Origin of the sequence: Myxococcus sp. AB056, from assembly GCF_006547365.1 — a bacterium.
GTDB lineage: Bacteria > Myxococcota > Myxococcia > Myxococcales > Myxococcaceae > Myxococcus > Myxococcus virescens.
This window is the reverse complement of record NZ_VHLB01000065.1, coordinates 1-50701: the sequence shown is the minus strand read 5'-3', so window position 1 is coordinate 50701 and position 50701 is coordinate 1. Positions and strand designations below refer to the sequence as shown.

The 50701-nt window shown below is 69.4% G+C and carries 43 protein-coding genes; 23 read left to right on the top strand and 20 right to left on the bottom strand.

Going from position 1 to position 50701, the window contains the following annotated elements:
- Positions 1–521: J domain-containing protein (locus FMP39_RS25410; protein ID WP_228558323.1), on the bottom strand; the 521-nt coding region annotated here is incomplete at its 3' end.
- A gap of 16 nt (positions 522–537) precedes the next feature.
- The gene (locus FMP39_RS25405) at positions 538–912 is read right to left on the bottom strand and encodes a response regulator (RefSeq protein WP_011555961.1); all 375 of its coding nucleotides are present in this window, start codon (positions 910–912) and stop codon (positions 538–540) included.
- An 82-nt stretch (positions 913–994) separates the two neighbouring features.
- On the opposite strand from FMP39_RS25405, the gene FMP39_RS25400 reads away from it, so the two are divergent.
- From FMP39_RS25400 to FMP39_RS25390, 3 genes are all read left to right on the top strand, one after another.
- The gene (locus FMP39_RS25400; RefSeq protein ID WP_194858557.1) at positions 995–2395 is read left to right on the top strand and encodes a M20/M25/M40 family metallo-hydrolase; all 1401 of its coding nucleotides are present in this window, start codon (positions 995–997) and stop codon (positions 2393–2395) included.
- Between the two features lie 80 nt (positions 2396–2475).
- Positions 2476–3372: a transcriptional regulator gene (locus FMP39_RS25395; protein ID WP_141592775.1), complete on the top strand. Its 897-nt coding sequence runs from the start codon at positions 2476–2478 to the stop codon at positions 3370–3372.
- Complete coding sequence (locus FMP39_RS25390) at positions 3369–6434, top strand: tetratricopeptide repeat protein (RefSeq protein WP_141592774.1); 3066 nt, start codon at positions 3369–3371, stop codon at positions 6432–6434. The genes FMP39_RS25395 and FMP39_RS25390 overlap by 4 nt, the downstream gene beginning before the upstream one ends.
- 43 nt (positions 6435–6477) lie before the next feature.
- Here FMP39_RS25390 and FMP39_RS25385 read toward each other — a convergent pair whose 3' ends face one another.
- Positions 6478–8313 carry a glycosyl hydrolase family 18 protein gene (locus FMP39_RS25385; RefSeq protein ID WP_141592773.1) on the bottom strand — a complete coding sequence of 612 codons (1836 nt, stop codon included), beginning with the start codon at positions 8311–8313 and terminating at the stop codon, positions 6478–6480.
- Positions 8314–8494: 181 nt separating this feature from the next.
- On the opposite strand from FMP39_RS25385, the gene FMP39_RS25380 reads away from it, so the two are divergent.
- On the top strand, positions 8495–9331 hold the full coding sequence (locus FMP39_RS25380; RefSeq protein WP_228558322.1) for a YhfC family intramembrane metalloprotease: 837 nt from the start codon (positions 8495–8497) through the stop codon (positions 9329–9331).
- 7 nt (positions 9332–9338) lie between these two features.
- Here FMP39_RS25380 and pip read toward each other — a convergent pair whose 3' ends face one another.
- A complete protein-coding gene (gene pip, locus FMP39_RS25375) occupies positions 9339–10307 on the bottom strand; it encodes a prolyl aminopeptidase (protein WP_141592771.1) in 969 nt (322 codons plus the stop codon).
- Positions 10308–10537: 230 nt separating this feature from the next.
- On the opposite strand from pip, the gene FMP39_RS25370 reads away from it, so the two are divergent.
- Positions 10538–10726, top strand: a complete 189-nt coding sequence (locus FMP39_RS25370) for a hypothetical protein (RefSeq protein ID WP_020478821.1) — start codon at positions 10538–10540, stop codon at positions 10724–10726.
- A 51-nt stretch (positions 10727–10777) separates the two neighbouring features.
- Here FMP39_RS25370 and FMP39_RS25365 read toward each other — a convergent pair whose 3' ends face one another.
- Complete coding sequence (locus FMP39_RS25365) at positions 10778–11998, bottom strand: small ribosomal subunit Rsm22 family protein (RefSeq protein WP_141592770.1); 1221 nt, start codon at positions 11996–11998, stop codon at positions 10778–10780.
- 125 nt (positions 11999–12123) lie between these two features.
- Between FMP39_RS25365 and FMP39_RS25360 the strand changes: the two genes are divergently transcribed.
- From FMP39_RS25360 to FMP39_RS25350, 3 genes are read left to right on the top strand one after another with little or no spacing between them, the layout of a single operon-like run.
- A complete protein-coding gene (locus FMP39_RS25360) occupies positions 12124–13131 on the top strand; it encodes an ATP-binding cassette domain-containing protein (protein WP_141592769.1) in 1008 nt (335 codons plus the stop codon).
- Positions 13128–13931 (top strand): ABC-2 family transporter protein, encoded by an 804-nt coding sequence (locus FMP39_RS25355; protein ID WP_141592768.1) that lies wholly within the window; start codon positions 13128–13130, stop codon positions 13929–13931. The genes FMP39_RS25360 and FMP39_RS25355 overlap by 4 nt, the downstream gene beginning before the upstream one ends.
- Position 13932: 1 nt before the next feature.
- Positions 13933–14739 carry an ABC transporter permease gene (locus FMP39_RS25350; RefSeq protein ID WP_011555950.1) on the top strand — a complete coding sequence of 269 codons (807 nt, stop codon included), beginning with the start codon at positions 13933–13935 and terminating at the stop codon, positions 14737–14739.
- A 70-nt stretch (positions 14740–14809) separates the two neighbouring features.
- Here FMP39_RS25350 and FMP39_RS25345 read toward each other — a convergent pair whose 3' ends face one another.
- Positions 14810–15766: a siderophore ABC transporter substrate-binding protein gene (locus FMP39_RS25345; RefSeq protein ID WP_141592767.1), complete on the bottom strand. Its 957-nt coding sequence runs from the start codon at positions 15764–15766 to the stop codon at positions 14810–14812.
- 581 nt (positions 15767–16347) lie between these two features.
- On the opposite strand from FMP39_RS25345, the gene FMP39_RS25340 reads away from it, so the two are divergent.
- Entirely contained in the window at positions 16348–18375 is a 2028-nt protein-coding gene (locus tag FMP39_RS25340) for a kelch repeat-containing protein (RefSeq protein WP_228558321.1), read from the top strand.
- Between the two features lie 169 nt (positions 18376–18544).
- The gene (locus FMP39_RS25335; protein WP_141592766.1) at positions 18545–19660 is read left to right on the top strand and encodes a triacylglycerol lipase; all 1116 of its coding nucleotides are present in this window, start codon (positions 18545–18547) and stop codon (positions 19658–19660) included.
- 12 nt (positions 19661–19672) lie between these two features.
- Here the strand turns inward: FMP39_RS25335 and FMP39_RS25330 are convergent, their stop codons facing one another.
- From FMP39_RS25330 to FMP39_RS25310, 5 genes are all read right to left on the bottom strand, one after another.
- A complete protein-coding gene (locus FMP39_RS25330; RefSeq protein WP_194858556.1) occupies positions 19673–20575 on the bottom strand; it encodes a helix-hairpin-helix domain-containing protein in 903 nt (300 codons plus the stop codon).
- Between the two features lie 129 nt (positions 20576–20704).
- Positions 20705–22096, bottom strand: coding sequence for a cell wall metabolism sensor histidine kinase WalK (locus tag FMP39_RS25325; protein WP_141592764.1), 1392 nt, complete (start codon positions 22094–22096; stop codon positions 20705–20707).
- Positions 22093–22782, bottom strand: a complete 690-nt coding sequence (locus tag FMP39_RS25320) for a response regulator transcription factor (protein WP_043613108.1) — start codon at positions 22780–22782, stop codon at positions 22093–22095. Before FMP39_RS25320 ends, FMP39_RS25325 begins: the two co-directional genes overlap by 4 nt.
- A 43-nt stretch (positions 22783–22825) precedes the next feature.
- On the bottom strand, positions 22826–23788 hold the full coding sequence (locus tag FMP39_RS25315; protein WP_141592763.1) for a hypothetical protein: 963 nt from the start codon (positions 23786–23788) through the stop codon (positions 22826–22828).
- Between the two features lie 72 nt (positions 23789–23860).
- Complete coding sequence (locus FMP39_RS25310) at positions 23861–24256, bottom strand: RidA family protein (RefSeq protein WP_141592762.1); 396 nt, start codon at positions 24254–24256, stop codon at positions 23861–23863.
- Positions 24257–24369: 113 nt separating this feature from the next.
- On the opposite strand from FMP39_RS25310, the gene FMP39_RS25305 reads away from it, so the two are divergent.
- The 3 genes from FMP39_RS25305 (at position 24370) to FMP39_RS25295 (ending at position 27847) form a co-directional block, all read left to right on the top strand.
- On the top strand, positions 24370–25995 hold the full coding sequence (locus tag FMP39_RS25305) for a peptide chain release factor 3 (RefSeq protein WP_141592761.1): 1626 nt from the start codon (positions 24370–24372) through the stop codon (positions 25993–25995).
- A gap of 137 nt (positions 25996–26132) precedes the next feature.
- Positions 26133–26516, top strand: a complete 384-nt coding sequence (locus tag FMP39_RS25300) for a hypothetical protein (protein WP_228558320.1) — start codon at positions 26133–26135, stop codon at positions 26514–26516.
- A gap of 179 nt (positions 26517–26695) precedes the next feature.
- Positions 26696–27847 (top strand): sensor histidine kinase KdpD, encoded by a 1152-nt coding sequence (locus tag FMP39_RS25295; protein WP_228558319.1) that lies wholly within the window; start codon positions 26696–26698, stop codon positions 27845–27847.
- A gap of 10 nt (positions 27848–27857) precedes the next feature.
- On the opposite strand, the gene FMP39_RS25290 is transcribed toward FMP39_RS25295, so the two are convergent.
- The gene (locus FMP39_RS25290; protein ID WP_026114254.1) at positions 27858–28400 is read right to left on the bottom strand and encodes a hypothetical protein; all 543 of its coding nucleotides are present in this window, start codon (positions 28398–28400) and stop codon (positions 27858–27860) included.
- Positions 28401–28470: 70 nt separating this feature from the next.
- On the opposite strand from FMP39_RS25290, the gene FMP39_RS25285 reads away from it, so the two are divergent.
- From FMP39_RS25285 to FMP39_RS25265, 5 genes are all read left to right on the top strand, one after another.
- Positions 28471–29964, top strand: a complete 1494-nt coding sequence (locus tag FMP39_RS25285; protein ID WP_228558318.1) for a carboxypeptidase M32 — start codon at positions 28471–28473, stop codon at positions 29962–29964.
- A gap of 125 nt (positions 29965–30089) precedes the next feature.
- Entirely contained in the window at positions 30090–30662 is a 573-nt protein-coding gene (locus FMP39_RS25280) for a hypothetical protein (RefSeq protein WP_141592757.1), read from the top strand.
- A 299-nt stretch (positions 30663–30961) separates the two neighbouring features.
- Complete coding sequence (locus FMP39_RS25275) at positions 30962–32332, top strand: hypothetical protein (protein ID WP_228558317.1); 1371 nt, start codon at positions 30962–30964, stop codon at positions 32330–32332.
- A 161-nt stretch (positions 32333–32493) separates the two neighbouring features.
- Positions 32494–34746 (top strand): tetratricopeptide repeat protein, encoded by a 2253-nt coding sequence (locus tag FMP39_RS25270; RefSeq protein WP_141592755.1) that lies wholly within the window; start codon positions 32494–32496, stop codon positions 34744–34746.
- A 338-nt stretch (positions 34747–35084) separates the two neighbouring features.
- Complete coding sequence (locus tag FMP39_RS25265; RefSeq protein ID WP_194858555.1) at positions 35085–35522, top strand: hypothetical protein; 438 nt, start codon at positions 35085–35087, stop codon at positions 35520–35522.
- A 1-nt stretch (position 35523) separates the two neighbouring features.
- Here the strand turns inward: FMP39_RS25265 and FMP39_RS25260 are convergent, their stop codons facing one another.
- A complete protein-coding gene (locus tag FMP39_RS25260) occupies positions 35524–35877 on the bottom strand; it encodes a hypothetical protein (protein ID WP_225888113.1) in 354 nt (117 codons plus the stop codon).
- A gap of 99 nt (positions 35878–35976) precedes the next feature.
- Between FMP39_RS25260 and FMP39_RS25255 the strand changes: the two genes are divergently transcribed.
- On the top strand, positions 35977–36618 hold the full coding sequence (locus FMP39_RS25255; protein WP_141592753.1) for an O-methyltransferase: 642 nt from the start codon (positions 35977–35979) through the stop codon (positions 36616–36618).
- A 2-nt stretch (positions 36619–36620) separates the two neighbouring features.
- On the opposite strand, the gene FMP39_RS25250 is transcribed toward FMP39_RS25255, so the two are convergent.
- Both FMP39_RS25250 and FMP39_RS25245 read right to left on the bottom strand, forming a co-directional pair.
- The gene (locus tag FMP39_RS25250) at positions 36621–39353 is read right to left on the bottom strand and encodes a M1 family metallopeptidase (protein WP_228558324.1); all 2733 of its coding nucleotides are present in this window, start codon (positions 39351–39353) and stop codon (positions 36621–36623) included.
- 88 nt (positions 39354–39441) lie between these two features.
- A complete protein-coding gene (locus FMP39_RS25245; RefSeq protein WP_141592751.1) occupies positions 39442–40611 on the bottom strand; it encodes a ribonuclease D in 1170 nt (389 codons plus the stop codon).
- A 65-nt stretch (positions 40612–40676) separates the two neighbouring features.
- Here FMP39_RS25245 and ttcA point away from each other — a divergent pair, with 65 nt between their 5' ends.
- From ttcA to FMP39_RS25225, 4 genes are all read left to right on the top strand, one after another.
- Positions 40677–41531 (top strand): tRNA 2-thiocytidine(32) synthetase TtcA, encoded by an 855-nt coding sequence (gene ttcA, locus FMP39_RS25240; protein ID WP_141592750.1) that lies wholly within the window; start codon positions 40677–40679, stop codon positions 41529–41531.
- Positions 41510–42334 (top strand): TerB family tellurite resistance protein, encoded by an 825-nt coding sequence (locus FMP39_RS25235; RefSeq protein WP_141592749.1) that lies wholly within the window; start codon positions 41510–41512, stop codon positions 42332–42334. The genes ttcA and FMP39_RS25235 overlap by 22 nt, the downstream gene beginning before the upstream one ends.
- Before the next feature lie 12 nt (positions 42335–42346).
- The gene (locus FMP39_RS25230; RefSeq protein ID WP_141592748.1) at positions 42347–43171 is read left to right on the top strand and encodes a phosphate/phosphite/phosphonate ABC transporter substrate-binding protein; all 825 of its coding nucleotides are present in this window, start codon (positions 42347–42349) and stop codon (positions 43169–43171) included.
- A gap of 65 nt (positions 43172–43236) precedes the next feature.
- On the top strand, positions 43237–43599 hold the full coding sequence (locus FMP39_RS25225) for a GFA family protein (RefSeq protein WP_194858554.1): 363 nt from the start codon (positions 43237–43239) through the stop codon (positions 43597–43599).
- A gap of 8 nt (positions 43600–43607) precedes the next feature.
- On the opposite strand, the gene FMP39_RS25220 is transcribed toward FMP39_RS25225, so the two are convergent.
- From FMP39_RS25220 to FMP39_RS25200, 5 genes are all read right to left on the bottom strand, one after another.
- Complete coding sequence (locus FMP39_RS25220) at positions 43608–44819, bottom strand: serine/threonine-protein kinase (protein WP_305036078.1); 1212 nt, start codon at positions 44817–44819, stop codon at positions 43608–43610.
- Between the two features lie 115 nt (positions 44820–44934).
- Positions 44935–47931: a choice-of-anchor D domain-containing protein gene (locus FMP39_RS25215; protein ID WP_141592745.1), complete on the bottom strand. Its 2997-nt coding sequence runs from the start codon at positions 47929–47931 to the stop codon at positions 44935–44937.
- Positions 47932–48161: 230 nt separating this feature from the next.
- Positions 48162–49016: an alpha/beta fold hydrolase gene (locus tag FMP39_RS25210; RefSeq protein WP_141592744.1), complete on the bottom strand. Its 855-nt coding sequence runs from the start codon at positions 49014–49016 to the stop codon at positions 48162–48164.
- Positions 49017–49093: 77 nt separating this feature from the next.
- A complete protein-coding gene (locus FMP39_RS25205) occupies positions 49094–49273 on the bottom strand; it encodes a hypothetical protein (RefSeq protein WP_225888111.1) in 180 nt (59 codons plus the stop codon).
- Positions 49274–49486: 213 nt separating this feature from the next.
- Positions 49487–50701: AAA domain-containing protein (locus FMP39_RS25200; RefSeq protein ID WP_228558316.1), on the bottom strand; the 1215-nt coding region annotated here is incomplete at its 5' end.

Here is a 50701-nt window from a genome sequence, read left to right as displayed (position 1 = left end):
CACCTGGACGCAGGCGGCGCGGCGGGCACGACGGGCGGCGGAGGGCGGGGCGCCTGCGCCGCCTGCGTCCAGGTGGCCTCCGCGTCGCGCATGCGGCGCGACAGGAAGTCGAAGATTTCCGCCGACACCTTCTTCAGCTCCGGATGCGTGTCCGGGGACACGTGGTCCGGCGTGAAGCGCCTGGCCATGCGGAAGTAGGCCAGACGCAGCTCGTCCAGGCTGGCGGTGGGCTTGAGGCCAAAGACTTCGTGGGCCGGCAGGCTTTGCATGGCGCGCATCTGCGCGCGCAGGCGCTCGGCTTGCTGCAGCTCCAGGGAGGGCGTGGGGCGCGCGCTGGCGAACAAGTCGCTCAGCTCGGGCAGCTCCGGCAGGGCGACCCAGTTCGTCCCATCCCGAGAGGCGCGCACCGCGGCCTTCAAGCGCCCGGAGGAAATCAGTTCCCGGAGGGCCTGGAGCGCCAGGGGCCCCAGCACACGTCCGAGATGGTCCGCGACCCAGTAACCGACAGCAGAAGACGACACGAAAACACCCCGGGGGTCAGTGAGCCAACGCCTGGCGCACGGCCGAGGCGATCTCGAGCGGATGGAAGGGCTTGCCCACGAAGCCCACGGCGCCCGCCGCCATGGCCTGCTCCACGACGGGCTCCGCGTCCATGCTGCTGATGACCAACACACGCGTGGTGGGCGACACCGCCTTGATGGCGCCCAGGACCTCCAGTCCACTCTTCTTCGGCATGAACAGGTCCAGGAACATCACCGCGGGCTTCTCCCGCGCGGCCACGGCCAGGCCTTCCTCACCGTCCGCGGCCTCGAGCAGCCGCAGCTCGATGCCCGTGTCGGCGATGACGTCCTTGAGGATACGGCGCACGAAACTGTCGTCATCGACGAGCAGCAGGGTCGGGGTGTCGGACATGGCTCCGGATGATACTTGGACCGCGCAACATCCGCGCGGGGACATGGCACGCCTGCCCGCCTTTTTGGGTTAAGGGGTGGGCATGTCCACCGACAATGCTCTCTCACACTTCGAGTCGAAGAAGCAGATGTACCTGGAGGACCTCAAGTCCCTGGTCCGGATTCCCAGTGTCTCATTTCCTGGCTTCGATGCGACGCAGGTACGACGCAGCGCGGAAGCGACTGCACGGCTGTTGAAAGACCGTGGTTTTGAAAACGTTCAGCTACTCGAAATCGAGGGCACGCACCCCTACGTCTATGGCGAGGTGCTCAAGGCTCCGGGCAAGCCCACGCTGCTGCTCTACGCGCATCATGACGTGCAGCCCGCGGGTGATGAGGCCGCGTGGAAGAGCCCTCCGTTCGAGCCGGTGGAGCGCGACGGCCGGCTGTACGGCCGCGGCTCGGCGGACGACAAGGCGGGCATCGTCGTGCACACGTCCGCGGTGGAGTCGTGGCTGAAGGGCGCGGGAGCGTTGCCGCTCAACGTGAAGGTCATCATCGAGGGCGAGGAGGAGATTGGCAGCAACTTCCTGGGCGCCTTCCTCCAGGAGCACGCGGCGCTCCTGAAGGCGGATGCCATCGTCCTCACCGACACGTCCAACTTCGACACCGGCCTGCCGTCCATCACCACCGCGCTGCGCGGGCTCGTCACGGTGGACGTGGAGGTGCGGGCGCTGCGGCAGGCGGTGCACTCGGGCATGTGGGGCGGGCCGGTGCCGGACCCCGTCATGGCGCTGTGCCGGATGCTGGCCACGCTGACGCACGCGGATGGCTCCATCGCCATTGAAGGCATCCGCGAGCGCGTGAAGCCGCTGACGGACGGAGAGCGCCAGAGCATCGAATCCCTGCCCGGAGACGAGGCGCACTTCCGCGCGCAGTCGGGCCTTCTGCCGGGCGCGCAGGTGCTGGGAGGCGGGGCGCATCCGTGGGAGATGAACTGGCGTCAGCCGAGCATCGCCATCAATGCCATCCAGGCCAGCAGCCGCAAGGACGCGCGCAACATCATCTGTGATTCGGCCTGGGCGCGGGTGGGCATCCGCATCGTCCCGGACCTGGAGGCGCGCGACGTGGAGCAGCGCCTGAAGGAGCACCTGCGCAAGGTGTGCCCGTGGGGGTTGGACGTCCACTTCGACACGGAGGGCGCGTCCGGTTGGTGGTACACGGACCCGTCCCACCCCGCGTTCCAGGCGGCCTTCCGCGCGCTGGAGAAGGGATACGGCACGAAGGCGGTCGCCATTGGCTGCGGCGCCTCCATTCCCTTCGTGGAGCCCTTCGCGAAGGAGCTGGGCGGTGTGCCCGCGCTGCTCATCGGCGTGGAGGACCCGTACACATACGCCCATTCGGAGAACGAAAGCCTGCACCTGGGCGACTGGGAGAAGTCCATCCGCAGCGCCATCCACCTCTACGCGGAGCTGGCCGAGGCCCTGAGCGCGCGGAAGGCTTGAGCACCCGGTGGCTCCAGGGCCCTGGTCTCATTGAATCAGGGGCTTGATGTATCGTCAGCGTGATGTCAGGAGCGCTTGGGATGCATGGGGCGAACGCGGAGTTCTTCGAGTGGGTGTTGCAGGCTGCTGGCGAGCCGTCCTCCGCTCGTCTCCGTGCGGCCCCGAGTGCCAGGGAGGCCGTGGACCGCGCCGTCTCCCTGGCCGCGGCCCTCCAAGCCGCCGCGCCCGAGTCCAAGGCCTTCGCTCAACACCTGGGGGCGCTGCTTTCGCGAGCGGTGGACCCGGTGCTCGCGCTGGAGCGACTGCATGCCAGGGACGTCGCGCTCGCGCTCTCCTGCGCGCAGGGACTGCCAGCGGCCCGTGCGCTCCTGGAGCAGGAGGTCCTCCTCAAGCTGCGCGTCCCCCTGGCGCGCATCCACCCCTCGCCGGTGTTCACGGACGAGGTGTTGCAAGCGCTCCGGGCCAACCTCTTGATGCCTCGCGCGGAGGCTCCGTCCCGGTTGCTCGGGTACGCGGGCGCGGGCCCGCTGCTGCACTGGGTGAGCATCTCCGCGACGCGGCTCGCGCTGCGGATGCGCAAGGCGCTGGGAGAAGAGTCCCACGTGGAGGCTGAGGTGCTCGCCGCACACCCCGCGCCGGGCGGCCTGGAGCTGGGCTTCGTGCGGGAGGAGGCCCGGGGGCATGTGCGTGCGGCCTTCGTCCGGGCGGTGGCCTCGCTGGACGATGAGGACCGGGAGTTGCTGCGGCTGCACTTCGTGGAGCGCCTCTCCCTGGAGCGCATGGGCGCCCTGTTCGACCTGCACAAGTCCACCCTCTCTCGCCGGCTCACCGCGGTGCAGTCGCTGCTGGAGAAACGGACGCGGCGCGCGCTCGCTGAACGCCTGTCGTTGCCCGAGCCGGAAGTGGACAGCGTGATGCGCGCCATCCATGGACGGTTGGACTTGAGCCTCTCGGGCCTGCTGGAGGGGCGCGAGTGAGCTGCCCGGATGAGAACGCACTGTCGGGGTTCGCGAACGGCGCGTTGGACCCCGAGGGCATGACGACGGTGCGCCAGCATGTCTCCGGCTGCTCGGAGTGCCGGAGCGTGCTCGCCGCGTTGGGGGGGCTGGAGAATCCTCCCCCGTTGGTCGACACGGGGCTGCTCGTCTCCGGTGCGCGGGTGGGACGGTACGTGGTGCTCGGGCTGCTCGGCGAAGGTGGCATGGGGCGCGTCCATGCCGCTTATGACCCGGAGCTGGACCGCAAGGTGGCGCTGAAGCTGCTGAACCTCGCGAGGCTCGGGGAGGACTCGCTGGCCCAGGCGCGTCAGCGATTGGAGCGCGAGGCCCGCACGATGGCCCGCCTGTCGCATCCCCATGTCGCCCAGTTGCATGACGTGGGCGAGTTCCAGGGACAGCTCTTCCTGGTGATGGAGCTCGTCGAGGGCGGCACGCTCGGGCGGTGGCTGGCGGAGAAGCCGCGCACGCGCCGGGAAATCCTGGCGCGCTTCACCCAGGCGGCGGATGGGCTCGCGGCCACGCACGCGCTGGGCATCATCCACCGCGACTTCAAGCCCGACAACGTCCTGCTGACGCGCGACGGTCAGGTGCGCATCACCGACTTTGGCCTGGCCAACGCCGCGGTGGGACTGGGGCCTCCGCGGGAGGATGCGGCCATCGACTCTGGCGAGGCGCCGCTCACCGTCACCGGCACGTTCCTGGGGACGCCCGCGTATGGCGCGCCGGAGCAGCTTCGCGGAGAGCGGGGGGATGCCCGTTCGGACCAGTTCGCCTTCTGCGTCGCGCTCTACGAGGCGCTCAACGGGCAGCGGCCCTTCGCGGGTGCCACGCGCGAGGAACTCCTGGCGTCCATGCAGCGCCAGGAGGTGCGTCCGGAGCAGCGGGGCGTGCCCTCGTGGCTCAAGGCCGTGGTGCGGCGGGGCCTCTCCGTGGACCCGTCGCGGCGCTTCGAGTCCATGCAGGTGCTGCGAGCCCGCCTCGCGCGGGAGGTGGGGGCCTGGAAGCGCAGCGCGGCCACGGCGGTGCTCGCGGGAGGACTGGTGGGCCTGGGGTTCCTCGTGCTGGGGCCTTCCGCGGCGGCGCCGAGCGAAGCCTGTCAGGGCAGTGAACGGCACCTCGCGGGCATCTGGGACGCGTCCGTGCGTGAGTCCACGCGTCAGGCCTTCCTGGCGACGGGCGCCCCCGCGGCCGAGGCTTCGTTCCAGGCCGTGGCCTCCACGCTGGAGCAGTGGACGCAGGACTGGACGCGCGCGCATCAGTCCGCGTGCGAGGCGACGCGTGTCTTCGGCGAGCAGTCGGAAGCGGCGCTGGGGCTGCGGATGACGTGCCTGGACCAGCGGCTGGGAGAGCTGTCGCGGCTGACGGTGGCGCTCCAGGGCGCGGACGCGCGGACGGTGGAGCGGGGCTTCGGGCTGGGGGCGTCGCTCGGCGGCGTGGGCGGTTGCGCGGACGTGCGCACGTTGCAGGAGGCCGTGTCTCCGCCGGAGGACCCGAAGGCGCGTGCGGAGGTGGACGCGGTGCGCGCGGAGCTCGCGCGGGCGAACGCGGAGCGGCTCGCGGGGCATACCCCCGAGGGGCTGCGAATCGCGCTTGCCGCCCGGGAGCGCGCGCTCGCCACCCATCATCGGCCGCTGGAAGCCGAGGCGCATCACCTCTGCGCGCGATTGCAGGAGGACGCGGGAGCCATCGAGGACGCGCGCGTGTCCCTGGTCCAGGGCTCCCTGGCAGCCGAGGCCGGGCGGCATCTGGGCGTGCTCGCGCGGGTGCTGCACTTCCAGGCCTGGTTGCATGGGTACGGGATGGGCCAGCCCCAGGAGGCGTGGCCTTTCCTGCATCGCGCCCGGGCCGTGGCGGAGACGCTCAGAGACCCCGAGCTGGACACCATGCTGGACCAGGTGCAGGCGGAGCTCCTGGAGCAGGAGGGCCGCTTCTCGGAGGCCGAGTCGATGCTCCGTGCCTTGCTGGAAACCGCCAGCGCCCGGGGCCAGACGTTCACGCGCGCGGAGCTGAACGGCCGGCTGGGATTGCTGGCCCGGCAACAGGGACGGTTGCTGGAGGCGAAGCGTTGGCAGGAGGAGGCGCTGCGCGTCCATGAGACGCACTTCGGGCCGGCGCACCGGGACACGGGGCGGGCCCTGTCGAACCTGGGGGGCACGCTGGCCCTCCTGGGGGAACTCTCGAGCGCCGAGGCCGTCCTCAAGCGGGCGCTGGGCATCCTTCGCCAGTCGCTGGGGGAGGAGAACCTGTCAGTGGCCCGGACCTTGTCCAACCTGACCCTCGTCTACGTCGAGTGGGGGCATGCGGCCCAGGCGCGGGAGGCCGCGGAGGAGAGCTGGGCCGTGGCGCTCAAGAGCGTGGCCGCCGACAGCCCGGTGTTGATTGGGGTGAAGTCGAATCGGCTGGGGGTGCTGGGCGAGCAGGGCGAGCGCTTGCCGGAGCTGGAGTATGCCCGAGGCCTCCTGGCGCATCGCGAGCGTGCCTATGGCGCCACCCATCCGGAGGTGGCGCTGGATGCGCACGAGGTGGGCCGGCTGCTGCGACTGCTGGGGCGTCCGGGCGAGGCCCGTGGCTTCCACGCTCGCGGTGTCTCGCTCCAGCGGCCCCTGGCCGACAAGGGGGAGCTGGATGGCACGTCGCTGCGCTACCTGTCGGATGCGCTGCTCTTCCTGGGGCAGGTGGACGAGGCACGCCGTCACATCGAGCAGGCGCTCGTGGTCATGGAGAGAGATTTGGGGCCGTCGTCGTCCGAGCGCATGGAGGCGCTGCTGCTCCTAGGGGACGTCCATCTCGCGAGAGGTCAGCCCGCCGAGGCCCTGGTGCCGCTGCGGACCGCGCTGGCGGACCTCACGGCCCGGCAGGTGGTCTCCGCGCGTGTCCCCAGGGTGCGCCGCCGGCTCGCGCGGGCGCTCCGGTTGACGGGCGCGGTGGAAGAGGCCTGCGGAGAGGCCCGCCGCGCCTGGGAGGAGCTGTCCGTGTGGCGCAAGGCCTATGTCCAGGAGACGGCGGACGCGCGGACCGAGCTGGGGCACTGTCGCGGATGACAATCGATTGCATGGAGGAGCGCTGCCCGCGCGCCGGGGCGCGCTAGGGGGAGGTGTCCAGGTACGCGCGATGGCTGTTGGAGAACTCGAAGTTCGTGAACGCGTCCCAGTTGATGGACCAGGTCATCAGGCCCTTGAAGCCGGGGTAGCCGGCGGGGTTGCGTAGCACGTAGGTCCCGCCGAAGGATTGCCCCTTGAGCAGGTAGTCGAGCGCCTTGTGCACGTTGGCCGGCGTCGTGTACCCGCCGCCCGCCGCCTGCGGTGACGACGGCAGGCCGATGAGTACCTGGTCCGGCCGCAGCCCTGGGAACATCGCGCCGGTGTTGCCGCCGACGGGGAACCCCTGAAGCATCATCTCCGCCATGGCCACGTGGAAGTCCGGCGTGCTCTGCGCGTAGGCCCGGCCGTCGAGCGCCATGACGGTGCCGGTGTTGTAGTGCTGCACGTGCAGGTACGTCAGTCTGTCTCGCAGCGCGTAGATGACGGGCAGGTACGCGCCCCAGGGACCGCCGTACGCGGCCATGCCGCCCTGGACGTAGGCCGTCTCGGGCGCCATCGTGAGGAGGAAGCCCGGGCCGTTCTGGTTGAGGAGCTGGCGCGTGGCCTGGATGACGTTGACGATTCGCGGCGTGGTGGGGTTGCGGAAGTCGGTGTCGCCGCCGTTGAGCGACAGCGAGCTGCCCTCCAGGTCCAAATCCAACCCGTCGAAGCCGTAGGTGTCGATGAGGGCCTGCATGCTGGTGACGAAGTCCTGCCGCGCGGTGGCGTCATCCAGGTGGACGGTGCCATTCGCTCCGCCGATGGAGATGAGCACCTTGCGGCCCTGGCTCTTGAGCAGGGCGATGTCCGCCTTGAAGTCCGCGATGCTGGCGTTGTACGGCGCGAAGGCCATGCGGCCGGAGCCCGGGCCACCCACGGGCTCAGCGAAGGCGACCTGGATGACGTTGTACTTCGCGGAGACGTCCCGCAGCCGGATGTTCGTCGAGCCGTTGTCGAAGTTGTGCCAGTAGCCCACGATGATCTTGTTCCCCACGGGCTGCGTCCCCGTCGTTGTCGCGGAGACGCTATTGCTCACCGCCGAGCGGTTGCCCGCGGCGTCCCGCGCCTTCACGGCGAAGGAGTAGGTCGTGTTCGCGGCCAGGCCCGTCACCGTGGCGTGGGTGGCGCCCGAGGTGGTCGCGGACGCGGACGCGCTCCCGTTGACGAAGATCTCGTAGCCGGTGACACCAACGTCGTCCGTGGCGGCGCCCCAGGACAGCGACACGCTGCTGTTGCTCACGCCAGTGGCGCGCAGGGCGTTGGGGGCGGAGGGCGGCACGGTGTCGGGCGCGGGGCGCGGGGAGGTCGTCACGCTGTGCGCGCTGCTTGCCGCCGAGTGGTTGCCTGCGGCGTCGCGCGCCCTCACGGTGAAGGTGTACGTGGTGTTCGCGGCCAGGCCCGTCACCGTGACGTGGGTGGCGCCCGCCGTCGACGCGGAGGCGGACGTGCCCGCGTTGGTGAAGACCTCGTAGCCGGTAACGCCCACGTTGTCCGTGGACGCGTCCCAGGACAGCGACACGCTCTCATGCGTCTTCGCGGTGGATGTGAGCGACGGCGGCGCGGTGGGCGCCTGGGTATCCGGCGGCGGATTCCCTGTCCGCTCCATCCAGAGCGCCGGGGCGTTGGGGGGCTCCCATCCGACGAGGGACTGGTGCGACTGGCGGCAGTCGTAGCCCTTTCCTCCGTGGGAGACGATGTCGCCCACGGTGTACGAGGTGTTGGGCGCCCACGCGCCCCGGTCCGCCGCCAGGACATGCGCGGGGCGCAGGAAGCTGAGCAGGGTGGTGAGGACCACCAGGGCGACGAGGCCCGTTCGGTGGAGGTGTCCAGGAAGCTGCATGGCGTCTGCCTTTCGGCTGGGGGAGAAGCTCCACCCCTCAGAGAGAGGCTCCGCCTGTTTTTCGGGTCAAAACAGGAAAGTCCTGGCGGTTCGGCGATTTCCCCTGGATTCGGGCGGCGCTTCGCTGGTGTCCTCGATGCTGGGCTTCAGGAGCCTGTGCTTCCTGGAGGGGAGAGACCGCGTGGACGCTGTGGATACGAGGCTGGTCGCCAGCTACGCGGTGGCCATCACCTTCGACGTGCTGATGCCCGTGGGCATGGTGCTGTGGGCGCGCCGGCGGCTGGGCGTGGCCTGGAAGGTGGTGGGCTGGGGCGCGGCGGCGTTCGCGGTTTCGCAGTTGCTCACCCGGCTGCCCATGGTGCAGGTGGCGCAGTACTTCATGCGCGACGCGCTGAAGACGTCCTCGGTGCTGCTGGGCGTCTGGATTGTCGTGCTGTCCCTCACCGCGGGCCTCTTCGAGGAGACGGCGCGGCTGTGGGCCTTCCGCAAGCCGCTGAAGGACTTCCGCCGCTGGCGCGACGCGGTGGGCTTCGGCGTGGGCCACGGCGGCCTGGAGTCGGCGCTGCTGGTGGGCGGGCTGGCGGCGCTGGGGCTCGTCAACGTCATCGCCCTGTCCAAGTTGGACCCCTCCACCCTGCCGCTGAAGCCGGAGCAGGTGGCGCAGGTGGTGGAAGCCAAGGCCACCATCGCCGCGCTGGACTGGTGGATGCCGCTGCTGGGGGCCTACGAGCGGCTGGGCTCCATGGTGGTGCACATCGCGCTGTCGGTGGTGGTGCTCCAGCGCTTCATCCGTGGCGAGGTGAAGTGGTACTGGCTCGCGGTGGGCGCCCACGCCTTCTTCAACGCGCTGACGGTGGTAGTGGGGAAGCTGGCCACCGCGGCGTGGGGACCGCAGGCAGGGGCGTTCGCGGGCGAAGCCATGGTGACGGTGGCCGCGCTGCTGGGCCTGTGGGTCATCCTCTATTTCCGCCGCGTGGACGCGGAGCGCGACACGGCGGCGGTTCCGGCGCTGGAGTGAGCAGGCGCTAACGCCCGCGGAAGCGGTCCGTGGCATCCACCAGCGCGGAGGTGTTGCCCGGCTCGTTCGCGGAGTGCCCCGCGTCGGTCACCATGATGAACTCCGCCTCCGGCCACGCCTTGTGCAGGGCCCAGGCGCTCTCTGGGGGGCACACCACGTCATAGCGCCCCTGGACGATGACGGCGGGGATGTTGCGGATGCGGTGCACGTCGTCGAGCAGCTGGGTGTCGCTGCGCAGGAAGCCCCGGTTGACGAAGTAGTGGCATTCGATGCGGGCGAAGGCGAGCGCGAAGGTGTCCCCGCTGTTGCGCGCCACCAGCTCCGCGTTGGGGTACAGGCAACTGGTGCGTCCTTCCCACACGCTCCACGCGCGCGCGGCCTCCTGCTGCGCCTTCACGTCGGAGCCCATCAGCCGGCGGTGGTAGGCCGCCAGCAGGTCCCCACGCTCCTCGAGCGGAATGGGCTCCAGGTAGTACTCCCACGCATCCGGGAAGAGGGCGCTGGCGCCTCGCTGATAGAACCAGTCAATCTCCTGCTTGCGGAGCAGGAAGATGCCGCGCAGCACCAGCTCCGAGACGCGCTCGGGATGTGTCTGGGCATAGGCCAGGGACAGGGTGCTGCCCCACGAGCCGCCGAAGAGCTGCCACCGGGAGATGTCCAGGAACTCGCGCAGCCGCTCCATGTCGGCCACCAGGTCCCAGGTGGTGTTCTCCTCCAGGCTCGCGTGCGGCGTGCTGCGTCCGCAGCCGCGCTGGTCGAACAGGATGATGCGGTACGCGGTCGGGTCGAAGAAGCGGCGTTGGCGCGGGTCCGTTCCTCCGCCGGGCCCCCCGTGGACGAAGAGCACCGGCTTGCCCTCCGGATTGCCGCTCTCCTCGAAGTACACCTCATGCCCACCGGAGACGCGCAGGCGTCCGGTGCGGTAGGGCTCCAGGGGCGGGTACAGCGAACGCAGCGGCCGGTGGGACACGGGCACGGGCAGGCCTTCCGTAGCGGTGGGAGCGGCTGACCCTAACAGGGGCCCCGCCGGGGGCCTTCCGTCCGCTGGTGGCAGGGCGTCTGGAGTGTGCGGCGGGCTTCCTGCCCGGAGGGCGCTCTGTCAGGCAGGCCACGGACGATGTGACGGCGAGTTCACCGCGCCGCAACGTGGGCTTCGCGGACGGGGTGGAGACTGCCGGTTGTCTCCCACACCCCACGGAGCACGCCATGAACATCGCTTCGCTCATCCGTCCTGCGACTTCGCCTCACACGCCCGCGCCGCGCCGGCTGCGGCTGGTCCGCGTGCAGGCCACCGTCCTCGCGCAGGGCGCGGTGGGCGCCATGAAGGACGGCGTGAAGGCCTTCCGCCACATGTGTGACGTCCTCACGGGAGGCTATGCCCAGGCCCGGCACTGAGCCAGGCCATGCGTCTTCCGGCCCCGGGGCGTCAGGGGCCGGGTGCTTCACTCAGGAGGGCGCGCCCGGGCGCGGGCCGGTTCCCGGGCTCGAAGGCGCGTCCTCCTTCGGAGGCGGGGGCGGCACGCCCTTGCCCGCGGGCGCCACTACCCGCACCTCGGTGCGCTCGTCGAGCGCGAGCCCGTCACCCTTGGGCTCCGTCTCCGTCACGGAGATGACGTCGCCCCGGTTCAGCTTGAGGAAGCGCTCGTTGCGCTCGTTGCGGTGGCGCTCCTGCATCGCCAGGCCCACGCGGCCCTCGGGGCCGCAGCCGATGTAGCGGTGCCGGCCCTTGCCCTCCAGGGGCTCGGAGACGATGCGGAACAGTCGCCCGGGCGTCAGCTCCGGCCACGCCTCGTCCTTGGGGGCCAGCACCAGGTAGCTCATCTTCAGCGATTCCTTGTGCAGGCTCGCCGCGCGCGCCAGCTCCTCCACCACGCGAGGCATGGGCCAGGCGCGCTCGGCGTGGCACCAGTCCGTCTCCTTCACCAGGGCGGGGCAGGGGCCGCGGTACATGCAGGGCGCGCGGACGGCGTAGCCCTTGGCCACCATGGCGTCGCGCACGTGCAGCAGGCCGCGGCTCGTCTCGCGCAGCGCGGGCTCCATCACCAGCAGGCTGCCGCCGCGCTTCACCTTCGCCAGAATCGTCTCCAGCAGCGCGGCGCGGGGGGCCGTGGCCGCGTCCCCCGTGCCGTACAGCTCGTTGACGACGTGGCCCATCGTAATTAGGTCGAACTGGCCGTCAGGCAGCGTGGCGCCCTTCTTCGTCGGGTCCCAGTCGCGGGTGGCCAGGGCCTCACCGGCCTCGGCGGCCAGGTTTCGCGCCAGGGTGAGGGCGGCCTTGCTGCGGTCGGCGGCGGTGACCTGGCCCCCGCCCGCGTCCAGGGCGGCGAAGGCCACCGGGCCCGGACCGCTGCCCAGGTCCAGCACCTGCCGGGGGCGGTTCGGCAGCTCGCCGAGCACCTGCCGGGCCTGCGCATAGGACACCGGCCAGTAGAAGAGGAGATAGGCGCCCAAGAGCTTCGGGTCGTCCATGTACCGCGCGCCGGCGAGCTGCCGCTCCCGCGTGAGGCCCAGGGAGAGCTGGCGGACACCCGCGGCCACCTCCTTCACCTCCTGGGGCGCCAGGCGCGTCTCCGGCCCGCCGCCACCGCCCCGGCCGCGTGACGCGCGCCAGACGGCGATGAGCCGCGGCATCCATCGCTCCAGGTCCTTGCTGTATGCGTTGCTCATCGAACCCAGCCTTCACCTGTGAGGCCGCGTCCCGCCGCGGCCGTTGCCAACCGATTGTCGTCCCGCCAAGCCGTCAACGGCGAGATCGCCATGGAGGGGGAGAGCGCGTTAAACCCTGGTCGCACATGATTTCCGTTCGCGGCCTTCGCAAGCACTACAAAGTCCATAAGCGCCCGCCGGGCTTGAAGGCGGCCCTCCGCTCGCTCATCCACCGTAGCTACACCACGGTGAAGGCCGTGGATGGGATTTCCTTCGACATCCGCCCCGGGGAGCGGGTGGGCTTCCTGGGCCCCAATGGCGCCGGGAAGACGACGACGCTCAAGGTCCTCTCCGGCCTGCTCTATCCCTCCGACGGCGAGGTGACGGTGGACGGCCATGTCCCGCAGAAGCGGGAGGAGGCCTTCCTCAAGAAAATCATGCTCGTCATGGGGCAGAAACAGCAGCTCCTGTGGGACCTGCCTCCGGCGGAGACGTTCGAACTCAACCGCGCCATCTACGACGTGCCCCAGGCCCAGTACAAGAAGACGATGTCGGACCTGATTGAGCTCCTGGAAATCGGGGACCTCATCGGCAAGCCCACCCGTCAGCTGTCGCTGGGGGAGCGGATGAAGTGCGAGCTGGCCGCGGCGCTCATCCACCAGCCCCGGGTGCTCTTCCTGGACGAGCCGACCATCGGCCTGGACGTGGCCATGCAGGCCACCATGCGGACGTTCATCAAGGAGTACAACGAGAAGTACGGCGCCACGCTCATCCTCACCAGCCACTACATGGACGACGTGGCGGCGCTGTGCCCCCGGGTCATCGTCATCGACAAGGGCCTCCTGTCATACGACGGCGGCCTGGACGCGCTCGTGCAGCGGGTGCGGCCGGAGAAGCGCGTGGTGCTGCGCTTGTCGGAGGAAGTGGACGCCGAGCGCCTGTCTCCGCTGGGCCGGGTGGTGACGCACGAGCCCGGCACCGCGGTGCTCCAGGTCCAGCAGGAGGCGGTCAACGCCACCATCACCCGCGCGCTGTCCACGTTGCCGGTGATGGACCTCACGGTGGAGAACGCGCCGCTGGAAGAGGTGATGAGCGAGCTGTTCGCGGAGTCGAAGGCGCGCCGGGCGGCGGTGTCGGAGCCGGTGCCCGCATGAGCGCCCGGACCACACTGCGCGCCTTTCCCACGCTGCTGCGGGTGGGGTTCGCGGAGGCGGTGGCCTACCGCGCGGAGATGCTCATCTGGGTGCTGTCCACCACCATGCCGCTGGTCAACATGGTGTTGTGGATGGCGGTGTCACGCGAGGCGCCCGTGGGCCGCTTCGGCGAGGCGGACTTCATCAGCTACTTCCTGGCCACCTTCGCGGTGCGGCAGCTGGCCACGTCGTGGGCGGCGTGGCTCATCAACTGGGAGGTGAAGCAGGGGACGCTGGCCATGCGCCTGCTTCGCCCCATCTCCCCGCTGTGGGCCTACGCGGTGGAGAGCATCGCCGCCTTCCCCATGCGATTGATGGTCGCGGTGCCGGTGATGCTGCTGAGCGTGGCGCTGGTGGGGCAGAAGGCGGTGCCCCAGCACGCGTGGCAGTGGGGCTTCGTCGTGCTGTCGGTGATTGGCGGCTGGGCCGTGGCCTTCCTGGCCAACGTGGCCATTGGCGCGCTGTGCTTCTTCCTGGAGAGCAGCCAGAAGGTGCTCGAGGTGTGGCTGGTGCTCTTCTTCGTGTGCTCCGGCTACATGTACCCGGTGGAGCTGCTGCCGCCGACGCTGCGCACCATCATCGACTGGTTGCCCTTCCGCTATCAGATTGGCGTCCCGGTGGAGATGCTGACGGGGGCCTATGGCTGGGAGGAGTCCCTGCGGCTGCTGGCGGCCCAGTGGGCCTGGGTGGCGGTGCTGGGGGCGTTGGCGGCGGTGGCGTGGAAGCAGGGCGTGCGGCGCTTCGCGGCGTTCGGGGGCTGACGTGAAGGTAAAGCGCTATCTGCGGCTGCTGGGCATTCAACTCAAGGCGTCGGGGCTGCTGTCCCTGCAGTACCGCGCGGACTTCTTCACGGAGGGGCTGACGTCCCTCTTCTGGACCTTCACGGCGCTGGCGCCGCTGTTCGTCGTCTACGGTGAGCGGCCCAACATCGAGGGCTGGAACTTCGGCGAGGCGCTGCTCGTGGTGGGCTGGTTCACGCTGCTGCAGGGCATCCTGGAGGGCGCCATCAACCCCAGCCTCACGGGGGTGGTGGAGCACATCCGCAAGGGCACGTTGGACTTCGTGTTGCTCAAGCCGGCGGACGCGCAGTTCCTGGTGTCCACGCAGCGCTTTCAGCCGTGGCGGGCCTTCAACGTGCTGACGGGCATCGGGCTGTTCGTCTACGCCTTCATGCACCTGGGGCGGTGGCCGTCGGTGACGGGGCTGCTGGCCTCCGTGCTGCTGCTGGGGACGAGCACGCTCTTGCTCTACTCGCTGTGGATTCTGACGGTGAGCGCGGCGTTCTTCGTCGTGCGGGTGGACAACCTGACGTACCTGTTCACCTCCATCTTCGACTTCGCGCGCTGGCCGTCCTCCGTGTTCCAGGGCGTGGGGCGCGGCGTCCTGACGATGGTGTTCACGTACGTCATTCCGCTGGCGTTGATGACGACCTTCCCGGCGCAGGCCATGCTGGGACGGCTGCCGCCCCAGTCGCTCGTGGGCGCGGTGGTGGGCGCGGGGCTCTTCGCCTGGGGCTCACGTCAGGTGTGGCTGCGCTCCATCCGCCGGTACACGTCGGCGAGCAGCTGACGCGGGCATGAAGCGCCTCTCCCCAGCGCGGTGACGCGCGCCGCCCCGGGGAGAGGATGACCGCCAGGGCCTACTTCTTCAGGCCGCGGGCCGTGTCCTGGACGATTCGGGTCACGTTCGCGATACCGCCACCGACGATGTACCAGCTCGGGGCGTCCACCACGATGACCCGGCCCTGCTTGAAGGCGCGGGTCTGGCTGAGCTCCGGGTGCTTGGCCAGCGTCTCCAGGGCCTTGTTCTCACCCCCGCCGGTCGCGGCGCCGCGGTCCAGCACCACCAGCCACTCCGGGTTGGCGGCCACGGCCTTCTTCAGCAGGGCGGCCGCGGCTTCCTGACGGGCCTTCGCTTCGGGCGACCCGGCCGGCGGGCGCGGGCCGTCGTTGCTGCCCTCCGCCTTCGGGACCACGGCGTTGAAGCCCGTCAGCTCGTGGAGATAACCGAAGCGGTCGCCGGGCGCGTGCACCATGACGTTGCCATTCAGGGTGAAGAGCATCACGGCGGACTTGCCGCCCGTCAGCTTCTTCAGCGCCGCCCGCTCCTTCTCGAAGTTCTTCACCAGCGTGTCGGCTTCCTTCTGCTTGCCGAAGGCCTTGCCCAGCGCCAGCGTCTGGCCCGTCACGTCCTCCACGAAGTGGCCGGCGCGAACGGACATGTTCACGGTGGGCGCGAGCGCGCTCAGGGCCTCGGCCTGCTTCCGCGAGCGCCCACCCACCACGATGAGGTCCGGCTTCAGCTCCGCGAGGGCCTTGGTATCGGGCTCGAACAGGCTGCCGGCCTGGGGCACGCCATTGCTGTTGTAGGCGGACAGCGTGGCCGGGAAGGTGGCCTTCGGCACGGCCACGGCACGGATGCCGAGCGCGTTCAGCGTGTCGAGCACGCCGAGGTCATAGACGGCGAGGCGGGACGGCGTGGCTGGCACGCTCAGCGTGCCAGTCTCATGCTTCAGCTCGAAAGCAGCAGCGGGAACAGCGGTAGCCAGACCGGAGGCGAACAGTGCCGCGACGAGCGGACGATGGAAACGGCGCATGGGAGGTTCTCCGAAACGTGACCGCGAAAACCGAGGGACGTTCCGGCGGATATGCCACGCCGCTCCTCGGTTCGACAGCGGCGCCGGGCGAGTCAAGGAGCTCTGGATGGTTCATATTTTCATTTTGAGATTAGTTTGCATTATCATCAGTGCGGCGCGTTTGTCGCCGCTGCGCCCTCCGAAACAGGCCGGGAGAATTTGAAGGAGGCGGTCGTCGTTCGCCTGGCGAGCAATTCTGAAGTTGCTTGAATTGCATGGCCTGGCGCGGCGCGCCTTTGGCTTTACCCCGCACGGGTGGGTGCCCAAGGCCCCACGTATTGATGTGTTCAGTTTTGGGTGGTGCGATGGTCCGCCCGTGCAGGGCTGGGGTAAAGGCGCCGGGCGCGGTCCCGCCGCGCATCCCCCCGTCACACAAAGGACCCCCACCTATGTTTGAACCTGTCGGGTTCGGCCGGAAGGCCGCGCTCTTGATGACGCTCGTGTTCGCAGGATGCTCACACGAGGATTTTGCAGACGCGCTGCATGAGCCATGGAACCAGGACGCCGAGCTCGCCTCCGTCAGTTGGGTAGGCACCGCCAGCATGTCCACTCAGCGGCTGGACCATACGGCCACGGTGCTGCCCAATGGCCGCGTGCTGGTCGCCGGTGGCCAGTCCTCCACGAGCGCCGAGCAATACGACGTGGCGACCGCGCAGTGGCTCAGCGCGGGGAGCATGAATGTCATCCGCCGGCGTCACACCGCGACGTTGCTGCCCAATGGCAAGGTGCTGGTGGTGGGCGGTGACGTCGCCGCCGCGACCACCGGCACCGCGGAGCTGTACGACGTGGCCACCGGGACCTGGTCTTCCACTGGCAGCCTGGACTCCCTTCGCTCGGGACACACCGCCACGTTGCTGCTCAACGGCAAGGTGATGGTGATGGGCGGAGAGGACGGCACGGGAACCGCGTTGAGGACGGCGCGCCTGTATGACGCCGACACGGGGACCTGGAGCGCCACCCACAGCATGACGGCCCCGCGCATGGGACACGCGGCGACGCTGCTGCCCAATGGAAAGGTGCTGGTATCGGGCGGGCGCTCCAGTTCGTGGGGCACCGTCCTCCGGAGCGCGGAGCTCTATGACCCCGCCACGGGAACCTGGTCCTCCACCGCCGCCATGAGCTCGCCGCGCACGGGGCATGCTTCGACGGCGCTGCTGAATGGCAAGGTGCTGGTGTCCGGCGGGCTGGTGGATGACATCACCGCGACGCGCAGCGCGGAGCTGTACACCGTGGAGACCGGTGTCTGGGGTTCCGCGGGGGGCCTGATGCCCGTCGAGCGCGCGCACCACACCGCGACGGTGCTGCACTCCGGCGAGGTGTTCATCACCGGTGGCTCGGACGGCAGCGAGCCCTACCTCCAGAGCGCTGCATTGTATGACCCTGTCAACGCGCTCTGGAGCTCCACGGTTTCGATGGGCACCAGCCGGCTGGGCCATACCGCCGCGCTGCTGGGCACGGGGGAGGTGCTGGTCGCGGGCGGAAGCCCGGACGGCGTCCTGCGCACCGCTTCCGCCGAGCGCTACGTCCCACCCACGCTCCCCTGGCGCGCGGCCAATGCCATGCTGTCCGCGCGGTACCACCATTCCTTGACGGTGTTGTCTTCGGGCGAGGTCCTCGCGGCTGGTGGCACCGCGAATGGCAGCACGGCATTGACGGGCGCGGAGCGCTACTCCGAGGCCACGGGCCACTGGCTGCAGACGGGCACGCTGCTCACCGCGCGCTATCTCCACACCGCGACGCTGCTGCCCAATGGCAGGGTGCTGGCCGCGGGAGGCCAGAGCACGTCGTCCAGCTATCTGCCCTCGGCGGAGCTCTATGACGCGGCCACGGGCACGTGGACTGCCACGGGAGCGCTGGCCGCGCCGCGTGCGCGCCACACCGCGACGCTGCTGCCCAACGGCAAGGTCCTGGTGGCGGGAGGCCGGATGAGCTCCAGCTTCTCTGGCATGCTGGCCACCGCGGAGCTGTATGACGCGGCGACCGGGACGTGGACCGCCACCGGGGTGATGAGCCGCCGTCGGCAGTACCACACCGCGACGTCGCTGCCGTCCGGCAAGGTCCTGGTGGTGGGAGGCAACACGCAGGATGGAGACACGTCCTCGGCGGAGCTCTATGACGTGTCCACGGGGCAGTGGACGCTCACCGGCTCTCTGTCCGGGCCGCGCTATGGCCACACGGCGGTGGCGCTGCCGTCGGGCAAGGTGCTGGTGGCCGGAGGCTGGGGTGCGCGGGGGGCGCTCGCCACGGCTGAGCTCTACGACCCGGCGACGGGCACCTGGACCTCGCTCACGTCCATGCAGCACGCCCGCTACGGACCGATGTCCGCGCTGCTGCCCTCCGGCCGCGTGCTGGTGTTGGGCGGTGACGGAGGGGGCACCGTGGGCTTGTTGGCCTCGGCCGAGGTGTATGACCCGGCCAGCGGCCAATGGCACAGCGCCGGAACGCTGCCCACGGCGCTCACCAGCGCGGGCGTGGTGACGCTGGTGGGCTCTGGCCGCGTGCTGGTGTCGGGAGGTCTGAGCCCCAGCGGCTCGTTGTCCTCCGCCGGGTTGTACTCGCCCGCGCCCTGATTCCACGCCCCGCCCCGGGGGCTTGTGTCACCGGGGCGGGCTTTCGGATGCGGCCCGCAAGACAGCTCGAGGCTTGGGGTGTCGGCTGGGTGATGGCGGCGCGCTTTCGGGTGACCCGAGCCGCGTATCCACTGCTCCAATCCCCCAGTGGTGCATTCGAGGGGGACGCATGAATCGGATTCAAAGGGTGGTCATGGCGGGGCTGTTCGCCGGAGTGCTGGCAGGGGCTCCCGCGTCCTGGGCCGGCGCGGCGAAGACGCAATACCCCGTGGTGTTCGCGCACGGCATGGGCGGGTTCGATGACCTGCTCGGCTACGACTACTGGGGGAACGACTTCGGCACCTTCGTGGGCGAAGCCTGTGAGTCGCGCTTCGACACGAGTTGCAACAGCGACCTCGACCCGGGACAGCGCGCCTTCGTTGCACAGGTGGCGGCGTTTCAGTCCTCGGAGGTCCGCGGGTTGGACCTGGCGGACGACATCGAGGGCTTCATGGCGACGACGGGTGTCTCGAAGGTGAGCATCATTGGCCACTCGCAAGGGGGCATCGACGCGCGGAAGGCGGCGCGCGTGCTGCGGGAGCGCAGGGGCGCCACGTCGGTGGCGGTGCTGGCCAGTGTGTCTTCGCCGCACCGGGGCTCGCCGGTGGCGAAGTACATCCTCGACCAGAAAACGGGCGTCACCAGCGTCATCGCGGCGCTGGCGCGCTACTACGGCGACTCCGTCTATTCGCCGGGCAATGACGCGTATGCGGCGGCGAAGCAGCTCGTCTTCAATGACTATTCATCCTCGGACGGTGTCGTCACGGGCATGAAGGCCTTCAACGAGAAGTATCCGGTGAGCAGCAACTACGCGGAGCGCTACGTGTCGCTCATCACCGCGCAGTTCGGGGGGAATGTGAATCCGGCGCTGTACCTGTTGAAGGAGTTCCTCTTCGACATCGACGGCAATGGCTACTGCGCGGGGGATGGGGACAACGACGGCGCGGCCGGCTGCGGCGACGGCGTACGCAACGAAGCGGATGACGACGGCATGGTGGGCATCAACTCTCAGCAGATGGGGCGCCGGCTGCGCTACCACGACGCCTTCTTCGGCTTCGACTCGGTGACGGACGACACGTCCATTCTCGCGCTCAATGATTTGAACGCGCCATCGCGTCCGCAGAGCACGTCCATGTCCAGCGTGGTGCCTCAGGACCATGTGGATGTGGTGGGGGTCGGGCCGGACGCCTTCGATGAGCCGGAGTTCTACGCCGCCCTCATCCATTACATCTCACTGCATGATTGACGTGCCGGCGCGTCAGGCCCCGGGCTGCGGGGCTTCGACTTCCTCGGACTCCACGCCGTAGTACGCGAGGCACTCCACCTCGCGTCCGCGCACCACACGTCGGCCGTCGAGCGGACCGCCATGCGCAGTGACGATGGTGCATTGGCCCTCGTCGCCGTCCTGGTCGAAGTAGAGCACCACCCAGTCATGGGTGGCATTCTGCTGGTGGGCCAGCGCGGTGTTGGAGAAGAGCGCGCGGAAGTTCCACCCCTCCAGCTTCTTGCGGAGCACGGGCAGCCATGCTTCGCCAGAGGGATTGAACCGGCGCGGTGCAATCCGGCGCAGCTCGCCTGCGTCCGCGCGCCGCCGGTACTCCTCGTCCACCTGGAGCAGCACGCCCACGTCCGGCCGGGGGCCTTCATCCCGCCCTTCGCTCCGGCGTGCGGCGCTGCGCCGCTCCCTGCCCAGCCGCGCGCCCAGCAGCTCGCGCACCTGTTCGCTGCGCCGGGGGCCGAAGCCCTCCACGCGCTCCAGCCGTCCGTCGTGTGCGGCCTGCTCCAGCTCCTCCAGCGTCCGCACGCCCAGCTCGTCATGGATGCGGCGGGCCAGCCCCGCGCCGATGCCCGGCACGCTGGCCAGGAGTTGCTCTGGAGAGTGCTCTGTCTCCAGCCGCTGGAGCAGGGAAAGCTGTCCGGTGCGAATCAGCTCCGCCATCGCCGCGGCGATGCTCTTCCCCACGCCGGGGAGCTTGCGCAGCCCTGCTTCACCTTCCTCGGCCAGCAGCTCCGCCACGGGTTGAGGCCACTTCGCGATGGTGTCAGCGGCCTTCCGGTAGGCGCCGACCCGGAAGGGCATCGCGTCCTGCTCCTCCAGCAGGTCCGCGACGCGCTCCAGCGCATCCGCGACGTCAATGTTGTCCTTCCAGGCAACGCCCATGGCTGCCTTCAAGGTGGGGCGCGTCCAAGACGGTGGCCACCCCTGTCGCGGAGGTCGCGCCGTGGCACCGGGCTCGGCGGGCGGCCGGCAAGGCGGCCGGCTTGCAGCCCACGCTCATGACAGAAGCGCTCAGCCTGGCTCGCTCGTGGAGGCGCGAGGTCCTTCAATGACGACCTTCAGGCCGCGCGGCGGGTTGGGCGCGAAGGCGAGTGTGAAGCCGACGCGGTGGCACAGCTCGCGGACGATGGACAGGCCAAGCCCGCTGCCCCGGGTCGCCCGGCGCCGCGTGGCCTGCGTGCGAAACCCGCGCTCGCCCAGACGCTCGAGCTCCTCGGCAGAGAGGCCTGGCCCGTCGTCGAGCACGGTGAGCCGGAAGCGCCCGGGTTCCGCATCCTCCAGGACGGCCACGACGTGGCCCCCCGCCTCGCCATGCGTGACGGCGTTGTGGAGCAGGTTGCCCAGGGCCTGCTCCAGCATCGTGGGATTGCAGCGCACCCAGAGCGCCTCGTCGGGCCGGGAGCACTCCACGGTCAGTCCCAGCAACCGCGCGAGCTGCTGGAGCCTGCGCACCACGCGCTCCACGGTCAGCCCCAGCTCCACGCGCGGGTCGCCCGCCGTCGGGTCGATGCCCTCTCCGAGCTGGCAGGCGAGATGGAGGTTGTCCACCAGGGAGGTGAGATAGACGGTGTCCTCGATGCCCTGGCGGAGGAGCGCCGCGGTCGGCTCGGTGGGCGTCGTCGAGGCCAGCTCCAGCGACAATTGGAGCGAGGCAATGGGCGTCTTCAGGTCGTGCGCGACGTCCGCCAGGTGTCGCTCCAGCGCGTGTTTCTGGGCCTCGATGCGGGTGGCGTCCTCCTGGACACGGGCATGGGTGGCGTCGAGCACCCGTGACAGCTCGCCCAGCTCATCGTCCTGGCCATCCGCTGCGGAGCGATACCGGCTCGCCCCGAGCATCCCCGCCGCCCGGTGCAGACGACGCAGGCGCTGGAGGAGGGGGTGGACGACGACGAAGGTGGACAGCGTGGCCGCGAGCATCGTGAAGAGGACGGCGGCCACGAGGACCCACCCGCCCACCGTGGCGCGCTCGTCCATGAGCGGCCAGCGGAACTCCAGGAGGCTGCAGGGTCCGGACTCCGCGACCTTCAGCAGTGAGGCCCCCGCCCACGTGGAGTCCGGACGGAAGAGCGGGAGGTAGAAGAGGGTGGGCTCACGCTCGCCTCGGGCGAGTCGCGCGAGCAGCTCGGGGTCCGGCCGTGCGCCGGGCGAGCCCGCCCCCACCAGGGCAAGGTCGTACGCCTCCACCTCCACGCCGTCCGGGCTCCGGAAGTGCCACCCCGGTGTCGTCCGGCACTCCGAAGCCTGGGGCGCGAGCGCCAGGGCGGCGGACATCCGTACGCCATGCGACAGCGCGGCATCCACGCCCAGGACAATCGCGAGGAAGGACGCGCCCAGCGTGCCCAGCAGGCCCAGGAGCGCCGAGGCCACGAGGATGCGTTGGGCCAGGCGGTTGCGTAGCCTCACCGGGGCTCCTCGTCGGGGACGAACCGGTAGCCAATCCCCCAGGACGTCTGGATGCGCGCGCCCGCGGGCCCCAGCTTCTTGCGGATGCGCGCGATGTGAGAGTCCACGGTCCGGTCATCGCGCTCCTCGCTGGGCGGCAGCGCGTGCTGGGCAATCTGTGCGCGTGTCAGGGCCCGTCCCGGGCGCTCCGCGAGATAGGCGAGCACGTCGAACTCGTGGCGCGTGAAGGGCAGGGCGCCGGTGCCTTCGCGGCTCGCCTCGCGGGCGTCGAGGTCCAGGCTCACGTCGTCCCAGTGCAGCACGCGTCGCGGGCGCTCCTCCTGGAGAAGCAGCCGTGCGCGGATGCGGGCGACCAGCTCCTCCATCCAGAAGGGCTTGGGGAGGTAGTCCACCGCCCCCAGGCCGAAGGAGCGCAGCCGGGCCTCCAGTTCCTGTCTCGCGGTGAGGACGATGACGGGGACACGGAGCCGGAAGCGCCAGGCTTCCAGCAGCTCGAAGCCGTCCTGTCCGGGCAGGTTGAGGTCCAGCACCACCAGGTCGGGGTGCTCGCGCTCGGCCATCTCGAGCGCGAGCACGCCATCCGTGGCGAGCACCACCTGGAAGCCCGCGAGCTTCAATCCACGAACGATGCCCGCGGCGATGGGGGCATCGTCCTCCACAACCAGGATGCGCGCCGATGGGTTCATGGACACGGTCCCCAGGTGGGTTTCGTCGTGTCAGCGCTGTCGCTCAGTACACCCAGGTGTAGCCGCCGCCGACCGTGGCGCTCACGCCGTCTTTGGCGAAGGTGCTGACTTCCGCGCCGAGGCACATGACGAGGCCCGCGAGGTCGAGCCTGCCACTCGTGGCGAAGGCCGTCCATTCCTTCTCGGTGATGGGCATCTTGAAGACGACCTGGGCGCTACCGCAAAACTTGCCGACGCCGGCGCCGAGGCTGACCGTGAGCACGGGGCCGGCGAGCTTGGAGGGCATGTCTGCCCACGCGCCAAGCTGGAAGTTCATCGAGATACCCTTGGTGGCGCCTGCGACGCCCCCGATGCCGAAGAAGCCCCGGACTTGCGTCTGCCCCGGGTGGTCGAAGGCGATGCCGACGTTTCCCTCGGGGCCCAGGCCGAAGGTCGCGCTGCCGCCGCTGCCGATGGAGAGGGTCCCGAGCCCCTTGCTGCGCGCCTCGTTACCAGTGCGCTGGACCGACTCGTCCTGAGACAGCGAGCTGACTGTCTTGTTCGTGTCCTCGTCCTTCTTCTTCTGGGAAGACTGGCCCACGAGGAAGTCCACCTCCTTGCGGCGGGTGGGATTCGTCAGCAGCGCGGAGCCCGTCTCGGCCATGCTCTCGAGGAGGGCCAGGTGCTTGCGGTAGACGTCCTCGGCCAGCGCCTCGGCGACGTCGCTCAGCGCGTCCGTGAGGAAGCGGGTGGACAGCTCCACCATCTCGTTCCACGCGGCTTCCCCAGCAGCCAGGGACTCCGCATACGCCTGCTCCGCCAGCTTCGCGGTGTCGCGGGTGAGGGTGTCCACCTCCCGGGCGAGCTGCTCGGCCTCACGGCTCACCTGGTTGGAGACCGTGCCGGCAGTCCCTGTGACGGTATCGGCCGCCTTGTTGGCGGTATCCACCACCGTGTTACCCGCCTTCTTTGCCGTCTTCTTGACCTTCTTCACCGCTTTCTTGAACGACTTGCTGATGCTCGACACGTGAGGACCCCCTCGGCGGCGTTGAGGGACCCACCTTGCGGGAGAAGTGTTGAGGGACTGTGGAGCGCGCCTTCATGCGCCGTCCGCGACGACGGCGTCCGCTTCAATCTCCACCAGGATTTCGGGGGAGATGAGGCGGCTGACCTCCACCATCGACGTGGCGGGGCGGATGTGGGCGAAGAACTCTCCATGCGCCCGGCCGACCGCTTCCCACTGCTGGATGTCCACGACGTACAGGCGCGTGCGCACCACGTCCTCCAGCCGGGCGCCCAGGGCCTCCAAGGCGGATTGGATGTTCTGGAGCGTCTGCCGGGCCTGCAGGTAGGCGTCCCCCACGCCCACGATGTGTCCCTGGGCATCGGTGGCCGTCGTCCCGGACACGGAGACGAAGGGGCCCACACGCACGGCGCGCGAGTAGCCCACCTGGGGCTCCCACGGGGTTCCAGTGGAATGCTGGGTGCGCTTCATGGGGGCTCCGAGGGTAGGTGTGGGTCGGCAGCCTCGCATGGGGCCCTGGCCGTTCGGCAAGCGCCGCTTGCAAGCTGCAAGGAAACACCGCCCGTGATAGTTGGCCCCGGGTCATGACGAACGAGCTCCATAGGGAGGTCGCCCGGCGGCGCACCTTCGCGATCATCTCCCACCCCGACGCGGGCAAGACGACCCTCACCGAGAAGCTGCTGCTCTACGGCGGCGCCATCCATCTGGCTGGAAGCGTGAAGGCCAAGCGGGCGCGGCGGCATGCCACGTCCGACTGGATGGAGCTGGAGAAGGAGCGCGGCATCTCCGTCACCTCGTCCGTCCTCCAGTTCAGCTACCGCGACCACTCGGTGAACCTCCTGGACACGCCGGGCCACCAGGACTTCTCCGAGGACACCTACCGCACCCTGGCCGCGGCGGACGCGGCGGTGATGCTCATCGACGCCGCCAAAGGCGTGGAGCCGCAGACCAAGAAGCTCTTCAAGGTCTGCCGCATGCGGGGCATCCCCATCTTCACCTTCGTCAACAAGCTGGACCGCTACGGCCGCGAGCCGTTGGAGTTGATGAACGAGCTGGAGCAGGTGCTCGGTATCCGCTCCTATCCGATGAACTGGCCCATCGGCATGGGCCCGGACTTCCGCGGCGTCTATGACCGGCAGGCCCGCGTCGTCCACGTCTTCTCCACTGAGGGTTCCCACGGCGAGTCCGAGGTGAGCGAGCGCTCGGTCGCCATCGACTCGGATGAAATCAAGACGGTCCTCACCGAGACGGAGCTGGCGAAGCTGCACGAGGAAATCGAGCTGCTGGACATCGGCGGCGACGAGTTCACCCGCGAGAAGAGCGATGCGGGGCAGCTCACGCCCATGTTCTTCGGCAGCGCGATGACCAACTTCGGCGTGCGCCCGTTCCTGGATGCCTTCCTGGACCTGGCCCCCGCGCCCACGTCGCGCCTGACGACGCAGGGGCCGCGCGAGCCCACCCACCCGAAGTTCGCCGGCTTCGTCTTCAAGATTCAGGCGAACATGGACCCCGCGCACCGCGACCGCATCGCCTTCATGCGCGTGGTGAGCGGCCGGTACGTGAAGGGCATGAGCGCCTTCCACTCGCGCCTGGGCAAGGACGTCCGTCTGGCCAAGCCGAGCCAGTTCATGGCCGCCGAGCGCACCTCCATCGAGGACGCGTGGCCTGGGGACGTCATCGGTCTGTTCGACCCGGGGCTGTACCGCATCGGCGACACGCTGGCGGAGGGCACTGGCGTGGAGTTCGAGGGCGTGCCGCGCTTCAGCCCGGAGTTCTTCGCCGTCGTCCGCAGCCGGGATCCGCTCCGCCGCAAGCAGATGGAGAAGGGCCTGGAGCAGCTCTCCGAGGAGGGCACGGTGCAAATCTTCCAGCAGCTGCAGATGGGCATGAAGGACCCCATCGTCGGCGTGGTGGGCGCGCTCCAGTTCGAGGTCCTCCAGTACCGTCTGGAGCACGAGTACGGCGCGAAGATCGCGCTCGATCGGCTGCCCTTCAGCCATGCGCGCTGGGTGGTGGGCGCCAACTTCGACCCGAAGGCGTTCGACTGGGAAGGCAACCGACAGACGGTGCAGGACCGGGACGGATTGCCCCTGGTGCTCTTCCGGGATGACTGGGCGCTCCAGCACGCCGAGGACAAGCACCCGGAGCTGAAGTTCGTCTCGGAGGCCCCGCAGTTGCGGCAGGCCACCCCCGTGGCTTCGGGCGGCTGAGGCCCGTTGGCCGGGTTGTACCAGCCCCTGGGCGAGTGGACTTTCGCCAGGGGCTTCATTAAGCGAAGGGGGCTTTCCGCGTCGCACCGCAGCCGGCCCACTGCATGTCAGAGCGGCACCCCCCACCTCACGAGGTCGTGCGTGCCTGGCGTCAACGCCAGCTGCCGCGCCCGTCTCCTCCCGCGCTCCTGGACCTGTTCGAGCGTGGCTTCCAGGCGCTGTGGCGCCGTGGCCGTTCGGCCCTGGGGGAGGTCACCCTGGTGGTCATCCTGGAGCGGGTGCTCCAGCGGGTCGTCCAGGCCCATCCTCACTTGTCGGCGCTCGCCGTCACATCGGAAGGTCTTCGCTTCGAGGGGCTGCATCCGGTCGTCGCTGAATTCGACCCGGAACGCCTGGAGGAGTCGCTGGTGGTCCTGGTCGAGGAGTGGCTGCGTGTCCTCGGGGCGCTGACGGGCGAGGTCCTCTCCGCCGCGCTCCGTGAGGAACTGCTCGCCGTGGAAGGGACGAGGCCCCCCCGATGAAGGCACCGCGGAGCCCAGCGGGGGATGACTCCGCCCACCCGGATGTCCCAGCCTCCCGCCGGCGGCCCCGTCGCGCCTGGCGAAAGCGGGGGCAGTCCCACCGCCATCTGGCGCAGCTCCAAGAGGTAGGCCAGCTGCTCTGCGCTTCCGACGGTGTCGCGGCCAGCTTTCCCGCGCTGGTGGACCGCCTTTCCCGATGGCTGCCGGTCCGCGTCGCGCTCCTGCTGGAGGGGGTGGATGCGTCCGGAGTGCCCGTTCCGGAGCGGCCCTGTCTGATGGCGTGGCATTCGCCCGTGCGCATGGAGTCCCCTCCGTCCCAGGCCGTGGCGCATGCCGCCTCCGCGTACGCGTACCTCGTGGGCCTGGAGCGTGTGAGTCTGCAAGGGCGTGACGCCATCGAGGGCGTGTTCAAGGCGGAACCGGCCCGGGTTCCCGGGATGGTTACTTTGCCGCTGGTGGCGAAGGAAGGCGTCCTGGGCGTGCTCCACGTGGAGTCGGTGGGGCTGGGGGAGGACGGGCTGGCGCTGCTGGACGCGGTGGCGAACCTCCTGGCCGTGGCCCTGCCGAAGGAGCATGCCCTGCGCCGCGAAGTTCGGCTGCGTGAGCGCGCGGAGGCGCTGTTCTTTCAGGCCCAGGAGGCCGTGCGCTGGCGCGACGAGCTGCTCACCGTCGTCTCCCATGACATCAAGACGCCGCTGCTCGCGGTGCGGATGAACGCGGAGATGATTCTGAATGCGGGTACGGCGCCGGAGAAGGAGCACCGCCGGCGCCGCTACCTGGAGAACATCGTCCTCGCCGAGCAGCAGATGAGCAGCCTCATCGGCAACCTGCTGGACCGGGCGCGCCTGCGCGGCATGCCCATTCCCCTGACGCTCCTGCCCCTCCCAGTGGACGCCTTGCTGGCGCAGGCGCTGGAGGTGCTCCGGCCGCTTGCGCTGGAGAAGAGGCAGGTCCTGACGGTGGCGCTGGCGCCAGAGCTGCCGCTGGTGCTCGCTGACCGCGAGCGCATCCTCCAGGTGCTGGCCAACCTGGTGAGCAACGCCATCAAGTTCACGCCCCCTGGCGGCGCCATTGAGGTGCGGGCCCACCGGGTGGAGGGGGCGAAGGTGTGCGTCTTCGTGAAGGACTCCGGGCCCGGCATCCCCGCCGAGGACGCACCGCACCTCTTCGAGCGCTTCTGGCGGGCCAGCCATTCACCGGGACGCGGCACGGGGCTGGGGCTGAGCATCGCCTGGAGTCTGGTGGCCGCGCACGGCGGGACGCTCAACGTGGAGAGCCACGAAGGGCAGGGGAGCACCTTCTCCTTCACCCTGCCCGTGGCCTTGCCCTGAGGCGCCGCGGCTACTTGTAGGGCAACACCGTGCCGCCGCGGAAGGCGGAGTCACGCAGCACGAGCCCTTCCTTGCAGAGCCGCGCCGTCTTGGGGCCCACGAAGAAGCCCTTGGGATCGCCCTTGCGGTACGTCTTCTTGATGTACTCCTCGACCTCGAGGAACAGGCTCCGGAACTTGTCGGGCGCCGCGTTCTTCCGGCCCGTCTGCGCGGTGATGTCCAGCTCCGCCCACATCTTGCCGCTGAGCAGCTCGCCCTCTTCGTTGGTGCGGCAGCGCTCCATGAAGATGACGGGCGAGCGCACCTCGTCGATGCGCCAGTAGCCCTTGTCCGGGCCCCGCTTCACCTTGTCGACGATGGCCGCGCCCAGCTCGGAGGCCACCATGTAGAGGTCCTCTGGGGGCAGCCGCTCCAGGTTCTCCGTGTTCGCGCGGAAGGTCTCCCAATCCTGTGGGACGCGCCGGGGGTACACCTCCAGGACGAAGCGCTCCAGGAAGCGGAAGAAGGCGAGTTCGTCGTCGGGGGACATGAAGAACTGAATGACGTTGGCCATCGCGCAGCCCTCATACTCCCGAGTGCGTCTTTCGCGATAGTGCGGCGCGAAGCGGGCTATGAATCCGGGCATGGATACCTGGCTGCTGACCCGGATGCAGGAACTTCGCGACCTTCAGGGCCTCATCGGCCTGGCCACGTGGGACATGGAGACGTACCTGCCCTCCAAGGCCGGTCCCGCGCGCTCCCATCAGCTCTCCACCCTGCAGGGGCTGCACCACGAGCGCCTGGTGGACCCCCGGCTGGGGGAGGCCCTGGCCCAGGCCGCCTCGCAGGCGGACCTGTCCGACGACGCCCGGGCCATGGTGATGGTGCTGACGCGCGAGCGGGAGCGGGAGGTGCGCGTCCCCGCGCCCCTGGTGCGGGCGCTCGCAGGAGCCATCAGCGACGCCATCCAGGCCTGGCGGGAAGCCCGGCAGGCAAGGCGCTTCACCGTCTTCCAGCCCGCGCTCCAGCGCCTGCTGTCGCTGCGCCGGGAGCAGGCGGACGCGTATGGACACGACGGGGAGCGTTATGACGCGCTGCTGGAAGGCCATGAGCCGGGCATGCGCGTGGCGCGCCTGACGCCGGTGCTGTCGGCGCTGCGCGAGCACCTCATCCCCATGGTGGGCAAGCTCACCGCGGTGAGCCGGCCGGTGGCGCCCTTCCTGATGGGCCGTCACTACGACAAGGACGCGCAATGGGCCTTCACCCTGCGGCTGTTGAAGGACATCGGTTTCGACTTGGAGGCGGGCCGGCAGGACCTGAGCATCCACCCCTTCACCGGAGGCACGCACCCGTTGGACGTGCGGCTCACCACGCACGTGGACACGGCCACGCCGTTCCCGTCCATCTTCAGCACCATCCACGAAGCCGGCCACGGCCTGTATGAGCAGGGCTTCGCTCCCGAGCTCTACCGCACCCCTCTGGCCGCCGCGCCTTCCATGGGGCTGCACGAGTCGCAGTCACGCCTGTGGGAGAACATGGTGGGCCGCGGCCTGCCGTTCTGGCGGCATTACTTCCCCGTGCTGCGCGCCGCCTTCCCGGAGGCGCTGTCCGGCACCGACGTGGAGACCTTCCACGCCGCGGTGAATGCGGTGGGGCCGTCGCTCATCCGCATCGAGTCGGACGAGGTGACGTACAACCTGCACATCGCGCTGCGCTATGAGCTGGAGCTGCTCCTGGTGCGCGACGAGCTGCCGGTGGAGGACCTGCCCGACGCGTGGAACGCACGCATGGAGAAGTACCTGGGCGTCACGCCGCCGGACGACACGCAGGGCGTGCTCCAGGACATCCACTGGGCCTGGGGTGAGCTGGGCTACTTCCCCACGTATTCGTTGGGCAACCTGTACGCGGCGTCGCTCTACCGCGCCGCGAAGCGCGACCTGCCGGAGTTGGAGGAGCACCTGGGCCGGGGGGAGCTGCTGCCCCTGCGTGACTGGCTGCGCACGCATGTGCACCAGCATGGCTTCCGCCACTCCGCGGAGGAGCGCGTGAAGCAGGTGACGGGGCAGGGGCTCACCGACACGGACTTCCTGGCGTACCTGAAGGAGAAGTACGGCGCGCTCTACGGTGTCTCGCTTTGAGAGGCTGAGCGCGCGTGCGTCAGTCAGGAGGTGGCATTCATGCCGCCTCGTGCCTGGGCTGTCCGTTCTGTGATAGCTGAGGAGCAACACGGCAAAGGGGGACGCAAATCAAACCTGGAAAAACCATGCTGCTGGGCTGGGGCGCGGGGGCCATCGGCGTGGGCGCCTACTTCTTCTTGTCCCCGTACCTGTCGCCACCCGCGGAGCCAGGGAACCTCTCGAGTCCGACGCTGGCGAAGCTGCTCAATGAGAGCATCGACGCGGCCATCGAGAGGATGAATCCCACGCATTCCCCTGGGCTGATTCCGGAAGCGGCGGCCAATTCGCGGGCGTTCTTGAAGGAAGTCTCCGAGGTGGTGGCCCGGTGCCGCAAGGGGCGCTTCGAGCCGGGCCAGAAGTACAACAAGCTGGAGTATCACCTGCTCCGTGCCGACGGTGTCCGTTACGAGGCCATCTACACGGGCCTTCGGTGCCACGAGGAGACGCTCATCTTCCGGGCCGTCTTCAAGGATGGGCGTGTCGCCGAGGCCTTCACGGACGGGAGTGAGCGACAGTATCCGGTAGGCCAGGTTCGCGGCGCGGTGGGCGAGTTCGGGAAGAGGGTGACCTGGTCCGACAGGGATTACCACCCGGCGCGCTATTACGTTCCGCCACCTGCGCAGCCGACTCAGGCGGACATCGCGAAGCAGTGGGAGTAGTGACAGGCGTGGGCCACGGGCCGTGTCGCCGAATCGCATTCATGGAGTTGCATGGGCAATGTCCGCGAGCCCTTGCATCAAGAAGTGCGTGAGGTCGTCGTGACCCATCGCTGATGCGTGGTACTCCTTATTACATCCTGGCGCATCGGCGGTCGCCGCGAATTCAGTGAGCGTGTCAGACTTTGCAGGGTCTGCCGTCATTGCGTGACCGTGGGCTCGGGAGTTCCGAGTCTACGTTTGCAACGCATTGCACGGGAACCGCACTTGTCGTATTGGACTCGCGCGGAGGGGGAACATTCATGAGAATTCTGAGTCGAGTTGGGCTGATGTGGGCGGTCGGCGCGCTGGTGGCTGCGTGCAACAGCGAGGGACCGTCCGAGAACGCAGGTGAAACCGAGTCCGTCCGCATGGAAATCTCCCTGGCGGGGGATGTCTGCGGCGTCGTGTCCGCCGATGCCGTTGTTTCGGGCCTGGGCATGCCTGTCATCGGCCCTGTTCCGCTTCAAGTGGACGGAACGGCCATCCGGGGGCAGGTGTCCGAGGTGCCTGCGGGAACCGGTCGGGCAGTGCGTGTGATTGCGTATAACGCGTCCATGCTGGAGGTGTACGCAGGCAGCGCTGTGGTCGACGTCGTGGCTGGCGAGGTGGTTTCGGCGGGCCTTGTGCTGCAGCGCAACCCGGTCAACTGCCCGGGCGCCACCACGGGTGGTATCGACATCTCGGGTCGCCTGGAGACGGGGGAGCCCACGCCGGATGGTGGCAGTGATGGCGGAGTGGACCCGGATGCGGGCGTCGTGCTGGGCGGGGCCGAGTTCGCCTTCGCCTACCAGGACGCGACGCTGACCCGCGATGGCGTCATCCACTTCCTGGACGGCAACGCGGATCGCATCCGTCGACTCGACCTGACGACCCGGAGCTTCCTGTCCGCCTACGTCGGGACGGGTGATGCGACATCGATGGCGGTCGCTTCGGACGGTCAGACCGCATACCTGGCCTACACGGGAGGGCGTATCGACGCCTTCACTTCGATGGAGGGGGGCACGGCCCGCTTCTTCGCCGCGGCGCCTGCGTCGGTGTCGCGCATGGTGGTGGCGGACCGATACCTGTTTTCCATTGATGGCTCCGGGGCCTGGGGTACGCATGCGCTCTATCAGCGGGCCACGGGCGCTCGGGTCGCGGCGGCGGACTGGAGGAACAGCGCGGTGAGCCTGCTGTTCTCAGAGGCGAACAACACCATCTACTTCGCCGACAGCGGCGTCTCGCCACAGGACCTGAACCGGGTGCAGGTGAACATGGAGGCGGGCACGCTGGGCGCTGAAATCGACTCGCCCTATCACGGTGCCTATAACCTGCAGGCGCCGCTGCGGCTGTGGCCGGATGGCTCCGCCGTCGTGACGGGGAGCGGACTGCTCTTCAACACGACGGACCTGACGTATCGCACCAGCATCGGACTGTCGTTCGTGGACATCGCCTTCCACGGTGAGCGGCTCTACCTCATCGACACGGTGGGAGACAGGACGCAGCTTCGGGTGCTCAACCACCGGTTCGACATCCTCTCGGCGGCGTACTACCCGGGCGCGGCCCAGCGGGTCTTCGTGCACAACGGCCAGCTGGTGCTGCTCACCTCGACGGGGAGCAATGGGTTCCAGGCGCGTCTGCTGGACCTGTAGTCCCGGCGTCATCTTGACCGCTGGAACGTGATACCGGGGTGCGGGAGGAGAATCAGTCCTCTCGCGCCCCATGTGCATGACGCTTGCCGTGCATCGAGTCCGGGGGCATCGGTGGCGCTGTTGTCCGTCATGCTAGAACGCGAAACATCATCGGGGGTTGCATGCACGCGCTCGTACTGGCCCTGTTCTTCGCCTTCCAGGCTCCCGGCACGGAGCAGAAGCCGCCCGAGCTCTTCCCATTTAGTGAGGAACTCCAGACTGTCTATGACTCGGCGTTCGAGGTCGCGCAGAGCGCGTCTCCCGCCGATGCAGGGCCAGCCATCGAGCGGCTCCTGAAAGAGGCGGCGGACAATCCTCGCGTCTCCCGGCTCGCGGGAAAGTACTACTTCAACCTCGGGCAGTTCGACGATGCCGAGAGGTCCTTGAAGCTCTCCCTGGAACAGGGAATCGACGGACCGCGCCGGGGCGATGTCCTGAGCGCCTTGGGGGCCATCAAGCTTCGGAAGGAGCGGCCTGTCGAGGCGCAGGCGCTCCTGAACGCCGCCCTCGAAATCTGGCCCGATGATGTCATGGCGCACCACCAGTTGTGGCTGCTCTACATGAAGCGCCAGCAGGCTTCCGTCGCGCTGAGACACGCGCGACGGTTGGTGGAGCTCGCGCCGGACGCGTCCATGTCGCACATGGCGCTGAGTGCGGCGTTGGCCGAAACGGGAGCGCTGGAAGAGGCGCTGGAGGCGGTCGAGCGTGCGAAGGCGCTGGGAGCGGAGCCCAGCCCGTTCATGTCCGCCATCGAGGAAGAGATGTCGCGGCAGCGTTGGATGCGCCGCATCTGGCAGATCCCGCTGGGGATGGCGCTGTTCCTGGGGGGCGCACTGCTGTTCTCGTGGGGCGCGGGGCTCGCGCTCTCGAAGCTGCAATTGGGCCAGCTCCAGTCGGACAATCTCCACTTGCTGCGCGCGGAGCAGACGCACCAGGAGCGCCGGGTGGACCGGCTCTATGCCGCCGTCCTGTGGTTTGCTTCACTCCTGTTCTACGTGTCCGTGCCGATGATGTTGGTGCTGACGGTAGCCATCGCTGGCGGCGTGTTGCTGCTGGTGTTCATGATGCCCGTCGTCCCCGTGAAGCTGCTCATCGTCATCGGGGTGATTGGCCTGGGCGGCTTGTTCGCCATCCTCCGCGGCGTGTTCACCAGCCCCGAGCAGGGCGAAGAGGGTCGGGAGCTCGCCGTCTCGGAGGCTCCCGCCTTGTTCAGGGCCCTGGAGGAGGTGGCGGACGTCGCGAAGTCCCGCAAGGTGGACCGCGTCCTGGTCGACGCGGGCACGGGGATTGGCGTGCGGGAGGCGGGCGGCCGGTTCCGGGTGCTGATGGGACGTGGCGAGCGCATCCTGCATCTGGGGCTGGGTGCGATGCGCGGCCTCACGGTGACGGAGCTGAAGTCCATCCTCGCGCACGAGTACGGGCACTTCTCGCACGGCGAGACGCGCCTGACGCCCATCATCTCGCGCATCCAGACGCAGGTCATCCAGGTCATCCAGAGCATCTTTTCCATGGGAGGAGGCAACCTCAATCCGGTGGGCTGGTTCCTGCGCGCCTACTTCTTTGTCTACCTGCGCATCACCGCCGGCCATGGGCGCCGCCGGGAGTTGCTGGCGGACCGTGTCTCCGCGCTCGCGTACGGCGGCGACGCCTTCGGCGCGGCGCTGTCGAAGGTGGTGGAGAACAGCGACGCCTATGACCGGGGCCTCGTCGTCGCGCTCCGGCTTCGCGAGGCCGGCCGGCCCACGCGGGACCTGTTCCGCACCGTGGACACGGTCGCGCTGAACACGCCCCCGGTACTCCAGTCGCTCATCCGGGAGGAGCTGTTTTCCCGGCCCGTGGATGCCTATGACTCGCATCCACCTCCGACGGAGCGCGTCGCACGGGTCGCGGGCATTCCGGGGCAGCGCCCCGAGGAGCGTGAGCCGGCGCTGAGCCTGTTCGCGGACCCCGCGGCGCTCGCCGCCGAACTGGGAGGCAAAGTCCTGGAGGAGCTCGACAGCACACTCACAGCGCGAGGGTACGAGGCTCCGGCGCCCCTGGCCGCGACGGACGAGGAGCAGGACCGGCTCGCGAGCGCCATCGTCCTGCAGAGCTCCGCGTTCGATTTGAAGGAGCGCAACCACACGGATGCGTATTCACTGCTCCAGGAGTCTCTGGTGCGGTTGGAGCAGGCGGCGGGAGCGCAGGACCCATACCTGGTGCCGCAGCTCGTGGAGCTGGCCCGCCTCCACGTCCAACATGACGCTCCCGAAGCGGCACGGCGCGTACTCCAGCGCGCCATCGACATCGTCCAGGCTCAGCCGGGCCACGAGCAGCAACAGGTCGACGCGCTCAACGAGATGCTGTCTGAGATTCCCGTCCAACAGGCGGCGTGAGCGCCCCCGCGACTGCGCGCGGGCGACAGTATTCAGAAGTCGAGCAGCCAGAGGGTGGACGTCCATGGGTCTACCCCACGAATGTTTGCCTATTGGCTGCGCCGGCCAATATACTCGCGACAGCACTCGGGTCGGCGCGTGCGCCCGTGAGGATGGTATTGATGTCTGCGCGCCTGATGATGTCTGTTCTGCTGTTCAGCCTGTTGCTGCCTGGCATCGCGAGGTCAGAGGCTCCGTCGTCGCCGAGGTGGGGCGTCTTGCTCTCCGGCGGCGGAGGACTCTTTGCAGGTAGAAACAGCGCCAATCGAGGTGGGCTCCTGAGCGCCCACCTGCTCCTGGTGACTCCCCTCGGTTTGGAAGTCGGCCTCGCGTTGCAGTGGGGCCGGACCTTCAACACGTACCCTGCCGCGGATCTGGACGACGGGTCTCCTGGGAACACCGAAATCCGACAGTATCCTTGGGGCGCCTTCCGGGGCATTGCCGCGGAGGCGCGCTACCGCTTCCTGCGGGACCGGCGTGTGTCACCCTGGGTGGCGCTCCGCGTGGGGCGAAGCACCTCCACCAATATCGATACAGATGCCTTTGTTCCGCGCCTGTACACCGGTTCGCATCTCGCACTGGCCGCGGGGGCTGGGATGGACGTCCGCATCCATGGGCCGCTGGGCGTCACCCTGGGTGGCTATTACCAGCGCTGCGACATCAACAAGGCGCCTGCGGACAACATCTGTACAGGCGCGGGCCCCACGCTGGTGCTCAGTCCGCACCTGCGCTTCTGACTCAGGCGAACAGCAGGGGCCTGCACGCGCGGGCCAATTGCAGCGCGTCCCGCGCGAGCGTGTACGAATCGCGGTCCTCCGCGTCCAGCCACGCGGTCCGGGCCACCAGGTTGGCCAGGTCGAAGCACAGGCTCGCGGTGCGCCGGGCGAGCCGGCTCTCCTTCTGGAGCGCGCGTGCATTCAGTTCGCACAGTTCAGCACACTGTCGAAGCAGGCGTACCACTTCGCCGGACAGCGGCTCCCCTCGGGCGACCCGGCGGGCCATGCCCTCTTCGCAGGAAACCTGACACTGGAGGCTCGCGGCGATGCACCGGGACACATCCGCGTGCGCACCACCGATTCTGGCTGCCAGCATCGAGACCTCCTCCATCCAGAGCGACGACAAAGTTATGCACGAGGCGTCTGACGGCAACCTGAAGTGGGGGGCCCCGCGGTACGTGCTAATCGATGGGACATGCCCAAGCTCACCCTCGTTCCTCCCGAAATCGAGGCGTACGCGGACGCCCACACCACGGCACCCGCGCCACTCTTCGATGAACTCCGTGATGTCACGTATGCGCGAATGTCCTCCCCCAACATGCAGGTCGGGTCCGTGGAGGGCACCTTCCTGCGCATGCTGGTCGCGCTGACCGGCGCGCGGCGCGTGTTGGAAATCGGCACCTTCACCGGATACTCGGCGCTGATGATGGCGGAGGCGCTCCCGGATGATGGGGCGCTCATCACCTGCGACATCAACCCCGGAGCCACCGATGTGGCGCGCGCCTTCTTCCTGCGCAGTCCGCATGGACGGAAAATCGACCTGCGCATGGGGCCGGCGCTGGACACCCTGAAGACGCTCCAGGGGCCATTCGACCTGGCGTTCATCGACGCGGACAAGCCGAACTACGCCGCCTACTGGGACGCGGTGTTGCCGCTGCTGCGGCCGGGCGGGCTCATCATCGCGGACAACGTGCTGTGGTCGGGCCGGGTGCTCCAGCCGGAGGGCCCCAGCGACCATGCGATTGTCGACTTCAACGCGAAGGTGGCGGCGGACCCTCGCGTGGAGCACGTGCTGCTCACGGTGCGTGACGGGATGATGCTCGCGCGCAAGCGCTGACGTCAGTAGCGGCGCAGGAAGCGTTCCAGTCCGGGGCGCAGGGCTTCGCGCTGGGCGATGCACAGGTCCACGCGCTCCAGCGCCTGCGCCAGGGCGCGCTCACCCCCTTCGAAGGTGGGCGCGTAGGGCGCGAAGAAGGCCGCGAACCGCGCACGGTGTTCGGCGTCGCAGAAGAAGCCGCCGGTGCCCAGCAGCCAGGGAGCGATGTCCCGCGGCAGCCGCTCCCGGAGCGTCTCGAAGTGCTCGCGCAGGAAGTCGAACGCACCCGCGCGGGTGGGCTGCTCCTCCAACTGCCGGAAGAGGATGGGCAGGGCCTCGCGCGTGTCCACGTCCGGCGCCAGCAGCAGGGCCCGGCTGGCGCTGGCGAGCGCGGCGTCCTGAAAGCCTCCCAGCGCGGTGAAGAGCAGGTCGCGCTCGCGGCTCTCCGTGGTGGTGCGCAGGGCTTCGAGCATGCGCTGGTGGAGGACGGCATCCCCCGAGGCCGCGGCGGCGCCCAGCACGCCTTGCGCCGCGTCCATGGACAGGGAGCGCCGGTCGTCCAGCCAGCGCAGCGCGAGCTTCCGGGCCTCCGTTCGCAGGAGGGTGTCCTCGCCGGACTGGGCCACCATCCACACCAGCCGGGGCCGCAGCATGCGCACGTCGTCGCTTTCGCCCGGACGCGGCACGAAGCCCAACTGGCGAGCCTGACCGCCAAAGAGGCCACGGACGAAGCGCGCGCGGCTCGGCCACGCGGCTCGTGGGACGAAGTCATCCCGCACGCTGGCGACCAGGGCCGCCGCGCCCATGACGAGGTCCGGGTCGTCCGCTCGCAGCAGGCGCGTGGCCAGGGTCAGGGCCTGGGCCACGTCCAGCTCGCCACTGGCCACCAGGGCCTCGGCGTCATCCAGCAGGACGCGGCGCTCGGCGATGCTGAGCCCCCGGCCCCCCTGCCGCGTCAGCCGCTCCAGCGCGTTACCGCGCAGCAGCGCGTGGTAGTAGCCGCGGCCTTCCGCGTTGGGGTGGACCCAGTCCGGGCAGGCCTTCGCGCCATCCAGGGCCAGCGTGCCCGTGGGCTCCGAGAGCACCGTGCAGGCGCGGCCCTCCGTGCCCCCGGCGGCGTAGCGCACGCACACCGGCACCTGCCACGCCTGCTCCTCGCCGCGTCCGCCCGGCGAGCCCAGAGGGAGATAGCGCCGCTGCTCCAGGGCCAGCCGGGGCGGTCCCTCCTTGGGGCACTCCAGCGTCATGGCGACGCGCGGCGTGCCCGGCTGGTCCAGGAAGGAGGAGAAGGCGGGCGCCACGTCCTTGCCGGTGGCTTGGGTGAGGGCTTCGAAGAAGTCGGCGGTGGTGGCGGTGCCCCTCGCGTGGGTGTCCAGGTAGTGCCGCACGCCTTGCTGGAAGGCGTCGGGGCCCACCCAGGACTCGAACATGGCCAGCACCGCGGCGCCCTTGTTGTAGGTGATGCCGTCGAAGGCGGAGTGGACGTCTCCCGGCGCTTGGATGGGCTGCCGGACACTGCGCGCGCTGACGAGCCGGTCTTCCACCAGGGCATCACCCCGCGCCTCCACGCGGCGCACGTCACCGCGCCATTCGGGCTTCCACTGCGTCACGACTTTGTAGGCGAGCCAGTCCGCGAAGGACTCGTTGAGCCAGAGGTCGTCCCACCACGCGGGCGTCACGAGGTTGCCGAACCACTGATGCGCAAGCTCATGCGCCTGCGTCAGCGCGAAGTAGCGCTGGCGCCACAGGGAGTCCCCCGCCACGGGGCCCAGCATGAGCGGGGCGCTGAAGGTGATGAGGCCGGGGTGCTCCATGGCGCCCCCTTGCGTGCCGGGCAGGGCCAGCACGTCCAGCTTCGCGTAGGGGTAGGGCGTGCCGAACCACGTCTCCAAGTGCTCCAGCAGCGGGGGCGTGGCCCGCGCGGCCCAGGCCGTCTCCGCGGCGCGGCCCTGCGGCACCAGCATCCGCACCGGCACGCGATGTTGGCCCGCGACGCCCGCGTCCACGGCCTGAAAGGGGCCCACCGCGAAGGCGACCAGGTACGAGGGCAGCGGGGGCGTTGTCTGGAAGCGCACCGTCTTCCATCCATCCGGGCCGTGCGTCTCGGCCTCCACCGGTGAATTGGCGAAGGCGCCGTCCTCCTCGCGCACGCGCAGGGTGAGCCGCCAGGGAATCTTGAAGGCGGGCTCGTCGAAGCAGGGGAAGGCGCGCCGCGCGGCCAGCGGCTGGAACTGGGTCATCGTGTACCAGCGCCCCGCGTCCTGTTCGCGGTAGACGCCCGAACTCTCCCGGGCACGCGCCCGGCCCGTGTACGCCACGCGCAGGATGACGGTGCCGGGGCCCACCGCCTCACGTGGGAGGAAGACGAGCATGTCGCCGATGGGCAGCGTGGACGTCTTGACCCGCGCGCCCGCCACGATGAAGGCCGCGTCCTTCACGGAGAGCTCCTCCCCGTGCAGCCACACCTCGTGCGTGGCCTGGGGCAGCTCGATTTCGATGTCCGTCGTCCCGCTGAACATCTCCCGCCGCGGGTCCAGCTCCAGCGTCACCGTCTGCCGCACGGGCCGCACGGCCGGAGACAGCCGGAGTCCCGGCGGGGTGAGGACGGGGGCCTCCTCCTCGAGCGTCACGGCCTGCGTGACGGGGCGCGCGGGGGCGGACCGAGCGGGGACGGGCTGGGGCCGCGAGCCCACACATGCGCCGAAGCAGAGGACGAGCAGCGGATAGATGAAGTGTCGGCACCGCACCGGGAGCATCTCCATCCGCGGCGGGAAGGGGCGCGCGGGCGGACATTCTCCATGACTGGCGCCAGGGCCGCGAGCAGGTCGCGGCCCCACCTTCCCTTCAGGCGTTGAGGACGGGGTAGGCGGCCAGCAGCTCCACGAGCGCGGGTCCGTACAGCCGCACCCGCTTCTCACCGAAGTAGGGCACCTGCGTCAGCGCCTCCACATCCTTCGGGGGCTGCGAGGCCAGCGCGTCCATCAGCGGATTGGTCAACACCACGCTGGGCGTCACCTTGCGCTCGGTGGCCTTCTCCACGCGGAAGGTCTTGAGGGCCTCCTCGCGCTTGCGCTTGTTGGCGTCCTTGGGGCCCTTGGGTTCGCGCTCCGGCGCCAGTTCGCCCCGGCGCGACTTCTCCAGCAGTTCGCGCACCACGGCCAGGAGCTCCTCCCCGTGCGAGCGGATGAAGGAGCCCCGCACGCCGGCCATGCGCGCCAGCTCCTTGGGGTTGGTGGGCAGCTTCACCGCGATGTCACCCAGCGCCATGTTGGAGAGCATCCGCCCCATGGGGACGTTGTCCTTCTCCGCCCACTCCAGCCGCTTGCGGTGCAGGGCGTGGGCAATGGCGTGGGCCAGCGTCATCTGCGTGGGATTCAGCCCGGCGCGGGGCAGCTTGGGCTTGAAGTCCGCGCCCACGTCGGGGCGCGCCGCGGCCTCGTCGCACAGGCGGGCGCAGTCCAGGAGGACCTCCTCCAGGATGTCGGCCTCGCGGCAGGCGTCGCGGACCTGGCGGCCCAGCTCGCACAGGTAGCGCACGTCATTGGCGATGTACTCCCGCATGGCCGGGGGCAGGGGGCGGATGGAGAAGTCCGACTGTTGGTGCTCCTTCGGCAGCTCCACGCCCAGCCGTTCCCGGGCGAGGTCGGCCAGGCCCACCTTGGGCCACCCCAGCAGGGTGGCCGCCCGGTGGGTGTCGAAGAGGCCCTGCACTCGGACGCCCACCTCGGCGAGGAACTGGAGGTCGCCCTGGGCGGCGTGGAAGAACTTGGTGCGCGCCGGGTCGGCCATCAGCGGGGCGAGCATGCCCGGCACCACGCCCGGCTGGAGCGTGTCCAGCAGGAAGACCTGGTCGTCGGTGGCGAGCTGGAGGAAGCACAGCCGGGCGCGGAAGGCGTGCATCGAGTCCGCCTCCAGGTCCACGGCGATTTCGCGCGCGGCTTCCAGCGTGCGGGTCGCGCGCTCTTCTCCTGAGGCATCTACTACGTCAACGGCACCTTGCGGGTAGGTCGGCATTGCGGGAGGCAGGCTAGCGGACCGGGCCTTGGGATTGAGGTGTTTTTTCCCGGGCCGCCGCTAGGATGGCCGCGCCGATGAACGACGTCCAGCGCCTGGAAAAGAGTCTGCTTGGCCACATGGGCCGAGCCATCGCGGACCACCGCCTCATTGAGGACGGGGACCGCATCATGGTGGGCGTGTCCGGAGGCAAGGACTCCTACACGATGCTGCACCTCCTGCGGGAGCTCCAGCGTCGCGCACCCGTGAAGTTCGAGTTGCTGGCGGTGAACCTGGACCAGGGTCACCCCGGCTTCCCGGCGGACAAGCTGGAGGCGTACTTTCAGCGTGAGGGCTACCCGTACAAGCTCTTGAAGGAGGACACCTACAGCATCGTCCTGGAGAAGACGCCTCCGGGGAAGACGCAGTGCTCGGTGTGCTCGCGCATGCGGCGCGGCATCCTCTACACGGCGGCGGTGGAGCTGGGGTGCACCAAGATTGCCCTGGGCCACCACCGCGACGACCTCATCCACACGCTGCTGCTCAACCTCTTCTTCGCCGGCTCCATCAAGGCGATGCCGCCCCTCTTGCGCAGCGACGACGGGCGCAACGTGGTCATCCGCCCGCTGTGCTACGCGCCGGAGAAGGACATCGCGAAGTTCGCGGGGTTGATGGCCTTCCCCATCATCCCGTGCGACCTGTGCGGCACGCAGGAGAACCTCCAGCGCAAGCGGATGCAGCGGCTGATGGAGGAGCTGGGCAAGGAGATTCCCAACGTCCGCCAGAGCGTCCTCAACGCCATGGCGAACGTGCGGCCGAGTCACCTGCTGGACAAGACGCTCAACCCCGACCCGCTGCACGCCAGCGAGGAAGGGGCCACGACGACCGAACCGAAGGACACGCAAGGGAGCGCCAGCCCATGGCTCGAGAGCAGGCAGTGAAGGCGCGGAACGACCGCAACGGCGCACTGGTGGAGGCGATGCTGCTGGCCGCGATGGCCGACGGGCGCGTCTCGCAGCGGGAGATGCAGACACTCCTCAGCCGCGTGCTGGAGCGCCCGGAGTTCGAGGGCACCCGCCCGGACGAGCTCAACGCCCTGGTGGAGACCAGCGCCGCGCGGTTGTCGGAGGCGAAGAACCTGGATGACGTGCTCGCGTCGCTGCGGCGCCGGCTGCCGGACCACAAGAACCGGATGCTGGCCTTCGGGCTGGCGGCGGCGGTGGCCCTGGCGGACCAGCGCGCCACGCGGGACGAGCTGGGCCTGCTCAAGACGTTCCAGGCCGCGCTGGGCATCTCCGAGGACGAGGTGGCGCAAATCATCGACGTCATCGAGAACGGCGGCAGCCTGGCGGAGGCGCTGGGCGAGCCGCTGGAGCGGCTGTTCGCGGAGGTCATGGTGCTGGTGAGCGCCGCGGACGGGAAGCTTCAGGAGGCCGAGGCCCGGGCGCTGGTGGAGAGCTTCGCGGCGGACCCCCTCTTCGAGAACGTCAGCCCCGAGCGCGCCCAGAGCTTCGTCAGCGAGTCCGTGACGGCCCTGGCCGCAGAGGGTCTGCCCCAGCGGCTCCATGTGCTGGCCCACGGCCTGACGACGCACGCCCAGCGGGTGAAGGCCTTTCGGCTGGCCATCAAGATTGCCCACGCGGGGGGCGCCCCGAGCCATCCCGAGCAGCGAATCCTGGATATGCTCCAGGCCACCTTCGGCCTGGCTGACGATGAAGTGGCGCGACTGGGCAGGGAGGGGTAGTTAGGGGTTCGTATGACCCTGCAAGCCCCCTCGACGCCCCGGCATTCCTTCCGGTTCGGGCTGCCCCCCTCCCTGGGCAGCGATACGGCGCGAGAGCGCGCGGACCGCCTGGCGTCGTTCCTCCAGCGCGCGCTGGGCAAGCTGGTGGAGGTGAGCGTCGCGTCCAGTTACGAGACGCTCGCCAAGGATTTGCTCTCCGGCCGCGCGGACGCGGCCTGGGCCCCGCCCTTCGTCTGCGCGCGCATGGAAGCCATGGGCGTGCGGGTGGTGGTGCGCGGCGTGCGCCGGGGCATGTCGTCCTACCGGTCCGCCCTGGTGTGCCGGGCGGGCGCGGGGCTGACGGTGGAGCGGCTGAAGGGCACCACCGCCACCTGGGTGGACCGGGATTCGGTGGCGGGCTACCTGCTGCCCACCGCCTACCTCAAGACGCAGGGCCTGGAGCCGACACGGGCCTTCTTCGCGCAGCACTTCGCGGGCTCGTACCAGGGCGCGCTGGAGTCGGTGCTGGACGGCAAGGCGGACGTCACCAGCGTCTTCTGCCCGCCGGCGTCCACGGGGCTGACGTTCGCCACCGGCGTGGAGGACGTGCTGGGCGCGGGCGCCGGCCGGCGCTTCGAGCTGATTGCGTACACCGACGAGGCCCCCAACGACGGTGTCCCGGTGGCCATGGGGCTGCAGCCGCAGTTGGTGAGCTCGCTGGAGTCCACGCTGCTGAGCCTCCAGACGTCGCCGGATGGGCAGGCGCTGCTGAAGGACATCTTCAACGCGGAGCGCTTCGAATCCGCGCCGCGCATGGGCTACCGCGCGCTGTACCGCGTTGCGTTGGCCAGCCTGTAGCCTCGGTCGCCAGGCGTCCTCGTTTCGTGCCGCTCTTCCCGTGCGCGTTGGGGCAGGATGCGCGCATGTCCGAATCCAAGCGCTACGAGGGTGGTTGCCACTGTGGTCTGGTCCGTTATGACGTGAGCCTGGACCTGAGCCAGCCGCTGGTGTCCTGCAACTGTTCTATCTGTCTCAAGACGGGGATGTTGTTGGGCTTCGCTCCCGCGGAGCAGTTCAACCTCCAGAAGGGGGCCGAGCACATCACTGACTACCAGTTCGGCAAGAAGTCCATTCACCACCTGTTCTGTGACACCTGCGGAGTCCGCTCCTTCGGGAAGGGCACGATGCCGGACGGCAAGGAGATGCGCGCCATCAACGTCCGCTGCCTGGACGGCATCGAGCTGGACGGCCTGCAGGTGATGAAGGTGGACGGAAAGAGCTTCTAGCCCGCGGGCTACTTGCCGCCGTCGCCCTGTCCGCCGGGGCCCTTCGGTGGAGGCCGCTTCGCTGGGGCGGCCTCCGTCGTCTGCGTCCGGGCGGGCTTCGCCGGGGCGGGCTTCGCTCCGGGCGCGGCGGCGGCTGGCGGCCGGGCCGGGGCGGCGGGCCGCGGCTGACCGGCGTTCACGGGCGCCGCGGCGGAGGAGGAGCCCCCACTCGCACGCGCCGGAGGCCGGGGGGACTGGGCCCTTGCGGCCTGACGCAGGTCGAAGTTGATGACGGTGGGCTCGGTGGCGAAGCGGTCCTCTTCCAGCTCCTCCGCGTACATGTCTCGCATGAAGGCCGCCAGGTGCGCCGTCGTCGCGTGCAGCTTCTCCGTGAGGAGGAACTCCTCCAACGCGAGTTGCAGCTCACCGGCCGTGGAGAAGCGCTCGTCCCGCTTGCGTGCCAGCGCCTTGAAGACAATGGCGTCCAGCGCCTTGGGAATCTCCGGCACCACCTCCGACGGAGGGACAATCTTCGTTCCCACCACCGCCTTGAGCGTGGCCAGCTCCGTCTCGCGCTTGAAGAGGCGCTGCTGCGTCAGCAGCTCGTAGAACACCGTCCCCAGGCCGAACACGTCCGAGCGCGAGTCCAGCGGCTCACCACGGGCCTGCTCCGGGGACATGTACGCGTGCTTGCCCTTGATGGTGCCGACAATCGTCTGGGACAGCTTCCCGGACGCCTTGGCCACGCCGAAGTCGATGAGCTTCACGCCGCCGTTGAAGCCCACCAGCACGTTCTGCGGGGACACGTCGCGGTGGATCAACGCCAGCTTCCGGCCCGAAGGGCTGCGCGCGTTGTGGGCCGCGTCCAGGCCGGCGGCCGCGTCCGCGATGATGCGGCACTTGAGCCCCAGCGGGATGGTGATGCCGTGCTGCTGGGCCCGGGCGCCCAGGGGCCCCACGGCCTCGCCATGCACGTACTCCATGGCGATGAAGTACTGCCCGTCCACGTCTCCCAAGTCGTAGATTTGCGCGATGTTGGGGTGGTTGAGGTGCGCGGCGATGCGCCCCTCGTCCAGGAACATGTCGATGAACTCGTCGTCCTCGGACAGGTGGGGCAGGAGCCGCTTCACCACCAGCAGCTTCTGGAACCCCACCGGCCCCTTCTGCCGGGCGAGGTAGACGGCGCCCATGCCGCCGATGGCGAGTTTCCGAAGCAGCTCGTAGCGGCCGAATGTTTCCACGACGTCCGCCACGATAGCCGCGCCGGGTGGGGACACGGAAGTCCACGGTGCATCATTTCCTGTAACACCGCACTTCCCTGTCTTGGCCGGGGTGCCCCGGACCTCCCCGCCGGGCCTACGGCACCGCGCAGACGCTGCGGTAGCGGACCTCCACCGACTGGCCGGCCAGGGGGATGGCCCCGGGCTGGAAGACGATGGCGTTCTGCTCCGCGTCGTAGACCCACTGCGTCGCGGGCACCGGCTGGCCCTGGACGCGCACGCCCATCTCCCCCAGGCCCGTGGGCGCCGCGGTGAGCGGGAAGTCCGCCTGCGGCTCTCCGGCGCGCTGGATGACCTGCTCCAGCAGCCCCCCGTAGTTCTGTCCGCAGACGTTGGCCACCTGTCCCCCCGTGCCGTGGGCCACGGCGGTGAAGCGGGCCGAGCCACTGCCCGCGGTGGCGCAGCCGGGGTCGGTGGGCACCAGCCCGTAGAGCTGGCTGCGGTGGGACATGCCCGTGCCCTTCAGCGTCTGGAGGAATTGGATGTAGCTCTCCGGACCGAAGCCGGAGTTGTCGTCCTCGTCGGCCAGGACCACCACCGCCATGCGGGCCGCCGCGCGGACGAAGCCGGAGTTGCCGTCATTGGCCTGCGGGGTGCGCGGGTCATCCATCTGCTCGGACAGGGGCGCGGAGAGCGCCTGGCGCATCGTCTCCAGGCCCTGCACCAGGTTGTGGCACATGCCCACGCTCAGGTTGGCCTGGATGTCCGCGGCCGCGGTGGCGCTGGAGCCGGACACCACGCGAGGCCGGCTGCCATCCACCGGGAAGAGGCGCCCGGCCTCGCCGCCGTTGGCACCGCCGCCGCACTGCGGACCCCGGGCCACCAGGCCCGTGCTGGTGACGCCCACGCGCACGTCCACGCCGTTCGTCTGGGCCGTCTGCAGCCACTGCGGAATCGCCTCCTTCAGCCGGTCCTGGTACTGCTGCATGGTGGTGGTGTTGGACACCACGAAGAGGACGTCCAGTTGGCTGTCGGTGCCCTGCGTGTAGCGGTCCACCTGGATGCCCTCGTGGTTCGTCTCCGCCAGCAGCGGTACGAGCAAGGGGGAAGGCTCATTGGGGGTGCGCAGGTACAGCGGGCTGAAGTGCTGGCCGTGCACGTTGCGCGCGTAGCCGACCTCCAACTCGAAGCCCGCGCCCGGCGCCAGCGTGACCGGCGCCGTCATGGGCATCACCAGCGAGAACTGGTTGCTGGTCCCGTTGCCGATGTCCGCGCCCGTCACCGTGACGGGGCTGCTGCACCGGTTGGCCACGTATGTCTTCCGGGGCGCCGCGGCGCAGTCGTAGCGGATGGGGCCGAAGTCCACGAAGGACGGCGTCGCCACCAGGCAGCTCTGCCGGGACACGCCCTTGAGGGGCAGGCGCACCATGGGCGCGGCCGGGTTGCTCACCGTCAACTGCAGCTCGCCGGTGAAGTCCCCTTCCGCCTGCGGCCGGAAGGCCACCATGGCGCTGAAGCCCGCGTCGTACGGCACCACGCCGCCCGTGAGCCGGCCGCCCGGCATGAAGAAGACGCCGCCGCCGTTGTTGCTGATGTGGATGTTCTTCACGGCGCACTCGGCCCTGCCCGGGTTGCGGAAATGGAAGCCCAGCACCGCACCCCGGCCCGGCGTCACGTTGCCGAAGTCCATCACCGGCTGCGGCGTCAGCTCGTACACGCACGGCGCGGTGGCGCGCGAGCGGCCGGTGAGGATGATTTCTCGCTCCGGGTTGAACAGGTCATCCGAGCGCACGCGCAGCGCGGCCGTCCACGTGCCCACCGCGGTGGGCTCGAAGTAGACCTTCAGCTCCAGCGCGTCGGTGCCGGGGGCAATGGGCAGCCCGGGCGTCGCCTCCAGCACGGGCCAGACGCCGCCGCTCCACGGATAGGCCTCGGTGCCGCGCGTGGGCACGTCCACGCTGAACTGCGGACTGTCGCCGCCCGCCGCCACGCCGACGAACTGGAGGGGGCCATTGGTGCCCGCGTTGGAGATGCGGATGACGCGCTCCACCTTGCCGCCCACCGGCACCTCGCCGAAGTCCAGCGACACCGGCGTCACCGCCAGCGTGGGCCGGCCGCCGCGCGCGTCCAGAATCACCTGCGAATTGCGCGCCTTGTCGGACGTGTAGTGCACCGTGAGGTCGCCCACGTTGGGCCCGGAGTAGCGCGCCGCGAACTCCATCTGCATCTCGACGACTTCGCCCGGGCCGACGGAGGAGCCCTCCGGCCGGGAAATCGGCACGAAGGCATGGTCGCTGGTCACCAGTCGCTCGATGGTGACGGGGCGCCAGGTGACGTTGCGCGCGCGTGTGTACGACTGCGTGCGCTCATGCACCGGAATCAAATCGAAGGGGACGGGCGCCGGGTCGAACACGAAGGCCGAGGCCACCGAGTTGCCCTTCAGCTCCACGGTGGACGGCGTGCAGCCCTCACAAGAGAGAATCTCCAGGCGCGCGCCCATGTTCCCCAGCGCGCGGGGCAGGTACCTGGTGCTCACCTTGCGCGACGACAGCGGGGGGATGGTGATGGTGTCCGCGGAGAAGGGGTCCGGGTGCGTGCCCGCCACCGTCAGCGTCAGCGGCAGGTCCACGGGATTCGTCACCGTGACCTCCAGCGTGCGCTCGCTGTCCACCTCGAGCGTCTCGTAGTCCAGGAAGGGCGGCTCCACGCCGATGGGGGTGGGCGTGCCCATGCCCATCACCTGCACCTGGGCTTCCGCGCCCTGGTTGGCGTCCGTCTTGACGTGCACCGTCTCCGTCGCCAGGCCTTCGGTGAGCGGGTGGAAGCGGACGTGCACCACGTGGGACTCGCCTGGCAGCACCCGCTCGGCGCCTTCGCCCAGCTCCACTTCATAGGACGGGTTGTTGGCCAGACCCAGCGCGTCCAGGGCGGAGAAGGGCACGTACCCGACGTTGCGGATGCGGACCTCCCGCTCCCGCCACTCGCCCACGGGCACATCGCCAAAGTCGAGGAGGTCCGTGTCCACTACCGCGGTGGCCTGCACCGCGCGGGTCTCCTTCCCCTCGTGGCACGCCGTCCCGATGGTTACGAGCAACGCCAGTGTGAGCCCACGCCCTGTCAGCCCCATCCTCATTTGCCGATCCCCACCCTTCTCCCCACACCCACCGACCCGTGCCCGGTGAGTGATCCGCCCTCTGCTCCTCCATCAATTTACGTACCAACCCAGGGAGCGAAGGAGCGTCTCCCTGATTTCAGGAGGTTGGCGTGATGTGGGTGTCATCAGGTTGGCAAAGAGGAAGGGCGATACTCTGGAGGGTGAAAGACTTTCCCGTCCTTCTGGCGGTGAGGAAATGTGGGTGGGTTTCAGTGGATGAAGCGAATGAGCGCCTCCGCGACCATTTCGGGCTGCTCCATGTGGACGTGGTGCCCGCCGGGGAGGTGCAGCGGCGGATGGGCGAGGGTTTGGAGTGCCTGCGTACGGTTGCGCATGAGGCCGTCATCGTGGCGCAGCCCGCCGGTGGCGAGGATGAGCTGCAGCGGGCAGGTGACGCCGGCCTGGAGCGCCATCCACTGGGCCTCGTCATAGCCCATGCCGAAGCGGCGGCGGTGGCGCGGGTCGAAGGTGAAGGCGAAGCCACCCTCGTAGGGCTCCGTCCCGTGCCGGGCGAGGTACAGCGCCGCGTCCTGCGTCAGCGTGGGGCTGTTCTCCAGCAGCCGCGCCGCGGCGGTCTCCACGGTGGGGTAGCGCTTGCGGTTGGGCGGGCGGCGCGCGTCATCCAGTGCGCTGCGCAGCCGGCCCAGTGCGCCTTCCGCGGGCCCGCCAGCGGGGCCCAGGCTTTCGATGAGCGTCACGCTCTTCACACGCCCCGGACGGGCGGCGGCGTAGGCCTGTGAGACGATGCCGCCCAGCGAGTGCCCCACCAGGTGCACCGCGTCCAGGCCCAGCCCGTCCAACGTGGCCTCCACGTCGAGCGCGTAGTCGCTGAACTGGTAGGTGGCGCCGGGACCCACGTGGGCGCTGCGGCCCATGCCCCGAAAGTCGAGCAGCACCAACCGCCACGTTCGGGGCAGGTGCGAGATGAGGGCATCGAAGCTGTGGGAATGGTCCAGCCAGCCATGCAGGAACAGCACGGCGGGCGCGTCGGGCGCGGGGCGCTGCCGGACATGCAGCGCCAGGCCTTCGGCATCAACAGAGAGGGATTCGAGCGCGTCGGACACGGGAGCCTCCTGCCCCGTGCCTTACCCGGTTCACGCGCCCGGGAGAACCGTCATCCACGCCCGGACGCGGCGCGTGTTCAGCGGGGTCCAGCGGGCTGTCGCGGCGGCCCACCCGTGTCGGGCCGAGAGAGAATCATCGCGAGCTGGCGCGCCTGATTCTCGGTGGCGCAGCGGTACTCCTGCTGCTTGCCGTTGTCCTTCTCGATACGGAGAACCCAGACATCGTTTTCCTTCGTAACATTCGCCTGCTGGGACATGTGGCGGTTCCTCCCCGCCGCGGGGAAGAGCATGTTTCATGCCGCACAGGAGAGTGGCCTCAAAGGCCCGAATTTCCGGCACTGCACCGCTCCACCTCTGGAGCGGGGTGACAAAAATTGTGCACAGTTGCGACAAATTTGGCCGGAAAGCCTCGCATAGATTGCGTAGTGCCCCAGGGCGGGTCTGCCTTTACCCTGTTACAACCCGAGGTGTCAGGTGTCCTGGGCGTCAGGCCATTCCCAGGCGGAGCGGTAGCCGCCGTGGGTCTGGGTCCCCTCGACGAAGCGGGCATAGAAGGGGTGCCCGCTGAGCGTGGCGGAGTCGCCCACGACGAAGAGGTGACGGCGGGCGCGGGTGAGGGCCACGTTCATGCGGCGCAGGTCCGTGAGGAAGCCGAGCTGCCCCTCACTGTTGGAGCGGGTGAGGGAGACGATGATGGCGTCCTTCTCCCGGCCCTGGAACGCGTCGACGGTGTCGACCTCCACCTCGGGGCTGAGCGCCTCGATGCGCTCGCGGAGCTGATGGGCCTGGGCGCTGTAGGGCGTAATCACCGCCAGCTCGCGGGGGGCCAGTCCGGCGGCGAGCAGGGCGCGCACGCGGGCTTCCACCAGTCCCGCCTCGCCAGGGTTGAAGAGGCTTCGCGTGGTGGGCTCGACTTCTTCGTCGAAGCCCTTGCCCGCGGTGTCCAGGTAGAGCACGGGGGGCGCATCCACGTCCGCGCCCGGCGTGAGGACGGCGTCCAGCGTGCGGTCCGCGATGGAGGGGTGGGCGCGAAGCTCGCCGCCGTACATCTCCCGTGAGGGGAAGTCCATGATGCGCGCGTTCATCCGGTACTGCTCACGCAGCATGCGTTTGACGCCGTCGCCGTGGTCCTTGAGCAGGCGCTCGAAGAGGCTCACGCCCAGGCCGGCCTTCGCGGCCTCCTGGGAGAGGACGGTGGGCGGAAGCTGCTGCGGGTCGCCCGCGAGGATGACGCGGGGCGCGCGGAGGAAGCCCAGCAGCGCCAGGGGCTCGGTGGCCTGGGTGGCTTCATCGAGCAGCGCCAGGTCGAACTGCTGCCCAGCGAGCACGCCGGAGTCGAGGCTGGAGAGCGTCACGCAGATGACGTCCGCGTTGGCGAGCACGGACTTCACGGCCTTTCGCTCCAGGGCGCGGGCCTCGTCGAGCATGCCCTTGGCTTCGGAGGTGGACGCGCGGGCGTTGGCGAAGCGCTCGCGGCTGCGGCCCTGGTTTCGCTGGCGGCGCGCGTAGCCCAGCAGGGAGAAGGCCTCGTCGAAGAGGTCGCGGGAGACGGCGCGGTCCGGGTGGGACTCCACGACGATGTCCAGGGTGTGCTCCTGGAGCCGGGCGGCCACTCGAGCGGGGTGGCCCACGCGGATGGCGCGCAGGCCCTTGTCCAGGCACAGGTCCAACAGGTGGTCCACGGC

What these genes read in the sequence shown, in the direction of transcription:
- FMP39_RS25405 (WP_011555961.1), bottom strand. Translation starts at nt 912, where the DNA reads ATGTCCGACACCCCGACCCTGCTGCTCGTCGATGACGACAGTTTCGTG.
- FMP39_RS25400 (WP_194858557.1), top strand. Translation starts at nt 995, where the DNA reads ATGTCCACCGACAATGCTCTCTCACACTTCGAGTCGAAGAAGCAGATG.
- FMP39_RS25395 (WP_141592775.1), top strand. Translation starts at nt 2,476, where the DNA reads ATGCATGGGGCGAACGCGGAGTTCTTCGAGTGGGTGTTGCAGGCTGCT.
- FMP39_RS25385 (WP_141592773.1), bottom strand. Translation starts at nt 8,313, where the DNA reads ATGCAGCTTCCTGGACACCTCCACCGAACGGGCCTCGTCGCCCTGGTG.
- FMP39_RS25370 (WP_020478821.1), top strand. Translation starts at nt 10,538, where the DNA reads ATGAACATCGCTTCGCTCATCCGTCCTGCGACTTCGCCTCACACGCCC.
- FMP39_RS25365 (WP_141592770.1), bottom strand. Translation starts at nt 11,998, where the DNA reads ATGAGCAACGCATACAGCAAGGACCTGGAGCGATGGATGCCGCGGCTC.
- FMP39_RS25360 (WP_141592769.1), top strand. Translation starts at nt 12,124, where the DNA reads ATGATTTCCGTTCGCGGCCTTCGCAAGCACTACAAAGTCCATAAGCGC.
- FMP39_RS25355 (WP_141592768.1), top strand. Translation starts at nt 13,128, where the DNA reads ATGAGCGCCCGGACCACACTGCGCGCCTTTCCCACGCTGCTGCGGGTG.
- FMP39_RS25345 (WP_141592767.1), bottom strand. Translation starts at nt 15,766, where the DNA reads ATGCGCCGTTTCCATCGTCCGCTCGTCGCGGCACTGTTCGCCTCCGGT.
- FMP39_RS25340 (WP_228558321.1), top strand. Translation starts at nt 16,348, where the DNA reads ATGTCCACTCAGCGGCTGGACCATACGGCCACGGTGCTGCCCAATGGC.
- FMP39_RS25335 (WP_141592766.1), top strand. Translation starts at nt 18,545, where the DNA reads ATGAATCGGATTCAAAGGGTGGTCATGGCGGGGCTGTTCGCCGGAGTG.
- FMP39_RS25330 (WP_194858556.1), bottom strand. Translation starts at nt 20,575, where the DNA reads ATGGGCGTTGCCTGGAAGGACAACATTGACGTCGCGGATGCGCTGGAG.
- FMP39_RS25320 (WP_043613108.1), bottom strand. Translation starts at nt 22,782, where the DNA reads ATGAACCCATCGGCGCGCATCCTGGTTGTGGAGGACGATGCCCCCATC.
- FMP39_RS25310 (WP_141592762.1), bottom strand. Translation starts at nt 24,256, where the DNA reads ATGAAGCGCACCCAGCATTCCACTGGAACCCCGTGGGAGCCCCAGGTG.
- FMP39_RS25305 (WP_141592761.1), top strand. Translation starts at nt 24,370, where the DNA reads ATGACGAACGAGCTCCATAGGGAGGTCGCCCGGCGGCGCACCTTCGCG.
- FMP39_RS25290 (WP_026114254.1), bottom strand. Translation starts at nt 28,400, where the DNA reads ATGGCCAACGTCATTCAGTTCTTCATGTCCCCCGACGACGAACTCGCC.
- FMP39_RS25285 (WP_228558318.1), top strand. Translation starts at nt 28,471, where the DNA reads ATGGATACCTGGCTGCTGACCCGGATGCAGGAACTTCGCGACCTTCAG.
- FMP39_RS25280 (WP_141592757.1), top strand. Translation starts at nt 30,090, where the DNA reads ATGCTGCTGGGCTGGGGCGCGGGGGCCATCGGCGTGGGCGCCTACTTC.
- FMP39_RS25275 (WP_228558317.1), top strand. Translation starts at nt 30,962, where the DNA reads ATGAGAATTCTGAGTCGAGTTGGGCTGATGTGGGCGGTCGGCGCGCTG.
- FMP39_RS25270 (WP_141592755.1), top strand. Translation starts at nt 32,494, where the DNA reads ATGCACGCGCTCGTACTGGCCCTGTTCTTCGCCTTCCAGGCTCCCGGC.
- FMP39_RS25260 (WP_225888113.1), bottom strand. Translation starts at nt 35,877, where the DNA reads ATGCTGGCAGCCAGAATCGGTGGTGCGCACGCGGATGTGTCCCGGTGC.
- FMP39_RS25255 (WP_141592753.1), top strand. Translation starts at nt 35,977, where the DNA reads ATGCCCAAGCTCACCCTCGTTCCTCCCGAAATCGAGGCGTACGCGGAC.
- FMP39_RS25250 (WP_228558324.1), bottom strand. Translation starts at nt 39,353, where the DNA reads ATGCTCCCGGTGCGGTGCCGACACTTCATCTATCCGCTGCTCGTCCTC.
- FMP39_RS25245 (WP_141592751.1), bottom strand. Translation starts at nt 40,611, where the DNA reads ATGCCGACCTACCCGCAAGGTGCCGTTGACGTAGTAGATGCCTCAGGA.
- ttcA (WP_141592750.1), top strand. Translation starts at nt 40,677, where the DNA reads ATGGCCGCGCCGATGAACGACGTCCAGCGCCTGGAAAAGAGTCTGCTT.
- FMP39_RS25235 (WP_141592749.1), top strand. Translation starts at nt 41,510, where the DNA reads ATGGCTCGAGAGCAGGCAGTGAAGGCGCGGAACGACCGCAACGGCGCA.
- FMP39_RS25230 (WP_141592748.1), top strand. Translation starts at nt 42,347, where the DNA reads ATGACCCTGCAAGCCCCCTCGACGCCCCGGCATTCCTTCCGGTTCGGG.
- FMP39_RS25225 (WP_194858554.1), top strand. Translation starts at nt 43,237, where the DNA reads ATGTCCGAATCCAAGCGCTACGAGGGTGGTTGCCACTGTGGTCTGGTC.
- FMP39_RS25215 (WP_141592745.1), bottom strand. Translation starts at nt 47,931, where the DNA reads ATGAGGATGGGGCTGACAGGGCGTGGGCTCACACTGGCGTTGCTCGTA.
- FMP39_RS25205 (WP_225888111.1), bottom strand. Translation starts at nt 49,273, where the DNA reads ATGTCCCAGCAGGCGAATGTTACGAAGGAAAACGATGTCTGGGTTCTC.